55 protein-coding genes and 4 pseudogenes (1 of these 59 cut by a window edge) are annotated in these 56386 nt (G+C 63.3%); 25 read left to right on the top strand and 34 right to left on the bottom strand.

Going from position 1 to position 56386, the window contains the following annotated elements:
* The 19 genes from B7X65_RS00295 to B7X65_RS00205 all read left to right on the top strand — a co-directional run.
* On the top strand, positions 1 to 106 hold the end of the coding sequence (locus B7X65_RS00295; protein ID WP_293592002.1) for a GntR family transcriptional regulator. 731 nt of this gene lie to the left of the window's left edge; 106 of the gene's 837 nt are visible here — the last part of the coding sequence; the start codon falls outside the window, past its left edge; it ends in the stop codon at positions 104 to 106.
* A gap of 183 nt (positions 107 to 289) precedes the next feature.
* Positions 290 to 1648 (top strand): MmgE/PrpD family protein, encoded by a 1359-nt coding sequence (locus B7X65_RS00290; protein WP_293592001.1) that lies wholly within the window; start codon positions 290 to 292, stop codon positions 1646 to 1648.
* Positions 1649 to 1663: 15 nt separating this feature from the next.
* Entirely contained in the window at positions 1664 to 2182 is a 519-nt protein-coding gene (locus B7X65_RS00285) for a biotin/lipoyl-containing protein (protein WP_293592000.1), read from the top strand.
* Positions 2179 to 3657, top strand: a complete 1479-nt coding sequence (locus B7X65_RS00280) for a carboxylase (RefSeq protein WP_293591999.1) — start codon at positions 2179 to 2181, stop codon at positions 3655 to 3657. Before B7X65_RS00285 ends, B7X65_RS00280 begins: the two co-directional genes overlap by 4 nt.
* A 16-nt stretch (positions 3658 to 3673) precedes the next feature.
* The gene (locus B7X65_RS00275; RefSeq protein ID WP_293591998.1) at positions 3674 to 3970 is read left to right on the top strand and encodes a hypothetical protein; all 297 of its coding nucleotides are present in this window, start codon (positions 3674 to 3676) and stop codon (positions 3968 to 3970) included.
* 16 nt (positions 3971 to 3986) lie between these two features.
* Positions 3987 to 4859: an amidohydrolase family protein gene (locus B7X65_RS00270; RefSeq protein WP_293591997.1), complete on the top strand. Its 873-nt coding sequence runs from the start codon at positions 3987 to 3989 to the stop codon at positions 4857 to 4859.
* 9 nt (positions 4860 to 4868) lie between these two features.
* A complete protein-coding gene (locus tag B7X65_RS00265) occupies positions 4869 to 5963 on the top strand; it encodes an SDR family oxidoreductase (RefSeq protein WP_293591996.1) in 1095 nt (364 codons plus the stop codon).
* Positions 5964 to 5989: 26 nt separating this feature from the next.
* A complete protein-coding gene (gene accC / locus B7X65_RS00260) occupies positions 5990 to 7360 on the top strand; it encodes an acetyl-CoA carboxylase biotin carboxylase subunit (protein WP_293591995.1) in 1371 nt (456 codons plus the stop codon).
* Positions 7361 to 7377: 17 nt separating this feature from the next.
* Positions 7378 to 8913, top strand: coding sequence for a carboxyl transferase domain-containing protein (locus tag B7X65_RS00255; RefSeq protein WP_293591994.1), 1536 nt, complete (start codon positions 7378 to 7380; stop codon positions 8911 to 8913).
* Positions 8914 to 8933: 20 nt separating this feature from the next.
* Entirely contained in the window at positions 8934 to 9155 is a 222-nt protein-coding gene (locus B7X65_RS00250; protein WP_293591993.1) for an acetyl-CoA carboxylase biotin carboxyl carrier protein subunit, read from the top strand.
* 12 nt (positions 9156 to 9167) lie between these two features.
* Positions 9168 to 9890 carry an acetate--CoA ligase family protein gene (locus tag B7X65_RS00245; RefSeq protein WP_293591992.1) on the top strand — a complete coding sequence of 241 codons (723 nt, stop codon included), beginning with the start codon at positions 9168 to 9170 and terminating at the stop codon, positions 9888 to 9890.
* A complete protein-coding gene (locus B7X65_RS00240) occupies positions 9887 to 11344 on the top strand; it encodes a CoA-binding protein (protein WP_293591991.1) in 1458 nt (485 codons plus the stop codon). The genes B7X65_RS00245 and B7X65_RS00240 overlap by 4 nt, the downstream gene beginning before the upstream one ends.
* Before the next feature lie 14 nt (positions 11345 to 11358).
* Positions 11359 to 12390 (top strand): TauD/TfdA family dioxygenase, encoded by a 1032-nt coding sequence (locus B7X65_RS00235; RefSeq protein ID WP_293591990.1) that lies wholly within the window; start codon positions 11359 to 11361, stop codon positions 12388 to 12390.
* 209 nt (positions 12391 to 12599) lie between these two features.
* Entirely contained in the window at positions 12600 to 13283 is a 684-nt protein-coding gene (gene can / locus B7X65_RS00230) for a carbonate dehydratase (protein ID WP_324498309.1), read from the top strand.
* A gap of 10 nt (positions 13284 to 13293) precedes the next feature.
* Entirely contained in the window at positions 13294 to 14706 is a 1413-nt protein-coding gene (gene bioA / locus B7X65_RS00225; RefSeq protein ID WP_293591989.1) for an adenosylmethionine--8-amino-7-oxononanoate transaminase, read from the top strand.
* Positions 14672 to 15889, top strand: a complete 1218-nt coding sequence (gene bioF / locus B7X65_RS00220; RefSeq protein ID WP_293591988.1) for an 8-amino-7-oxononanoate synthase — start codon at positions 14672 to 14674, stop codon at positions 15887 to 15889. Before bioA ends, bioF begins: the two co-directional genes overlap by 35 nt.
* Positions 15886 to 16626 (top strand): dethiobiotin synthase, encoded by a 741-nt coding sequence (gene bioD, locus B7X65_RS00215; protein WP_293591987.1) that lies wholly within the window; start codon positions 15886 to 15888, stop codon positions 16624 to 16626. The genes bioF and bioD overlap by 4 nt, the downstream gene beginning before the upstream one ends.
* 51 nt (positions 16627 to 16677) lie before the next feature.
* The gene (bioB, locus tag B7X65_RS00210; protein WP_293591986.1) at positions 16678 to 17712 is read left to right on the top strand and encodes a biotin synthase BioB; all 1035 of its coding nucleotides are present in this window, start codon (positions 16678 to 16680) and stop codon (positions 17710 to 17712) included.
* Between the two features lie 68 nt (positions 17713 to 17780).
* A complete protein-coding gene (locus tag B7X65_RS00205) occupies positions 17781 to 18986 on the top strand; it encodes a cytochrome P450 (protein WP_293601962.1) in 1206 nt (401 codons plus the stop codon).
* Positions 18987 to 19043: 57 nt separating this feature from the next.
* Here B7X65_RS00205 and B7X65_RS00200 read toward each other — a convergent pair.
* The 4 genes and pseudogenes from B7X65_RS00200 to B7X65_RS00185 all read right to left on the bottom strand — a co-directional run.
* Positions 19044 to 19433: pseudogene (locus B7X65_RS00200) on the bottom strand (IS3 family transposase); the annotation flags it as partial.
* A 268-nt stretch (positions 19434 to 19701) separates the two neighbouring features.
* Positions 19702 to 20211, bottom strand: coding sequence for an IS6 family transposase (locus B7X65_RS00195; protein ID WP_293591984.1), 510 nt, complete (start codon positions 20209 to 20211; stop codon positions 19702 to 19704).
* 22 nt (positions 20212 to 20233) lie between these two features.
* Positions 20234 to 20926, bottom strand: a complete 693-nt coding sequence (locus tag B7X65_RS00190; protein WP_293591983.1) for an IS5 family transposase — start codon at positions 20924 to 20926, stop codon at positions 20234 to 20236.
* A gap of 202 nt (positions 20927 to 21128) precedes the next feature.
* The gene (locus tag B7X65_RS00185; RefSeq protein ID WP_293592432.1) at positions 21129 to 22127 is read right to left on the bottom strand and encodes a putative sulfate exporter family transporter; all 999 of its coding nucleotides are present in this window, start codon (positions 22125 to 22127) and stop codon (positions 21129 to 21131) included.
* Between the two features lie 169 nt (positions 22128 to 22296).
* On the opposite strand from B7X65_RS00185, the gene B7X65_RS00180 reads away from it, so the two are divergent.
* Complete coding sequence (locus B7X65_RS00180; protein WP_293591982.1) at positions 22297 to 23241, top strand: LysR family transcriptional regulator; 945 nt, start codon at positions 22297 to 22299, stop codon at positions 23239 to 23241.
* On the opposite strand, the pseudogene B7X65_RS00175 reads toward B7X65_RS00180, so the two are convergent.
* Positions 23229 to 23930 (bottom strand): annotated as a pseudogene (locus tag B7X65_RS00175) (IS630 family transposase); the annotation flags it as partial. The gene B7X65_RS00180 and the pseudogene B7X65_RS00175 overlap by 13 nt on opposite strands.
* 459 nt (positions 23931 to 24389) lie before the next feature.
* On the opposite strand from B7X65_RS00175, the gene B7X65_RS00170 reads away from it, so the two are divergent.
* Positions 24390 to 24635 carry a hypothetical protein gene (locus tag B7X65_RS00170; protein ID WP_293591981.1) on the top strand — a complete coding sequence of 82 codons (246 nt, stop codon included), beginning with the start codon at positions 24390 to 24392 and terminating at the stop codon, positions 24633 to 24635.
* On the opposite strand, the gene B7X65_RS00165 is transcribed toward B7X65_RS00170, so the two are convergent.
* The 8 genes from B7X65_RS00165 to B7X65_RS00130 are packed head-to-tail and all read right to left on the bottom strand — an operon-like array spanning position 24624 to position 33177.
* A complete protein-coding gene (locus B7X65_RS00165) occupies positions 24624 to 25391 on the bottom strand; it encodes an SDR family NAD(P)-dependent oxidoreductase (RefSeq protein ID WP_293591980.1) in 768 nt (255 codons plus the stop codon). The two genes, B7X65_RS00170 and B7X65_RS00165, sit on opposite strands and share 12 nt — an antisense overlap.
* A gap of 17 nt (positions 25392 to 25408) precedes the next feature.
* Positions 25409 to 26260 (bottom strand): CoA ester lyase, encoded by an 852-nt coding sequence (locus tag B7X65_RS00160; protein WP_293591979.1) that lies wholly within the window; start codon positions 26258 to 26260, stop codon positions 25409 to 25411.
* A 5-nt stretch (positions 26261 to 26265) separates the two neighbouring features.
* Complete coding sequence (locus tag B7X65_RS00155) at positions 26266 to 26742, bottom strand: MaoC family dehydratase (RefSeq protein WP_324498317.1); 477 nt, start codon at positions 26740 to 26742, stop codon at positions 26266 to 26268.
* Positions 26743 to 26744: 2 nt separating this feature from the next.
* On the bottom strand, positions 26745 to 28787 hold the full coding sequence (locus B7X65_RS00150) for a biotin carboxylase N-terminal domain-containing protein (RefSeq protein ID WP_293591978.1): 2043 nt from the start codon (positions 28785 to 28787) through the stop codon (positions 26745 to 26747).
* Positions 28788 to 28794: 7 nt separating this feature from the next.
* Positions 28795 to 30393: a carboxyl transferase domain-containing protein gene (locus B7X65_RS00145; protein WP_293591977.1), complete on the bottom strand. Its 1599-nt coding sequence runs from the start codon at positions 30391 to 30393 to the stop codon at positions 28795 to 28797.
* Positions 30390 to 30872, bottom strand: coding sequence for an OB-fold domain-containing protein (locus tag B7X65_RS00140; RefSeq protein WP_293591976.1), 483 nt, complete (start codon positions 30870 to 30872; stop codon positions 30390 to 30392). Before B7X65_RS00140 ends, B7X65_RS00145 begins: the two co-directional genes overlap by 4 nt.
* A gap of 11 nt (positions 30873 to 30883) precedes the next feature.
* Positions 30884 to 32083 (bottom strand): thiolase family protein, encoded by a 1200-nt coding sequence (locus B7X65_RS00135; protein ID WP_293591975.1) that lies wholly within the window; start codon positions 32081 to 32083, stop codon positions 30884 to 30886.
* Positions 32080 to 33177, bottom strand: a complete 1098-nt coding sequence (locus tag B7X65_RS00130) for a thiolase family protein (RefSeq protein WP_293591974.1) — start codon at positions 33175 to 33177, stop codon at positions 32080 to 32082. Before B7X65_RS00130 ends, B7X65_RS00135 begins: the two co-directional genes overlap by 4 nt.
* Before the next feature lie 227 nt (positions 33178 to 33404).
* On the opposite strand from B7X65_RS00130, the gene B7X65_RS00125 reads away from it, so the two are divergent.
* A complete protein-coding gene (locus tag B7X65_RS00125) occupies positions 33405 to 34229 on the top strand; it encodes an enoyl-CoA hydratase/isomerase family protein (RefSeq protein WP_293591973.1) in 825 nt (274 codons plus the stop codon).
* A gap of 52 nt (positions 34230 to 34281) precedes the next feature.
* On the opposite strand, the gene B7X65_RS00120 is transcribed toward B7X65_RS00125, so the two are convergent.
* The 10 genes from B7X65_RS00120 to B7X65_RS00075 are packed head-to-tail and all read right to left on the bottom strand — an operon-like array spanning position 34282 to position 43881.
* Positions 34282 to 35193: an alpha/beta hydrolase gene (locus B7X65_RS00120; protein ID WP_293591972.1), complete on the bottom strand. Its 912-nt coding sequence runs from the start codon at positions 35191 to 35193 to the stop codon at positions 34282 to 34284.
* A gap of 34 nt (positions 35194 to 35227) precedes the next feature.
* A complete protein-coding gene (locus tag B7X65_RS00115; protein ID WP_293591971.1) occupies positions 35228 to 36016 on the bottom strand; it encodes an enoyl-CoA hydratase/isomerase family protein in 789 nt (262 codons plus the stop codon).
* Positions 36017 to 36038: 22 nt separating this feature from the next.
* Positions 36039 to 37658 (bottom strand): AMP-binding protein, encoded by a 1620-nt coding sequence (locus B7X65_RS00110; RefSeq protein ID WP_293591970.1) that lies wholly within the window; start codon positions 37656 to 37658, stop codon positions 36039 to 36041.
* A 19-nt stretch (positions 37659 to 37677) separates the two neighbouring features.
* Positions 37678 to 38382 carry an ABC transporter ATP-binding protein gene (locus tag B7X65_RS00105; protein WP_293591969.1) on the bottom strand — a complete coding sequence of 235 codons (705 nt, stop codon included), beginning with the start codon at positions 38380 to 38382 and terminating at the stop codon, positions 37678 to 37680.
* Entirely contained in the window at positions 38375 to 39190 is an 816-nt protein-coding gene (locus B7X65_RS00100) for an ABC transporter ATP-binding protein (protein WP_293591968.1), read from the bottom strand. Before B7X65_RS00100 ends, B7X65_RS00105 begins: the two co-directional genes overlap by 8 nt.
* On the bottom strand, positions 39187 to 40140 hold the full coding sequence (locus tag B7X65_RS00095) for a branched-chain amino acid ABC transporter permease (protein ID WP_293591967.1): 954 nt from the start codon (positions 40138 to 40140) through the stop codon (positions 39187 to 39189). The genes B7X65_RS00100 and B7X65_RS00095 overlap by 4 nt, the downstream gene beginning before the upstream one ends.
* 3 nt (positions 40141 to 40143) lie before the next feature.
* Positions 40144 to 41016 carry a branched-chain amino acid ABC transporter permease gene (locus B7X65_RS00090; protein WP_293591966.1) on the bottom strand — a complete coding sequence of 291 codons (873 nt, stop codon included), beginning with the start codon at positions 41014 to 41016 and terminating at the stop codon, positions 40144 to 40146.
* Positions 41013 to 41891, bottom strand: a complete 879-nt coding sequence (locus B7X65_RS00085) for a CoA-transferase subunit beta (protein WP_293591965.1) — start codon at positions 41889 to 41891, stop codon at positions 41013 to 41015. The genes B7X65_RS00090 and B7X65_RS00085 overlap by 4 nt, the downstream gene beginning before the upstream one ends.
* Positions 41888 to 42751, bottom strand: a complete 864-nt coding sequence (locus B7X65_RS00080; protein WP_293591964.1) for a CoA transferase subunit A — start codon at positions 42749 to 42751, stop codon at positions 41888 to 41890. Before B7X65_RS00080 ends, B7X65_RS00085 begins: the two co-directional genes overlap by 4 nt.
* Positions 42715 to 43881 (bottom strand): ABC transporter substrate-binding protein, encoded by a 1167-nt coding sequence (locus tag B7X65_RS00075; protein WP_293591963.1) that lies wholly within the window; start codon positions 43879 to 43881, stop codon positions 42715 to 42717. The genes B7X65_RS00080 and B7X65_RS00075 overlap by 37 nt, the downstream gene beginning before the upstream one ends.
* 251 nt (positions 43882 to 44132) lie before the next feature.
* Between B7X65_RS00075 and B7X65_RS00070 the strand changes: the two genes are divergently transcribed.
* The gene (locus tag B7X65_RS00070; RefSeq protein WP_293591962.1) at positions 44133 to 44828 is read left to right on the top strand and encodes a TetR/AcrR family transcriptional regulator; all 696 of its coding nucleotides are present in this window, start codon (positions 44133 to 44135) and stop codon (positions 44826 to 44828) included.
* 272 nt (positions 44829 to 45100) lie between these two features.
* Here the strand turns inward: B7X65_RS00070 and B7X65_RS00065 are convergent, their stop codons facing one another.
* On the bottom strand, positions 45101 to 45514 hold the full coding sequence (locus tag B7X65_RS00065) for a type II toxin-antitoxin system VapC family toxin (protein WP_293591961.1): 414 nt from the start codon (positions 45512 to 45514) through the stop codon (positions 45101 to 45103).
* A 9-nt stretch (positions 45515 to 45523) separates the two neighbouring features.
* Positions 45524 to 45784, bottom strand: a complete 261-nt coding sequence (locus B7X65_RS00060) for a type II toxin-antitoxin system prevent-host-death family antitoxin (RefSeq protein ID WP_293591960.1) — start codon at positions 45782 to 45784, stop codon at positions 45524 to 45526.
* A 172-nt stretch (positions 45785 to 45956) separates the two neighbouring features.
* Between B7X65_RS00060 and B7X65_RS00055 the strand changes: the two are divergent.
* Together B7X65_RS00055 and B7X65_RS00050 are read left to right on the top strand one after the other, a co-directional pair.
* Positions 45957 to 46622: pseudogene (locus B7X65_RS00055) on the top strand (AMP-binding protein); the annotation flags it as partial.
* A 74-nt stretch (positions 46623 to 46696) separates the two neighbouring features.
* Positions 46697 to 47684 (top strand): annotated as a pseudogene (locus B7X65_RS00050) (IS5 family transposase).
* 100 nt (positions 47685 to 47784) lie between these two features.
* Here the strand turns inward: B7X65_RS00050 and B7X65_RS00045 are convergent.
* The 9 genes from B7X65_RS00045 to B7X65_RS00005 all read right to left on the bottom strand — a co-directional run.
* Entirely contained in the window at positions 47785 to 48489 is a 705-nt protein-coding gene (locus B7X65_RS00045; protein ID WP_293591959.1) for a GntR family transcriptional regulator, read from the bottom strand.
* Between the two features lie 8 nt (positions 48490 to 48497).
* Positions 48498 to 48884 carry a hypothetical protein gene (locus tag B7X65_RS00040; protein ID WP_293591958.1) on the bottom strand — a complete coding sequence of 129 codons (387 nt, stop codon included), beginning with the start codon at positions 48882 to 48884 and terminating at the stop codon, positions 48498 to 48500.
* Positions 48881 to 49333, bottom strand: a complete 453-nt coding sequence (locus B7X65_RS00035) for a hypothetical protein (protein WP_293591957.1) — start codon at positions 49331 to 49333, stop codon at positions 48881 to 48883. Before B7X65_RS00035 ends, B7X65_RS00040 begins: the two co-directional genes overlap by 4 nt.
* A gap of 23 nt (positions 49334 to 49356) precedes the next feature.
* Positions 49357 to 50409: an Ldh family oxidoreductase gene (locus B7X65_RS00030; protein WP_293591956.1), complete on the bottom strand. Its 1053-nt coding sequence runs from the start codon at positions 50407 to 50409 to the stop codon at positions 49357 to 49359.
* 15 nt (positions 50410 to 50424) lie between these two features.
* Positions 50425 to 51390, bottom strand: coding sequence for a tripartite tricarboxylate transporter substrate binding protein (locus B7X65_RS00025; protein WP_293591955.1), 966 nt, complete (start codon positions 51388 to 51390; stop codon positions 50425 to 50427).
* A gap of 21 nt (positions 51391 to 51411) precedes the next feature.
* The gene (locus B7X65_RS00020; RefSeq protein ID WP_293591954.1) at positions 51412 to 52569 is read right to left on the bottom strand and encodes a UxaA family hydrolase; all 1158 of its coding nucleotides are present in this window, start codon (positions 52567 to 52569) and stop codon (positions 51412 to 51414) included.
* The gene (locus B7X65_RS00015; RefSeq protein WP_293591953.1) at positions 52566 to 52859 is read right to left on the bottom strand and encodes a UxaA family hydrolase; all 294 of its coding nucleotides are present in this window, start codon (positions 52857 to 52859) and stop codon (positions 52566 to 52568) included. The genes B7X65_RS00020 and B7X65_RS00015 overlap by 4 nt, the downstream gene beginning before the upstream one ends.
* A 218-nt stretch (positions 52860 to 53077) precedes the next feature.
* Positions 53078 to 56191 (bottom strand): Tn3 family transposase, encoded by a 3114-nt coding sequence (locus B7X65_RS00010; RefSeq protein ID WP_324504081.1) that lies wholly within the window; start codon positions 56189 to 56191, stop codon positions 53078 to 53080.
* A partial coding sequence (locus B7X65_RS00005; protein ID WP_293591951.1) for a hypothetical protein occupies positions 56121 to 56386 on the bottom strand: 266 nt, incomplete at its 5' end. The genes B7X65_RS00005 and B7X65_RS00010, both read right to left, overlap by 71 nt.

Genomic DNA, 56386 nt, shown 5'->3' with positions numbered 1-56386 from the left:
GGTAGCCTCCACGCTAGACGAGCAGCCCGTCGAACTGCGCCGATCGCTGATGTACACCGGAAAATATGAGTTCGTCGACGTCACCGGGGGCTCGAACTCCCTGTGATCCGGAAGGCCTCGGCGCTTGGGGCCGCCAAGAATATCGTAACCCGACTGAGTTCCCCATGCCGACTGCATGCTGGTGAAACAGTAACACTAAGGCAATAAGACAGGTCAGCCTTATTAGGGTTTCTACGGTTACTAAAAAGATATATATGATTCATACTTTTTGTTCTAGGAGCTGAATATTATGGAAATCTCACAAGGAATCGGAGAGCGAGTGGCTGGCACGCGGATAGAGGAGCTTCCGCAGGCCGCGATCGACTATAGCGCGACGCTGGCGATGAGCGCGTTGGGGGCCATGGTGTCGGGGCACCGCTGCACGGGCGGACCCGAGACAATCCGCTACGTCAAGCGGCAGGGTGGGGTCCCGGAGGCCACCGTGCTGGGCGGCGGCTTCAAGGCTTCCGTCGAACTGGCGGGCCTGGCCAACGGGACGTTTGCGCACGCGACAGAATACGAGGACGACAGTTTTCCGGAGGCGGTCTCCAGCTACACCCTGTTCCCGCCGATTTTCGCGTTGGCTGAACATCTGCGCTCTCCAGGATCGAGGGTGATCGAAGCCTTCGTGGCCGGCTACGAAGCGCAGGCCCGCATAGGGCTGGCGTGCCGCGAAGCGCGGCGCATCGGCTACATGGTGCTGAGCCTTGCCGGTTCGATCGGCGTGGCTGCGGCGGCCGCCAAACTGCTGGGCCTCAATGCGAAGCAGACGACGCATGCCATCAGCATTGCCGCGTCGCAGGGCGGCGGTATCGGCTACCAGACGGGGACCACCGCGCACATCTTGGAGATGGGCTTTTCCGCCCGCAACGGCATCACGGCGGCGTTCATGGCTGCCGAAGGCATGACGGGCCAGCTCGACGTCCTGGAGGCTCCGCGCGGGCTGATGAACATGATCACGGGCGGCAAGGTGGAAGCGCCGGAGAAGATTCTGGAAGATTGGGGCAATCCCTATCGCATCTTCGAGATCGGCATCAAGTCTTATCCCTGCTGCTATCACCTGCAGCGTATCATCGAGGCCACGTTCGAACTGAAGCGCGAGCGGGGCCTGCGGCCGGAAGACATCCGTAACGTGGACGTGGAAGTCAATGCCTTCTTCCCCACTGTGGTCCAGCATCCGGAGCCGCGCACGGAAATCGAGTCGCAATTCAGCCTACCCCATTCCGTCGCCATCGCGATGATCGAGGACGACGTGTTGCCCTCGGGCTTTTCCCGTAAGAGCATCGAGGACGAGCGCTTCCGCAGCTTCCGCCCCAAGGTGAAGACCATCGTGCGTGAGGATTGGGGTTGGGCCCCGACTGGGTGGACGCCGCGCATCACCTACACCCTGGCCACCGGCGAAGTCATCGTCCGCGAACCGAAAGCTGCCAAGGGCCAGCCTCCCGCGCTGCTGGGCTTCGATGAATGCATCCCGAAGTATCGGGGCTGCGTGGACGACCTGTTGCCTCTCGAGCATGTCCAGCGCTCCATCGAGATGTTGCGCAACCTGCGAAACCTGCCGGACACAAGCGCCCTGGTGGCCGAGGTCTCGGCGATCCACAACAAATAACACGAAGGTGATTACTTGAAATCCATAGCCGAACTGACCCAGAATGACGTCGAGAGAATTCTCGAAATCGTCGATCGACTGAACGACATCGAAGTCCACCTGGAAGTGGAGGGGATGAAGTTGCACGTGCGCAAATTCAGCGACGCCACGCTGGGTGGCCTGGCGCCGCCGGCTGCGCCGCAGCAAGTGTCGATCGTCCATCAGCCAAAAACGGCATTGCCGATGGGTCAGCCGGCCCGATCCCCGGCGCCTGCGCCGGTGGTGAAGCCTGTTGCCGCGGTAGCCGATGCAGGCCTGCTCGAGATTCGCGCGCCGATGCTCGGCCGGTTCTACAGCGCGTCGTCGCCAAGCGAGCCGGCGTATGTCCAGGTCGGCTCGAAGGTGAGGCCGGACGACACCGTTTGCATTCTCGAAGTGATGAAGCTGTACAACAGCGTGCCCGCGGGTGTCGCCGGAACCATGGTCGAGATCCTGGTCGAGAGCGGGACAATGGTCGAAGAGGATGCCGTGCTCTTTCGCGTGAGGCCGGAATGACGCGCCAGATCGGAATCATCGACACCACCCTGCGCGATGCGCAGCAGTGCCTTTGGACGACGCGCATGACCGCGGGCATGATGGACCCGGTTGCGGAAACCATGGACCGCGCCGGCTTCGACATGATCGATTTTATGGCGCCGGTCCAGTTCGATGTGTGCGTGCGATACCTGCGCGAGGATCCCTTCGAGAAGGCACGCCACTTCCGCAAGAAGTTCGAGCGCACTCCGCTCAGGGGCTACTGCCGCAGCAAGAGTCTGACCGGTTTCGGCCTCGCACCCGACGACATGGTGGAGCTGTGGATCGAGCGGCTGGCCGCGAGCGGCTTCCGGGTCGTCGGCACGCTCGATTCGTTGCTGGACGTGGACAACATGGCGGTGAGCATCCGGCACGCGAAGAAGGTCGGCATCCAGTCCGTCGGAGCGCTGGTGTTCTGCGAAAGCCCGCTGCACACGGACGAGCTCTATGCTCGCACTGCCCGCGAGCTCGTGGAGCGCTGCGGCGTCGACGGGATCATGATCAAGGATTCGGGCGCCCTGCTCACGCCGGACCGCATCCGCACCCTGGTACCCGCCCTGAAGGCCGTCATCGGCAAAGTGCCTCTGGAACTACACAGCCACTGCAATACCGGGCTGGCGCCGCTGGTGTATCTCGAAGCGGTTCGCCTCGGCGTTGACCAGCTGCACACATCCATCGCACCGCTCGCCAGTGGTCCGGCGCAACCCGCCACGCAGGGGACTCTGCGTAACCTGGAGCTCTCGGGCTTCTGGACGCGTCTGGAGGCCGGCTGCATCGACGAGGTGAGCGAGTACCTCGAGGTGCTGGCTGATCGGGAAGGATTTCCCCGGGGCGCTCCGATGGAGTATGACGCCTTCCACTACAAGCACCAGATGCCAGGCGGAATGATGGCGAATTGGCGCTTCCAGCTGCAGCAGTCCGGGCTGGAAAGCCGATTCGAAGAGATCCTCGAGGAGATCGCCCGGGTCCGCGAGGACCTGGCTTGGCCGATCATGGTGACGCCGTTCTCCCAGATCATTGCCGTGCAGGCGATGCTCAACGTCGTCAATGGCGAGCGCTATCGCGTTGTGCCCGACGAAGTGAAAATGTACGCGCTGGGGCACTTCGGCAAGCTGCTTGGGCCAGTCAACCCTCAGGCGCTGGACCGGATCGTCTCGCATGGCTCGAAGAGGATTCCGCTCAAGCCGCAGCCGATGGAACCGGCGCTCGCGGGACTACGCAAGGCCTACCCGAACATGTCCGACGACGAGCGCCTGCTGCGCTACATGTTCCCGGCGGACGACGTCGACAAGACCTACGCGGCGAAACCGCTCAAGCTCACGCTGCCCGCGGGCGGGCCCGTGCCGCGCCTGATCGAGGAGCTCGCCAAGCGGCCGGTACTCGCTCACTTTGAACTTGAACGCAACGGCGCGCGCATCGCGGTGACGCGGCACGCGCCGGCGCGACAGATCGTTTAACAACCAGGAGAACCTGATGAAGCGAAGCGGAACCGTGGTCGTCATGTACGACGCGCCGGCCGAGGCCGATGCCTGGATGCATGGCCCCCATTACGAAGAGGTAAAACGTACGCGTGGCGTGACCGATGTGAAGCGCTATGAAGTCGTGGATGGCCCCGAAGGGTCCCGCAAGTACATCGCGTTGATTGAAAGCACCGACATCGACGCGACCGTCGGCTGGCGCAGCAGCTCCGATGGGCAGCGCTCCCAGGCCGAGGCGAACGAACGTGGCGTTACCAACCGTTACGCCTTGATCTGCAAGCGAATCTACTAGACAAGAGGACATACTTATGATGCTTCCCCCGATCATCGACATGCGCTTGCGCCCCCCTGTCTACGCGTGGACGAAAGGGTCTGTGTTCCGGACCGCTATGCACTATCCGCGCCACTGCATATCGTTTAAAGGCGCCCGTTCCGCCTGGCTGGAAGACGTGGACATTCTCTTCCAGGAAATGGATTCTGCGGGCGTGAAGTACGGGGTCGCCATGGGCCGGGCCTCGAGCGGCGCCGGGAACCTGGGCGGCGTGTCGAACAAGGAGATCGTCGAGCTCCTGGACACCTATCCAAATCGCTTCCTGGGGTTCCTCGGCGTGGACATGGAGGCGATTCCCGAGAGTCTTGCGGAAATCCGCGAGCTCGCCAGTGCGCGTGGCGTGAAGGGCATATCGATCGAACCGGGCTCCGGGAAAGTTCCGCGCTGGTCCGACGACAAGTCGCTCGACCCGGTGTACGAGCTCGCGCAGGAACTCAAGCTACCGGTCTCGATTTCGCTGTCCGGCCTCCTGTCGGCACTTGCCGGGCACGAGATCACCTGGTCCCGCCCGACATCGATCCAGATGGCGGCCCAGCGCTACAAGGATGTGAAGTTCATCGTTTCCCATGCGGCATGGCCCTACGCAGACGAGATGGTCGTCGTGGCGCTCGCCTGCCCGAACATCTATGTTTCTCCGGATCTTTATGCCAGCACGGCGGGGATGATCTGTGCGGAGAGCTACGTGAAGGGCGCGAACCTGTTCCTTGAGGACCGAACGCTGTTCGGTACCGCCTACCCAGTGCGCGACATCCAGGACTCGTTGCGCGACTTCCTAGACATGGGCTGGCGCAAGGACATCATCAACAAGATTCTCTGGACCAATGCAGCGAAGCTGCTGAACGTCGATTGAGGGTGGACTGTGACTAATAAAATCGCCGTCATTGCTGGAGCCCAGGGGATTGTGGGACGCGCGCTCGTCGAGCAACTGCGCGCCGGCGGGGATTGGGACATTGTGTCGCTCTCCCGCAGGGCTGCCGACGCCGAGCCCGGCGTGCGGCACGTACAGGTCGACCTGCTCGATGTCGGGGACTGCTCAGCGAAGCTGCGTGACGTGGGCGAAGCGACGCACGTGTTCTTCACCGCCTACGCGCCGCGGGCGACCGCCGCCGAAGAGGTCGCGCCCAACCTCGCCATGGTCGTCAACCTGGTCGAAACCCTTGAGCGAGTGGCTCCGCGACTTGCCCATGTGCAACTGATGCAGGGCACCAAGTGGTACGGTAATCATCTGGGCCCCTTCCGCACCCCGACGCGCGAGGACGATCCGCGCCACATGCCGCCTAACTTCTATTACGACCAGCAGGATTGGCTCGAAGCGCGGCAATACGGCAAGCGCTGGAGTTGGTCGGCGCTGCGCCCGCACTGCATCTGCGGCTTCTCGGCGGGCAGCCCGATGAACCACCTCATGGCGCTGTCGCTGTACGCGACGCTGTCCAGGGAGCTCGGCCTGCCGCTGCGCTTTCCGGGGTGCCCAGAAGCGTTCGGAGCGCTGTACCAGTTCACTGATGCAAGGTTGCTCGCCCGAGCGATGGAATGGGCCGCTACGAGCACGGCCTGCGAAAACCAGGCCTTCAACATGACAAACGGCGAGCCTGAACGCTGGAAGAACCTCTGGCCCGACATCGCAGGCTACTTCGGCATGGAAGCCGGCGACGTACAGCAGATCACGTTGACCCGTGTGATGGCGGACAAGGGGCCGCTGTGGGCCCGCATGTGCGAGAAGTACCAGCTCAAGCCCTACGCGCTGGACCAGCTCGTGAACTGGAGTTATGCGGACTGGGCCTACACCACCCCGTACGACCAGGTGTCCAGCCTGGCCAAGGCGCGGCGCGCCGGATGGAACGAAGTGCTGGATACGTCGGCAATGTTCCGTTCTCTGCTGGCCGATCTGGTGACTCGCAAAGTGATTCCCCCTGCGCCTGTTCGATCCGGCACGGCCGTTGGCCGCGCCGACTAAACAACTTTTAACCAGAGAACTAAGTCATGACTATCCGAAGTGTCCTCATTGCGAATCGCGGTGAAATCGCCGTTCGCATCATCCGCGCCTGCCGCGAACTCGGCATCGAAACGGTGCAGGCCTTTTCCACCGCCGACGAAAACTCGTTGGCTGTGAGGCTCGCTGACCGATCCGTTTGCGTCGGCGGCCCCTCGCCGACGGAGAGCTATCTCAATGTGAACGCACTCGTTCAGGCAGCGCTCACGTCCAAGGTGGATGCCGTGCATCCAGGTTATGGCTTCCTGTCGGAGAACGCGGGATTTGCCGAAGCTGTGCTGGCTGCGGGGTTGACTTTTGTCGGTCCCGATCCGAGCGCCATCCGGCTCATGGGAGATAAGGCTGCGGCGCGGAAGCTTGCCATGGAAACCGGCGTTCCGGTTGTGCAAGGCTCGCCCGACCCGGTCGCCGACGTGGAGGAGGCAGCTCGGCTGGCCGCGGAAATCGGTTACCCAGTGCTCGTCAAGGCGTCAGCCGGCGGCGGTGGGCGCGGCATGCGCGTGATGGAAAACGAGAAGCAATTGCGTGAAGGGCTGGAGCGTGCGTCATCCGAAGCGAAAGCCGCTTTCGGCAGTGGCGAGGTATACATCGAGCGATATATCTCCCCCGTGCGCCACGTCGAAGTCCAGGTGATGGGTGACGGCAAGGACGTCATCCACTTCGGGGAGCGCGATTGCACCATCCAACGCCGCCACCAGAAGCTTTTGGAAGAAAGTCCGTCGCCCATCGTTTCCGAAGACCTGCGCAAGCGCATGACCCACGCCGCCTGCCAGCTCGCCCGTGCCGTGAACTACAAAGGTGCGGGTACCCTCGAATTCATCGTCGACGCGGCGGGCTCCGAGTTCTTCTTCATCGAGATGAACACCCGGATCCAGGTGGAGCATCCCGTCACCGAAGCGGTCACCGGTGTGGACCTCGTGAAGCTCCAGCTGCGCGTCGCGTCGGGCGAGCCCCTGCCGCTGCGGCAGTCGGACGTCCGTTTTCACGGCCACGCCATTGAATGCCGCATCAATGCCGAGGACTCCGAGAAGGGCTTCATGCCCCGGCCCGGCAAACTGACCGAATTCGAACTGCCCGCCGGTCCCGGCGTGCGCGTGGACACGCATGCCTATGCCTCCTACGACCTGCCGCCTTATTACGACTCGCTGATTGCCAAGCTCATCGTCTGGGATGAAACCCGCGAGGCAGCGATTGCGCGAATGCAGCGCGCGCTGCGGGAGCTGCATATCTCCGGCGTCAAGACGACCCGCGAATTCCACCAGAGGCTCCTCGCGGAGCCGGCCTTCGCGAAGGCCGAGGTGAGCACGCAGTTCGTGCGGGACACGATGTACGCGGAACACCCGATGCGCCACATGCTTTGAACGGACAAGGAAACAATATGACACATGAGCAGATGATCGCCGAGTACGAGCTGGCACGGAAAAAGGCGCTGGGGATGGGTGGTCCCGAGAAGCTCGCGAAGCGCAAGGAACAGAACATCCTCAACGCCCGCGAAAGGCTCGAGGTGCTGCTGGACGAAGGCAGCTGGGCGGAGAGCGGCCTGTTCGCGACATCCCACCGCGCGGAGATGCGCGACCGTACGCCGGCCGACGCGAAGATTGCCGGCTTCGGCAAGGTCGAGGGCCGCCAGGTCGCCGTGGTCTCGAACGACTTCACTGTGCTCGGCGCTTCGAGCTCGGTGATCAACGGAAAGAAGATACGCCACATGCGCGAGGTGGCGTCGAAGTCGGGAATGCCCTTGATCATGCTGGGCGAATCCACCGGCGCGCGCATGCCGGATCGCATGGGTGCGGAGGGCCGCGCCCTCCTAGGCCAAGATGCCTACGAATACCGGCGCCTGCGCGAGTCCCCGTGGGTGAGTGCCTTGCTCGGCGCATGCTACGGTTCTTCCACATGGTACGCCTGCCTGTCGGATTTCGTCGTCATGCGGCGCGGCGCCACGATGGCCGTTGCCAGCGGCCGGGTGACGTCCGCTGCGATCCGCCAGGAAATCGATTCTGAAGATCTCGGCGGCTGGAAGATGCATGCCGAAACGTCCGGTCTCGTGGATGCCGTCGTGGAGACGGACGAGGAGGCGCTTGCCCACATTCGAAAATGGCTCAGTTACCTGCCCAGCCACCAGAACGAGGCGCCCCCCGTCCACCCCGTGCCAGAAGGTTCGGACGGACGCGGCCACCGCATTGTCGATCTGATGCCGGAGGACAGCGCAAAGGTCTACGACGTCCGGAAGATCGTCGAAACTGTCGTCGATGTCGGCAGCATGATGGAGCTCAAGCCCCGTTTCGGGCGCTCCATCTGCACAGCGCTGGCGCGCATCGAAGGCCGCTCGGTCGGGATCGTGGCCAACAACCCGCTCTTCAAGGGCGGCGCCATCGACGTCGATGCATGCAACAAGGTCATCGGCTTCCTCGTGCTGTGCGACTCGTTCAACATCCCGCTGGTCTTCATGGTCGACCAACCGGGTTTCCTGATCGGCGTGGAAGGCGAACGCCGCGCGGCCCCGGGCCGGATCATGAACTGGATGAACGCGCTGGCGCTTGTCACGGTACCCAAGATCTCCGTGATCATGCGCAAGAGCTATGGGCAGGCCTACCTCAACATGGGCGGCGGTCGTAATTCGGATGAAGTCATCTCTTGGCCAACCGCCGATCTCGGCTTCATGGCGCCCTCGGTCGGCGCCAGCGCGCTGTTCGGTGTGAAGGAAGAAGATGACCCGGTACGTTACCGCCAGCTCGTCGAAGAGTTGTCGAAGGATACGTCCGCGTGGCGCCTCGCGGCGCTCTACGAGACACAGGCGGTGATTGACCCCCGTGACACGCGGGAGACGCTGGCGCGCCTGCTGGAGGTGCATCGCACGCGGCAGGGCAAGGCTGTCGGACAGCACCTGCTCGCCAACTGGCCCACAACTTTCTAAATAACAGAACAGGACAAGACATGTCGCAAACGAAGGTGCTTTCTGAAATCAACGGCTCGATGTGGAAGGTTTTGGTGAAGGAGGGTGACGTGGTGTCCGAAGACGACACCCTGGCCGTCGTCGAATCCATGAAGATGGAAATTCCCGTGCTCGCGCCCATGAGCGGAACGGTGGACAAGATCCTGGTGGTGGAAGGCCAGGTCGTGATCGAAGGCGTGCCGCTCATGTTGATGAGTCATTGACGGGGAGCGAAGATGTACGAACAAGTGGCCATGGCGCTGCGGGCGGCGCGGAAAAACGGGCAGCACGCGCTCGACGAGCCCACCGGAAAGAATATTCTGCGTGCCGTCGGCATTCGCGTGCCGCGGTCGGTGGTCATCGAGGCGGGAATGGACGCTCATGCCGCCGTAGCGGACCTCAAGCCGCCGCTGGCACTCAAGGTGGTAGCCACCGGCGTCATCCACAAGAGCGACGTGGGCGGCGTGAAGTTGAATCTGCGCAATGGTGCGGATGTCGCCTCGGCCATCGCCGACTTGGCGCAGTCGCTGCGCGCACGGGATATCCAGGCGGAAGCGTGGCTGGTCGAGGAGATGGCGCCGCGAGGCGTGGAGGTGGTGGTCGGCGGCACGATGGACCCCGAGTTCGGCCCCATGGTGATGGTGGGCCTGGGCGGTGTCTTCGTCGAAGTACTCAAGGATGTCGCTTTCCGGATATGCCCCATCACGGAGCGCGACGCCCGCGACATGCTCGACGAATTGAAGGGGGCCGCGCTGCTGCACGGCGCGCGCGGCAGCGAACCAGTGAACATCGATGCGATCGTCGAAGTGCTGCTGTGCGTTGGCGGGGAGGGCGGCCTGCTCGTGAGCGGTGAGGACGAAATCGCTGAGATTGACATCAACCCCCTTATCGTTTCGCGTCAATCGGCCGTGGCCGTGGATGCGCGTTTCATACTGAAGAACACCGGTGCCAAGGCATGACCACTCTCGAACAATTCACACCCCTGTTTCACCCCCGGACGATTGCGGTTGTCGGGGCGTCCGCGACCACGGTCAGCGGGGGGAACCGCTTCATTCGCAACCTGCGCAACTTCGGCTACGCTGGGCGCATCGTTCCCATTCATCCCACGGCTGCCGAAGTCGAAGGCCTGCAGGCGTGCCGCTCCCTGGCGGATGTGCCGGGCGAGGTTGACTACGCCTATGTGGCGGTCGCGGCTTGCATCGCGCCCGATGTATTGCGCAGCGGCCGCGGTAAGGTGAAATTTGCGCAGGTGATGTCCAGCGGTTTCGGCGAGACTGAGGACGGCGCCGCGCTGGAGTCGGATCTCGTCGCCGCGGCGCGCGAGGCCGGCACGCGTTTGATCGGGCCCAACTGTCTGGGGGTGTACTCGCCCGCAGCGAGGGTGACGTTTACCGAGAAGACGCTCGCCGAGCCAGGGCCCGTCGGCATCGTCTGCCAAAGCGGTGGACTGGGTATCGACATCATCCGGCGCGGCCAAAGCAGGGGCCTAAGGTTCAGTGGCCTTGTGACGATCGGCAATGCCGCTGACCTCGGCGCCGCGGAGTTAGTGGAGTACATGCTCGAAGACCCGACGACAAAAGTGATCGGGCTCTACCTAGAAGGCACACGCGAGGGTCGACGCCTCTTCGAAGTGCTTCGCCGGGCCAACGCGCGCAAGCCGATTGTGCTACTCAAGGGTGGCAGGACGAGCCAGGGCCAGCGTGCAGCGGCTTCGCATACCGGCGCACTGGCTGGCAGCCAACGCGCGTGGGAAGCGCTGTCCCGGCAGGCGGGCATGCCGCTGGTGGACACGCTCGATGAATTCCTGGATACGTTGCTGACGCTGCAGTGCCTCACACCGCGCGCCACGACATCCAGCCGCGCCGTCCTCTTCGGGAACGGCGGGGGAACCAGCGTGCTTGGCACAGACGCTTTCGACCGAGCAGGCTTCTCGATCGCCGCGTTCGATTCGCAGACGTTGGCGACATTGAAGGCTCTGTCCCTTCCCGCGGGTGCCTCCGTGGCTAACCCCATCGATGTGCCTGCGGGCGCTCTGCAACAGGACGAGGGCCGCGTCGCGGAGCGCATCATCTCCGCGGTTGCCGCCAGCGGCGTCGCCGATGTGCTGGTGATCCACGTGAACATGACTGTCATCCTTGGGTTCAGGCACGTGGACATGCTCGGTAACATCATCAAGGCGGCATTGCGGGTGCGCGAAACGGACCGCACCGGAATGCACATTGCGCTGGTCCTGCGGTCGGACGGTGACGCCGAAACCGAGGAGCGCAAGCGCGACTATCGCCTGCGGGCCATTGAGAGCGGCGTGCCCGTTTATGACGAGCTCGCCCAGGCGGCGAAAGGCCTGTCCGCACTTCGCGTGGTGGAGGCCTTCCGCGCTCGCATTTCACCCCCGAACTCATCTACGCGTGCCTAACTGGAGTGGACAAGATGAGTGGCAATACAGAGCGTTTGTTGGGCGGTCCGGAGGTGTGGAGCGTTGCTGAGTTGAACGACCGTACCGACTGGATTCAACACGTTGAGCCGGCTGAAGTGGATGAGATCGATGCCATGCTGAAGGCGTTTCGAGAGAGAAAAATGGCGCTCACCGAGCTGGGCCGCGACGACTTTCCCATGCCGCTCATCGCGCGGCGTTTCGAAGCCATCCGATCCGAGCTTGAAGGTGGTCGCGGCTTCGCCTTGCTTCGCGGGCTGCCAATAGATCGCTACTCACTGGAAGAATCCAGGATGGTCTTCTGGGCCATGGCCGTCCACCTCGGTGACCCTCAAAAGCAGGATCGGCTCGGCAATCGTATGCACAACGTCACCAATACAGGTCTGCGGGTCGACAGCACCAACTCGGTTCGGAGTTATCAGACGGATGATGAGCTGACCTTTCACAATGATGGTGGCGACGCCTTCATGTTGCTTTGTCTGAAGACCGCGAAGTCGGGTGGCGTCAGCAAACTCGTCAGCGTTGCGAAGCTCTACAACGAAGTGCTGACGCGCCGCCCCGATCTCATCGAGGTATTGCAACAGCCTTTCCATTTCGATACCCGGGATCAGCATCCAACCGGACTGAAAGTGCAGACCTCGCCGATCTTGAATTTTTTTGATGGCCGCCTCAGCGCCTTGTACAAGCGTCGCTATCTGCTGGCCGCGCAGAGTTTCCCGGACGTCCCGCGCCTGACCGAGATGCAGGAGCAGGCGGTTCAACTGGTGGAAGACATTTGCAACGATCCCGCGATTCAGATGAATTTCAGCATGCAGCCCGGCGACGTGCAGATGGCGAACAACTACTCGGTCCTGCACGCGCGGAGCAAGTACGAGGACTACGAGGATCCTGCCGAGCGTCGTCACCTGTTGCGTGTATGGCTCACCTTGCCCAACGGCCGGGCACTGCCGCCCCACTTCGAATTGACGCGAGAGTTCCGCACGTCCTATTTGAGCCGCCACGGCGAAACGACTCGCGTCACAGCCTGAATATCGTATTGGCGGCATGTGGAATTACGTGTATGACCGCCAAGTGTTAAACCAGAGATCAGAATGAAAGTGGCACAAATGCAGCAGATATACGTGGGCATCATGTGGCGGACCGCTGAATTAAGCGACGTTAGGTCACATATCCGAGCATCCCGAATTGAGGCTTTTTATAGTGCACCAAGTGTTCATCAATTAGTTGAGGCATAGCCGTGACCGTCGAGTCTTTGCTGGCCCGAAACCGGGCTTGGTCGACCCGCATGTGTTGCGGCGATGCCGATTTCTTTCAGCGTCTAGCGCGCCAGCAAAAACCGGCCTACCTCTGGATCGGCTGCTCGGACAGTCGTGTTCCCTCGAATCAGATTCTCGATCTCGCCCCTGGCGAGGTCTTCACCCATAGAAACATTGCCAACGTGGTGGCAAGCGGTGATCTGAACTGCCTGTCGGTGATTCAGTTCGCGGTGGAGGTCCTGAAGGTGCGCCACATCATGGTGGTCGGGCACTACGGTTGCAGCGGCATCCATGCGGCTGTCGAGGGATTGCGACTTGGCCTTGTCGACAACTGGCTGGGACATGTGGGGGCCGTTCATGCCAAACACCAGGGTACGCTGATGGCGCTGCCCATGGCAGACCGAATAGACAGGTTGTGCGAACTGAACGTGGCCGAGCAATTCCAAAACGTGTGCCAGACACACATCGTTCGTGATGCCTGGGCGCGGGGTCAGCCGTTGTCTGTGCATGGCTGGGTCTATGGCTTGCAGGACGGCCTGCTGTCCGAGCTCGGGCTGTCCGCCGCAGACACCCATTGTGCGGACCTCGCGTATCAGGATGCGCTTAACCGCATGTCAGACCTCCAGTTCAACGCTCGGCAGCCTTCGGTCGCTGTGGAAATTTGAAGAATCGATGATGAAGGGGTTTCAAGCACCAACAGAGTACCAAGACCTGGCCCGGCGCAGCCTGGCTGCTGTTTGGCATCCCTGCACACAGATGCAGCGCGCAGTCGCCGTGCCGCCTTTAGCCATCCTGCGGGGCGAAGGCCCTTGGCTGTTCGACGATACCGGCCGGCGCTATTTCGACACCAGTTCTTCCTGGTGGGTGAACCTGTTCGGCCATGCCGATGCACGCATCAACGCCGCACTGAAGGAGCAGCTTGACCGCCTGCCGCATGTGATGCTGGCCGGCTGCACCCATGCACCGGCGGTCGAGCTGGCCGAGCGCCTGTCGGCCCTGACCGATGGCGTGCTCGGCCACTGCTTTTTCGCCAGTGACGGTGCCTCGGCGGTGGAGATTGCGCTGAAGATGAGCTTTCATCACTGGCGCAACCGGGGACGCCCGACCAAGCGCGAGTTTGTCTGCCTGCGCCAGGGCTACCATGGCGAGACGCTGGGCGCGCTGGCCGTGACCGACGTGGCGGTGTTTCGCGATGCCTACGACCCGCTCCTGATGCGCTCGCACCAGGTGATGTCGCCCGATGCGCGCCAGGCGCTGCCGGGTGAGTCCGCCGCTGACGTGGCCAGTCGCGCAGCTGCGGAGCTTGAGGCTCTGCTGGCCTCGCGTCACGAGCAGATTGCCGCTCTCATTCTGGAGCCCCTGGTGCAGGGCACCACCGGCATGGCCATGCACGATCCGGCCTACCTGCGCGCCGCGCGCGCGCTGTGCGATCAGTACGAGGTGCTGTTGATTGCCGACGAGATTGCCGTGGGTTGCGGGCGCACCGGTACCTTTTTCGCCTTCGAACAAGCCGCACTGCCCGGCCAACCTCGCATCTGGCCCGACCTGGTCTGCCTGTCCAAGGGTATCAGCGGCGGCTACTTGCCGCTGTCGCTGGTGTTGGCGCGCGACCGCGTCTATGAAGCCTTCCTGGACGATGATGTGGCGCGCGGTTTTTTGCATTCGCACTCCTATACCGGCAATGCGCTGGCCTGCCGCGCGGCGCTGGCAGTGCTCGACCGCTTCGAGCAGGACGGTGTGCTCTCGCGCAACCGGCATCGGGCCGCAACGTTGACGGCCGCGCTGGCACCGCTGCAAACCGATGCGCGCATCGAACACTTCCGCCAGATCGGCATGATCTGGGCTTTTGATGTGCGCGAGGCGCTCACCGGAACGCGCTTTGCCGAGCGCTTTCATTTGGCGGGCCGCGAGCGCGAACTGCTGATTCGCCCGATAGGGCGCACGGTGTACCTCATGCCACCCTACCTGCTGGACGATAGCCTGTCGAACTGGCTGGCCGGGCGCCTGCTGGCCACGCTGGACGATGTCTTGAGCCAAACTCTGAATGCTTGCGATGCTGATAGACCACCTGAACCGCCAACGGCTTGAGCGCGAAGCCCAGGGCCTGCAGCGCCTGCGCCGCATCGCCGAGTCGCCGTGCGCGCCAAGGCAATGGGTCAGCCAGGGCGGCCAGCCGGCGCGCGAGCTGCTGGTCTTTGGCAGCAACGACTATCTTGGCTTAGCCAATCACCCGGCCCTGGTCCAGGCGCTGGCCGAGGGCGCGCAGCGGTTCGGCGTGGGCAGCGGCGCCTCGCACCTGATCAGCGGCCACTCGCGCGCCCATGCCGGACTCGAAGACGACCTGGCTGCCTGGCTGGAACCCTGCATTCCGAATGCCGCGGCGCTGTATTTCTGCACCGGTTTCCTGGCCAATGTGGCGCTGCTTACCGCCCTGGGCGATGCCAGCGCCACCATCTTTGCCGACAAGCTCAACCATGCCTCGCTGATCGACGGCGCCCTGCTGGCCAGGGCGACCATGCAGCGCTACGCCCACAAGAATCTCACCGTGCTGGAGCGCCAGCTGGAACGCTGCACGACACCGATCAAGCTGATCGTGACCGATGCGGTCTTCAGCATGGACGGCGATCTGGCTGATCTGCCGGCGCTCATGGCGCTGGCCGAGCGCTTTGACGCCTGGCTCATCGTGGACGATGCCCATGGCTTTGGTGTGCTCGGCGCCCAGGGCCGGGGCAGCCTGTCACATTTGGGCCTGCGCAGCGAACGCCTGATCTACATGGGTACGCTGGGCAAGGCAGCCGGTGTAGGCGGCGCCTTTGTCGCCGCGCATCCGACCATCATCGACTGGCTGGTACAGTCCGCCCGTCCTTATATCTACACCACCGCCGCGCCACCCGCCGTGGCCCATGCGTTGCGCGAGAGCCTACGCATCATCAGCGGCGCCGAGGGTGATCAGCGGCGTGCGCAATTGCTGCAACGGATTACTCAGCTACGTACACAGCTCGCCGCCCTCATCGTCGCACACCCATCGCTGGGCTGGCGACTGGCCGACTCCAGTACCGCGATCCAGCCGTTGATAGTCGGCGACAATCCCGCCGCGCTGGCACTGATGGCGGCCTTGGATGCGAAAGGTCTGTGGGTGCCGGCCATACGCCCGCCCACGGTGCCGGTGGGCACGGCGCGGCTGCGCATTACACTCAGCGCCAGCCACAGCGCCCGGGACGTGCAGCGTCTGGTCGATGGCCTGGCCTGCGCCGCCCGGGAGTTGTCATGACCGCACCCGGCATGAGCCCTCAAGCGCTGCACGGCTGCTTTGTCACCGGCACCGACACCGGCGTAGGCAAGACCCATGTCAGCGCCGCGCTGCTGCACTGGTGCGCGCAGCAAGGTTGGCGCAGCGCGGGCTTGAAGCCCGTGGCGGCCGGCACCACGCTCATCGACGGGCAGCGCGTCAATGAGGATGTGCAGGCCTTGCGCCAGGCCAGCTCGGTGCGACTCACCGAGACGCAAGTCGGGCCGCTGCAGTTCGAGGCCGCTTGCGCGCCGCAGATTGCTGCCACCCTGGAGCGCCGGTTGATCGACCCGGCGACGATTCTGTCCGCCGCCCGCCATCTGGCTAGATGCGCCGATGTCGTCGTAGTTGAAGGCGTGGGCGGCTTTTGCGTGCCGCTCGGCCCCGAATGGGACACGGCAGACCTGGCGGTAGTCATAGGCCTTCCAGTGATTCTGGTGGTCGGCCTGCGCCTGGGCTGCATCAGCCATGCGCTGCTGACGGCCGAGGCGATTCGGACGCGTGGCTTGCCGCTGGCCGGCTGGATTGCCAATACCGTTGATCCCGACATGGCGCACAGCGAAGGCAACCTGGCCAGCCTGCACCATGAAATAACGCGCCGCCACCAGACGCCCTGCCTGGGCGTGGTGCCCTGGCTGGACACACCAACACCCGCCGCCGTGGCGGCCCACCTGGACGCTGTGGCCCTCAAAAGGGTGTTCACTGCATCCCTTTTGTAGCGACCCCTTTAACGACCTTTCGTACCCACCTTCTTCACCTGAGAAAACTGCATGACTACCATTACCACCATTCCTGTTTCGTCCCTGCGCCGCGCGCCCGCACCTTCCAACGCACCGAAGGCCCCGCTCCGCTGGGAAGTCGCTGACGTGGCGGCCCTGTACGAGCTGCCGTTCATGGACTTGCTGTTTCGCGCCCAGCAGGTGCATCGCGAAAATTTTGATGCCAACGAGGTGCAGCTCTCGACGCTGCTGTCCATCAAGACCGGCGGCTGCGCCGAAGACTGCGGCTACTGCCCGCAAGCGGCCAGCGCCGACAGCGGCGTGGATGCCACCAAACTGATGCCGCTGACCGAAGTGATGGAGGCCGCCCAGGCCGCCAAAGACCAGGGCGCCACCCGTTTTTGCATGGGCGCCGCCTGGCGCAGCCCGAAAGAGCGTGACATGGAGAACGTGACCGAGATGGTGCGTGGCGTGCGCTCGCTAGGCCTGGAAACCTGCATGACGCTTGGCATGCTGCAGGCCGAGCAGGCTCAGGCTTTGAAGGAAGCGGGTCTGGATTATTACAACCATAACCTGGACAGCTCGCCCGAGTTCTATGGCGAGATCATCACTACCCGCACCTATCAGGACCGGCTGGACACCCTGGGCTATGTGCGCGAAGCCGGCATCAACGTCTGCTGCGGCGGCATTGTCGGCATGGGTGAAAGCCGGCTCCAGCGCGCAGGACTCATCGCTGAGCTGGCCAACCTCAGCCCTTATCCCGAATCAGTTCCCATCAACAACCTGGTACCCGTGCCCGGCACGCCGCTGGCCGATGCCCCGCCGCTGGACCCGTTCGAGTTCGTGCGCACCATCGCCGTGGCGCGCATCACCATGCCGCTGACCATGGTCCGACTGTCCGCAGGGCGCGAACAGATGGATGAAGCCTTGCAGGTGCTGTGTTTTGCTGCAGGCGCGAACTCGATTTTCTATGGCGACAAGCTGCTGACCACCAGCAACCCGCAAGCTGACCGTGATCGCCAGCTGTTTGAGCGCCTGGGCTTGAAAGTCCAGGGCGCGCGCCCTGCAGCGCCTACAGCGCAGTGACCATGAGCGCAGCAAATAGGGGCGATAGGGGCGCGGAGCCGAGACCGCTCGCGCTGGCTCGGCCCCTCGTGGATGCCGTGTTCCTGGCCAATCCCTACCCGACCTACCGGGCCTTGCGGGAGGCCGGACCAATTCACTGGAGCGAGGAGTTTTTCGGCGGCGCCTGGCTGCTCACGCGCCATGCCGATGTCGAACTGGTGCTGCGTGATCCGCGCTTTTCCGCGCAGCGCACCGGCACCTGGGTCAAGGGCCGCGAGGGCGCCCCGGGCGAGCTGAGCGGCTTTCAGCAGCTGTTTGCCCGCGCGCTGCTGTTTCTCGACGCGCCCGACCATCCGCGCATCAGGAAGGTGCTCAATGCCGGCTTTCGGCCCGACATCCTCCAAGGGCTGGCGCCGCACATTGAGCAGGTGGTCACCGAGCTGCTCGACCGGGTAGATCAGGTAGAGCACCTGGACACGTTTGACTTCATCGAGGCGGTGGCCCGTCCGCTGCCGGTGCGGGTGATCACGCTGCTGCTGGGCATCGAGCGGCCGCAGGAAGACTTCATGGCCTGGTCAGAAGACCTGGCCAGCTTCATTGGCGAGCCTAGGCCTTCGCGCGATCAGGCCAGGCGTGCCCAGGCCAGCCTGGTGGCCATGAGCCGTTACTTTGAATCCCTGCTGGCGCTCAAGCGCCAGACGCCGGGCGACGACCTGGTCAGCCGGCTGGTCGCCGCCGAGGCCAGGGGCGAGATCCACGATGGCGCCGAGCTGCTCGCGCAATGCGCAATGCTGCTGTTTGCCGGCCACGAGACCACACGCCACCTGCTGGGCAGCGGCGTGCAGGCGCTGCTCGCGCATCCGGCGCAGTGGCAGCGCCTTCAGCGCGAACCCGAGCTGCTGCCCGGCGCGGTGCGCGAGCTGCTGCGCTTTGACAGCCCGGTGCAGTACACCGGGCGGCGCGTGGCCACCGATCTGGTGCTGCATGGCCAGCAGCTGCGGCGCGGCGAGCTGGTGCTGCCCCTGATTGGCGCGGCCAGCCGCGATCCGGCCCGCTACCGGGATCCCGACACGCTGGACATCACGCGCGGCCAGGGCGCTTCGCTGGCCTTCGGCTCGGGGCCGCACGTGTGCATGGGCGCGGCGCTCACGCTGATGGAGGCCCAAATGGTCTTTTGGCAGTTGCTCAAAAGATGGCCCGGGCTCAGCCTGGCCGATGCCGCGCCGCGCTGGGGCGACAAGCCAGCTTATCGCGGGCTGGTGGCGCTGCCGCTGCGCTCTCGGGCAAGTGCTTGAAAGTGGCCCATATGGCAGGTTTACAGCATGGGGGTGCGGCGTAATACTTGGACTGGTTTATGCGGTGATTCCAAGGCTCGCCCGGTATTCAAGAGGACTGAGTGAGCCAAGGGATATTTTGATGCGCTTTTCGTTGTACCAGCGGATGCATGAGTCAACTATCTGGATGAATTGGTCCACAGTGATGTCCTGCCAGCGTCGAGGATAGAACAGTTCCGTTTTCAATCGTCCGAAGAAGCCCTCGCATGCGGCGTTGTCGGGTGAGCATCCTTTGCGCGACATCGAACGAATCAGCTTTGCGTTGTGCATCCTTGAGAGCCACCCAGGCCAGCGATAGTGGGCTCCACGATCAGAGTGAACGACAGGCCGGTCTCCTGCGGTGGCTACCGTCTCGATGGCAGCATCCAACATCGTGTTCACCAGGTCAGAGTCTGGACGGGTAAACACCTCCACTTTGGCACATTGCGATGCCGTTTAGGTGGGAGCGTCCATCCCATTGCTTACGGCCAGCACGTAACGCTGCTCAATGAGCGATCAGAACATGGCACCAATGACTGCCAAGGCATACGCCACGGATCGTAGTGCCAAACCTCCCACAAATGGTTAGCCCTCTGAATCACTGACGTTCAAGGGGCCTTTTCTGGTTTTGTCGCATTAGCCAGTCGAGGAAAAAATTTGGGCGAATTCTTCAAGCGCGCGCTGGCCCCGGGCGCACTTATGCTGCCAGTGCATAAAACTGCTTGGCGAACGAAAGTCCCATTCCTTTTTCGGTGCTCATTTGGCCTTTTCGGATCATGTGCAACAGCTCAATACCCGCCAGGACTGCGCTGGCAGATCTGAATGACTTGAAGCCGTTTTGGCGCATCGCTTTGTCGAAAAACCGGGTCGCCGCAGCGGTATCACGCCTGGCACGCAACAGGAAATCGATGGTGGCGCCTTCCTTGTCCACCGCACGATACAGGTACTTCCACTGACCATTAACCTTGATGTAGGTCTCGTCCATACGCCAACTGGCGCCGACTGCCCGCTTGTGCTTTCTGAATACCTTCTCCAGCAACGGCAAAAACTTGATCGCCCAGCGGCTGACACTGGAGTGATCCACGTACACACCACGTTCCTGCATCATTTCTTCCAGGTTGCGGTAGCTCAGTGGGTACGCTGCGTACCAACGGACGCACAGCAGAATGATTTCCTTCGGAAATCGCTTCCCCTTCATCTTCAACATCGCCCGTCCCAACCATTGAATTTCAGGCTGTCAGCATAACGCCATCCTTGGCTGGGACTGCTAATGCGACAAAACCGGTCGGCTCGCCGTCATAGGCACCATCGGCAGTGACCTGGCCAATTTTGTGTTCGATCTGATCAAGCAGTGGACCCACTTGGGACGGATCATCAACATCCTGTTCTGTCAGTATCGAGGCTACGATCAACCCAGTATTGGCATCCACCGCCAGGTGCAGCTTTCTCCAGCTACGGCGTGACTTCTGGCCATGATTTTCTTGCAACCATTCGCCCGCACCAAAGACCTTCAGCCCTGTGCTATCGATCAAGATGTGTGCAGGCCCTGCGGGCAGTGCGCACCGCTTGGAGATCGACTTCAAGCGCATGGCGCGTCGACTCACCGTGCCGTGATCGGGCGCCTTCAGGTCCAGCTCCAGCAGATCAAAGATCGATGCCATCAGGCCTTCGGTTTGTCGCAGCGGTTGGCGAAACGCCAAGCGCAACTTCAGGCTGGTTTTGATCGCCAAATCCGAGTAGAAACCTTGCCCACCAGGTGTGCTGTGTGGCTGGGCTGCCCAATGATCCATCGCTTCAGCCGTGACCCACAAGGTCAGGCTACCGCGGGCGCGAAGTGCCGCGTCGTACTCAGCCCAGTTGCGCACCGAAAACTTCATCTTCGGAATATGGTGGCGGCACTTGGCGTTGTGTTTGTTGGGCATGCGGTTGGTCAGATGTCTTGATCAGGGCTGACGAGCCTATCAGGCCGCCGCCGAGCATCCGTGCAACAACGCCCACGCCAGTGTTACCCGAAAACCGGGGGTTTTGAACCACGCCAACAACGCCCATGTTTTGTCTCTCTTTTGATTAATGGCAACATGGAACGGGAAAGGCACGGGGGTCTGGCGGACGCCGGGAGTCCGCTCAAGGTCTCAGGTAAATGGCAGCCAGCACAAACGCGGCCATCCACAGGGTTTCAACCAGCAGCAGGGTGAACGGTTTCCATCCGGCGCGGGCCAATTGCCGGAAAGACGTCTTGATACCCAGGGCAGCAATGGCGACGACCAGGCAAATGCGGGACACATTGCTCAGGCCCTCCTGAACGGCCACAGGTACTCCACCCATCGAGTTGAGAGCCACCAGGGCCACAAAAACCCACAGAAACCAGGGCACCAGCGCCTGCCTGGCTGCGACCGTGCCGTCTTCAGACTGCTCACGCCCCTTCTTGAACATACTGGATACCACGACCACGACCACGGCCAGCATGGACACCCGGAACAGCTTGACGATGGTGGCGTAGTCACCCGTTTCATGGTTCAGCATATAACCCGCGCCGACAACCTGGGCCACGTCATGAATGGTGCCGCCAAGGAATAGGCCGGCCAACTCCGGCGGCAGATGCAATACTTTGGCGATCAGGGGATAGGCCACCATGGCCAGCGTGGACAGCACAGTCACCGTCACCACCACCATCAGGGTGAAGCGCTCGCTTTCCTTGTTGCGTGGCAGCACCGACGAAATTGCCAGCGCCGCGGAAGCGCCGCAAATAGCAACGGCGCCGCCCGACAGCACGCCCTGCGCCCGCGTCAGGCCCAGGCGCCGTCCCAGCAGGCTGCCGCACAGCATTGTGGTCACCACGGCGGCAACCACAATGGCGGCGGTCGACCAGCCCAGCCCGGCAATCTGGGACGCGGTGATGCGCGCACCCAGCAGGCCGACGCCCAGGCGCAGCACGGTGCGCGAACAAAACTCGATACCTGGTCTGGTCTTGGCGTCATGGCTGAGGTAGTGAAAAGCCACGCCAAAGAACAGCGCATACAAGAACTGGGGCCCGCCGTGCAGCGTGGACACCAGGGTGGCGGCCATCGCAATCACACAAGACAAGGCGGCACCCGGGAAAAGTTGCAGCAGGTGCAGCGGCAACCAAGCGGGGCGGGCCGTGTCGGCGGCTGACGTTGGCGACAGGAAATTGAACACAGCAAAACCTCTTTCGAACAGCGCACGTGGGCTACGCGTGGGAGGGTTATGGCCCTCAATGAATTAAATAATAATTAAAAGTCATTAAAGAAAAAAGCGGATAATAACGTTAATAATGATCGATAAATCAAATCAGCAATCCTTCCAGCGCCTGCGCCTCAACCTGCGTCAGCTCGAAGTCTTTCTGGCCACGGCGCGCGGCGGCAGCACACGTGCGGCGGCCGACCGGATTGCACGCTCGCAATCTGCAGCTAGCACCTCGCTGTCTGACCTCGAGGCCGCTCTTGGCATCGAACTGTTCGACCGCATCGGCCGGCGCCTGCTGCTCAACGAAAACGGGCGCGCGCTGTTGCCCAAGGCCCAAGCGCTGGTCGAACAAGCGGCCGAAGTGCAAGCTCTCTTCATGGACGAACACGCAGCACCCTTGCGGGTGGCCGCCAGTTTTACAATAGGCGAATACTTGTTGCCGAGCTTGATCTCGCATTGGACGCAGCTGCACCCCAAAAGCCATGTCCATCTGCGCATTTGCAATACGAGTGAAGTGATTACCGCGGTAGCTGGCTTCGACGTCGACATCGGCTTCATCGAGGGGGCGCAGACGCATTCTGACCTTGTCGTTCAGCCGTGGCTTGATGACGAAATGGTGATCCTCGCCGCGCCGGGCCATGAGTTGGCGAATCGCTGCGCAACGGCTCGACAGCTTGCTGATGCCACCTGGGTGCTGCGGGAGCACGGTTCGGGCACGCGTCAGATCACGGATGAGTGGTTGTTGAAAAACCTGGACCAGGTGCACGTCGGCTTCGAGCTCGGCAGCACCGAAGCGGTCAAGCGCGTGGTGGCGGCGAGCGATGCCCTTGGCTGCCTTTCTCGCTACGCAGTGACGCAAAGCGTGGAAGACGGGCACCTGGTCGAACTGCGAACACGCCTGCCCAAGGCAACCCGCAAGCTCGCCATCGTGTTGCACCGCGAAAAGCGGCTGGGCCGCGCGACCACGGAGTTCCTGGCGCACTGCAGCGCCGCCGAGCAGCACAGCGCTAGTGTAGTGTTTCACTCTGTTTGAACTGTTTTGAGTTTTGCCTTCGCCCGCATGACTTTCTCCAGAATGTCTCGAGCGCTTGCAGTCCAGATGAATGGCTTTGGCTCCTCGTTGTGAGCGAGCACGAAAAGCTCAATTGCTGCAACCAACTCGTCAACACTTTTGAAGACCCCACGCTTGAGTCGATCCTCGCTGAGATTTCTAAAAAAGCGCTCCACCATATTCATCCACGACGCACTGGTTGCGGTGAAGTGCATGTGAAAGCGAGGGCGCTTGGCCAACCACTTTAATACCTTGGGATGTTTGTGGGTGGCATAGTTGTCCAGCACCACATGGATTTGCAAATCAGGTGTGACAGTGGCATCAATTTGCTTGAGAAACTTCAGCCACTCGATGTGCCGATGGCGTGATTGGCATTGCGAGATGACCTGGCCATCGAGAATGTTGAGCGCCGCAAACAGCGTGGTCGTTCCATGACGCTTGTAGTCGTGGGTCATGGTTTGGGCGCGCCCGCGCTTGAGCGGCAGTCCCGGCTGTGTGCGGTCCAGTGCCTGTATCTGGCTCTTCTCGTCGCAGCACAACACCACGGCACGCTCAGGCGGGCTCATGTACAGCCCAACGATGTCGGTGAGCTTCTCCTCAAAGCGGATGTCATTGGAGACTTTGAAGGTCTTGCTCAAATGCGGTTTGAGGCCGTGGCTGCGCCAGATGCGCGTGGCTCCGTGCCATGCGGAACTCTCCGGTGAGTCAAACGCCGCTCTACCAGCGTGCGAAAGCAAGGGCGCAAGCCTCTGGTCTCGAACTCGCGGTAGCTTCAGGCTAGTGTCGAAATCTGCATTTACACAGGAAACGGGGGTCCATCAAGGACCTCCGTTTTTTTTCGTCCAATTTTTCTCTACCCCCTTCTTCCCCCCCTCTTCCACCGCGTTATCACTTCTCCACCCATGCCAATACCTTCCATTGCCTCTACGGCAGCCGCGCGCCGTGCGCCGGCGGATCTGCCGGGCACCTTGGACCTGAATTCGGGTCGATATCGCCTGTGTTCCGGCCCATGCAAGTCCACAAGGCCTGAAACGGGCGGGGTCGAGACATCAGCAGGCCGGTGGCGCTGCGCGGCGTGCTGGACAACGTTCGCTGCGCACCTCCGAATCAAATGGCGCTGAGGCCGTGCAATGGCCTGGAAAGTACATGAAATTGTCGAGGCGAACTTCCGGGGCAAGCCGCATCGCTTTCTGGAGTTTGAAAGCGACATCACAGACGAGCTCGACGGCCTGGTGGCCCGTTCCGTTGAAAAGGGCTGGGCCGAGTATGTGACCGGCGCCCGCGTTGGTGCCAATTTGTTGATTCACATACACATACACATGCGCATTTTCCTGCACTTGCGGTGCAGTCTGCCCCGCGCGGCTTCACAGCGCTGAAATACCCCCCGTCATGCTGATGGCCTGGCCGGTGATCTTTGCGGCTGCAGAAGAGGCGAGGAAGACCGCCAGCCCGGCGAGCTCCTCCTTGCTGACGACGCCGAGCGCGGCCATCTTCTCTGCCTTGGCGAAGAGCCGGCCGGCGAACGGGTCCGCCATCACCTTGTCATAGTGCTCGGTGCCGCTGGTTAGCGACGGTGTCAGAACGTTGGCGCGGATTCCGTCGCGCTTGCCTTCAACGGCGAGCGCACGCGTGAACATAATGATGCCCGCCATCGACGCGCCGATGACGCTTTCGCCCGGCGTGGGGATTTTCCCGGCGTCGGACGCAATGTTGATGACCGCACCGCCGCCGGCCTCGCGCATATACGGCAACGCGGCCGCGCAGCTAAGAATCTGCGCGAAGAGGCAGCGCTCGAAGATGCCGGGGATCTGGGCAGGCGGCGTGCGAAAGAGAAGTCGCGGCAGATCGTTGCCGCCAGTGGAATTCACCAAGACGTCGATGCGGCCTAGCTGCTGGATTGCCTGGGCCATGACCGCCTCGGCGACTTCGGCCTTGGAGACATCGCCCAGTGCAACAGCGACGCGGGCCCGGGGAAATTGCGCTTGGATGTCCACCCGCGCACGTTCAGCGCGGCCGGCATCGCGACCGTTGATGAGCACCCCACGCGCGCCGGCGGCAAGAAGCGCCTCGGCGCAGGCGCGCCCAATGCCGGCCGTGCCCCCGGTAATGACCGCCATCGATCCGTTCGGCATGTCGGGTGTCCTCGGTTTCAGGAAAGGATGCGTCGTGCCAACCGCAGGTGCGGTGCGTCGACCATCCTGCCGTCGACAATCGCAAGGCCGCCGCCCGCGAGGGCGGTGACGACCCGTTCGGCCCACGCGCGCTCCTCGTCGGTCGGCGCAAAAGCGCGGTTGATCCGCGCGATCTGGTCGGGGTGGATCGCGGCCTTGGCGGTGAAGCCGTCCGCACGCGCTTCGCAGGATTCTGTGGCGAGTGCGTCGAGGTCGCGGAAGTCGACGCGCACCGCGTCGATGGCGCTGCATTGGGCGGCGGCAGCCGCTAGCAGCGTCATGTTGCGTGCTAGGCGAAACGGCGCGCGATAGGTGCCGCTGGAGTCGCGGTTGCGGGCGACCCCGAGGTCGCCGGCCAGGTCTTCGGCGCCCCACATCAGCGCCGCGAGGCGCGGCACCGGGCGCCGGAACTCGCCGAGCGCCAGCACCGAACCAGCCGTCTCGGTGACGATCGCGACAACGCCGAGGTCGCCGGCGCGCGGGCCGGCCGCGGACTCAGCCGCGTCCAACGCGACGCCCAGGCGTTCAAGGTCGCCCAGGCCGCAGGCCTTCGGCAACACGACGCCGGCGATCGCCGCAACCGGAAGAGAGGCGAGATCGTCCGCGAAGTGCGGCGAATCGAGCGCATTGAGGCGGATCCAGCAGCGCGCCCTGAGCGGACGCGCCGCCGCGAGCGCGGCCACCGTGACCTCTCGCGCGGCGCCCTTCGCGGCCGGAGCGACCGCGTCCTCCCAGTCAAATATCAGCGCATCGGCGTCACTGCCCAGAGCGCGCTCGATCTTGCGCGCACTATCCCCCGGAACGAACAGCCAGGAGCGCGCCCTACTCATTTCTCTCACTTCGAAAGCCGATGCATAAAGGCCGAACGCGTGCAGCGCGCGACTTCGACATCGTCCTGATTCCAGGCGTGGTGCATGAACTCGACAATGCCGGCCTCCGGGCGAGAGCCGCTCGCGCGCAGAGAGAGTACCTCGGTCGTCACGTGAATAGTGTCCCCATGGAAGACCGGCACCGGGAACAGGACGTCTTTCATGCCAAGGTTGGCGATCGTCGTCCGCAACGTCGTCTCGGCGACCGAGATGCCGATCATCAGCCCGAGCGTGAACAGGCTGTTGACGAGCGGCCGTCCAAACTCGGTCTTCGCCGCGAAGTGGGCGTCGATGTGGAGTGGCTGTGGGTTCAACGTCATCGTCGAGAACTGGATGTTGTCCCACTCGGTGACAGTGCGTGTCAACGCATGCTCGAAACGCATGCCGACGGTGAATTCCTCAAAATACAGTCCGCGCATCATGGCTTCTCCTTCGTCAGTCAAGTTCAGGCAGGCGGGCCGGACGGCTCGACCACCGGCAGCGGCTCGAGCTGCACCAGCGTCTGCCCGCGCGGCACGATCTCGCCGACCTCGCAGCGCACGGCAGCCACGGTGCCGGCGCGCGGCGCGGCGAGCTCAAAGATCAGCTTCATTGCCTCCATCACGACCAACACCTGGCCGGGCTCGACCGCATCGCCTGCCATGACGTGGATCGTCGTGATCGCGCCAGGCATCTCAGAAATCACCTCGCTGGCCTGTGTGCCTTCCCGCGCGGCAACGCGCGCGAGCGCGCGCACCTCGCTGATCACTTGAAAACGCCAGCGCATGCCCAGGTGGTTGACCACGGTGATGTCGTGGTCGGGGCCGATGGTGAAGCGGCGCGGCGTGCCGTGCGCCGGCGTCAGCACCAGCTGGTCGGCGGCCGGCCACTCGGCGCGAACCCGCAGCGGCGCCTCGTCGGTGAAGCGCACTTGCCAGGCGTCGCCATCGCGGGCGATCGCCAGCGCGACGGTCTCGCCCTCGAGGTCGACGCGCAGCCGCGCCTCGGCGCGCCGGCCGGCCGCCGCCATGAAGCGGTATCCGCTTTGGCGCTGCCAGTAGTCGGGTGCGCTGCCCGTGTCTGAGATCGCAGCGCTCGTGCGCAGCGCGAACAGCGCCGCGGCGATGCGGGCATCACGCAGCGCTGAAACGTCGCCCGTCCAACCGCCGGCAAATGCTTCGCCCAAAAAGCCTGTGGTCAACCGACCGGCCCGAAACATCGGGTGATCTACGATCGCGCGCAGCAACGACTGGTTGGTGCCGATACCGGCGGCTTCAAAGCCGGCCAGCGCGTCGCGCAGGCGATCAACCGCCTCCGCGCGCGTTGCGCCGAAGCCAATCAGCTTGGCAACCATCGAGTCGTATTGGGACGGAATCTCGGAGCCCCCGGCGACGCCGCTGTCGGTGCGCATGCCCGCCCCACTCGGCTCGACATAGCGGCCGACCGTACCGAGCTCGGGGCGGTGCCCGCGTGCCGGGTCTTCACAGTTGATGCGGGCCTCGATCGCCCACCCCGTGACGGCGATCGCCGTTTGTTCGAGCGGAAGCGGCTCGCCGAGCGCGATGCGGATCTGCCACTCGACGAGGTCCAGACCGGTCACGGTTTCGGTGACCGGGTGCTCGACCTGCAGCCGCGTGTTCATCTCGAGGAAGTACGGCGTTTCAGCGCCCTCGCCGAGAACGAACTCGACGGTACCGAGCGAGTCGTAGCCGATCTCGCGGCCGAGCTTGACGGCGGCGTCGAGCAGTTGAGTGCGCACCGCCACTGGCAGGCGCGGCGCCGGGGCTTCCTCGATCACCTTCTGGTAGTTGCGCTGAATCGAGCATTCGCGCTCGTACAGGTGCACCAAGTTGCCGTGCTGGTCGCCGGCCAGCTGCACTTCGAGGTGGCGCGGCCGCAGGATCAGCTTTTCGATGAGCACCCGCTCGTCGCCGAACGCGCGCAGCGCCTCTTGCTTCGCCAGGCCCAGCAGCGTGACGAATTCGGCGAGGTCGTCTACCCGGCGCATGCCCTTGCCGCCGCCGCCGGCGCTGGCCTTGATAAGCAACGGCACACCGATCTCGTGCGCCTGCGCAAGCAGATGCTGCGGCTCCTGGTTGTCGCCGTGATAGCCGGGCACGCAAGGCACGCCGACCCTTGCCGCGATGCGCTTGGACTCGATCTTCGAGCCCATCTTCTCGATGACCTCGGCACGTGGACCGATCCAGACGATGCCGTTGTCGTTGCAGCGCTCGACGAGCCTGGTGCTTTCGGAGAGAAAGCCGTAGCCGGGATGGATTGCGCTCGCACCCGAGGCCAATGCGGCCGCGATGATCGCGTCGGCGTCAAGGTAGCTGCGGGTCGCGTCGGGCGGGCCGATGCGGACCGCGCTGTCGGCCTCGCGCACATGGCGGGCGCCGGCATCGGCGTCGGAATAGACCGCGATGGAACGGATGCCCAGGCGCCTGCAAGTGCGAGCGATCCGGCAGGCGATTTCGCCACGGTTTGCAATGAGGACTGATTCGAACATGTGGCGCCTACATTCGGAAGACAGGGGAAGGACCGGTTTGCGGCGGCTCGGCGGCGGCGAGTGCCAGGCACAGCCCGATCACCTCGCGCGTTTCGGAAGGCTCGATCAGTCCGTCGTCCCAGAGCCGTGCGGTCGCGTAGTACGGATCGCTCTGCTCGGTGAACTGGGCCCGCGTCGTGCGATCGATCTCGGCGATCTCGGCGTCGTCGGCACTTGCCTTCATGCTGCTGCGACGCAGGTCGGTTAGAACCGTCGCGGCGACGTCGGCGCTCATCGTCGCGATGCGCGAGTTCGGCCACGCGAAGAGGAAGCGCGGGTCAAAGCCGCGCCCGCACATGCCGTAATTGCCGGCGCCGAACGAGCCGCCGATGATCACTGTCAGGCGGGGTACGCGCGCGGTCGCCATTGCATAGACCAGCTTGGCGCTGTGGCGCGCGATGCCTCCGCGTTCGGCGTCCGTACCGACCATGAAACCGGTGATGTTCTGCAGGAAAACAAGTGGAATCTGGCGTTGGTTGCACAGCTCGATGAAGTGCGCGCCCTTGACCGCCGACTCGGAGAACAGCACGCCGTTGTTGGCGAGGATGCCTACCGGATGACCGCACCAGGTGGACGTGCCGCAGACAAGCGATGCGCCGTACTCCGGCTTGAACTCCTGGAACTGCGAGTCGTCGACTAGCCGCGCGATGACCTCGCGGACGTCGTACGACTCTTTCAGCCCTGGCGGAACGATGCCGTTCAGCTCGGCGATGTCGTAGCGCGGCGGCTTGACTTCGCGCACCGCGCCGAACAGCGGCCGCGGCCGGTTCAGGTTGGAGACGATGTCGCGCACGCGAACGAGCGCCTGCGCCTCGTTCTCGGCCAGATAGTCGGAAACCCCCGAGACCCGGGTGTGCATTTCGGCGCCGCCGAGCGTCTCGCCGTCGACGATCTCGTTGATCGCGGCCTTCACGATCTGCGGTCCGCCCAGGTGGATACGGGCCTGCCCGCGCACCATCACGACCTCATCGGAGAGCGCCGGAATATAGGCGCCACCGGCGGTGCAGCCGCCAAATACCGCGGCGATCTGCGGAATGCCGGCCGCCGACATCTGGCACTGGCGGTAGAAGGTGTTGCCGAAATGATCCTTGTCGGGAAACACGCGGTCCTGCTCGGGCAGGTAAGCCCCGCCGCAGTCGACCAGGTAGATAACCGGCAGCTTGTGGTGCGCGGCGATGTCCTGCGCCCTCACATGCTTCTTGACCGTCTCGGCAAAGAACGAACCGCCCTTCACCGTCGCGTCGTTGGCGATCAGCATGCACGGCGTGCCGGCAATCGCGCCGATGCCGGTGACGATGCCGGCCGAGGGCACGGCGTTGTCGTAGAGGCCCCAGGCAGCAAGCGGCGACAGCTCGAGAAACGGCGACAGCGGATCGAGCAGCAGGTCGATGCGCTCGCGCGCCAGCATCTTGTTGCGCTCGTGGTGGCGCTGCACTAGGCGAGCGCCGCCGCCCGCAAGCGCGTGTGTGTGGCGCGCGCGCAGCTCGGCCAGCAGCGCCTCGTAGTGTGCGGCGTTGGCCTTGAATGCAGGCGCGTGCCGGTCGACGCGGGTGACGATGGTGCTCATGAATCCGCCAGCATGTAGTGAAAGTCGGTGATCCTGCCCTGCGGCTGGTCGATGAACTCGACCTTGACACGGGTGCCGGGCTTCAGGACGGCGGCTGCGGCCGGCACATCGGAAAGGTCCATGCCGCGCACGAAGTTGACCATTGCGGTGCTGACGCCGTCAAGCCGCACGAACGCGATCGCATAGGGCGGCGGCGGCAGGTTGTCGAATGCTGCGCTGACAACCGTCGCCGCCTCGATCGTGCCCTGCATCCCGGCGTCAACGTAGCCGTCGCAGCGCTCGAAGCTGCGCTCGCAGTATTCGCGCGGCGGCAGGTAGGTAAGGCCGGAGGCGCTGCAGCTCGTCGCCACGATGCGCTTTTCCTTCAGCGCGTCGAAGAACTTCGCGCCGACCTCGCCGATCGGGTAGTTGTAGCGGATGTGCCACTCGTCGTGGACGATGTGGGAGGCCGGGGTTGGGGTCGCGGCTTTGGTGTTCATGTGGTTTCCTGTCAAGCCTGAAGGCGGCGCGGCTCGTCGCTGAGCATCGTGACGGTAAAGAATTGGGTCGAGCCGCCGATGGCGGTGGCGAGCGCATTGCGCACGTTCGGCACCTGCATGTCGCCGGCCCGCCCCATGACCTGGCGCGCCGCCTCGGCAGCGCGCACGAGCCCGGTGACGCCGATGGGATGCGAGCACAGCGTGCCGCCCGACGGGTTGACGGCCAGCTGGCCGTCCATGTCGAACGCGCCCTCGTCGCTCAGGCTCTGCGCGACGCCGCTCCTGCAAAAGCCGAGCGACTCGAGCTGCGGAAACTGGAACGAGCTGAACGGGTCATAGATCTCGACTGCCTGGATCTCCCTCATCGGGTCGGTGATTCCGGCCTGGCGGTAGCACTCGCGGGCAGCCTGCTTCAGTTCGTTGAAATCGGCGAAATCGGTATCGGCGTGCGGGCCCATGCGGTCGCCCATGAACACGGTGTTGGCCACGCCGGCGGTGCCGGTGATGAACGCCGGTCGGCTGCAGCGCTCACGCGCCAGCGTCTCGTTGCTGATCACCACCGCGGCGGCACCGGCCGAGCGCGGGCAGATGTCGAACAGCTTGTAAGGCCAGGCGATGCGCGGCGAGGCCATCACTGCGGCGATGTCGATCGCGCCTTTGAGGTGCGCCGACGGGTTGTTCAGCGCGTTTCGGCGCGCGCGGACCACGACGTTGGCGTACTGCTCTTCGGTCGTGCCGTACTTGTGCATGTAGCGCTGTGTCGCCAGCGCCGTCATCGTCACCGTGGTGAGCGCGAAGTCCTGCTCGTAGAATGGATCCCAGATCAGATTCAGCACGAACTGCGCGTCCGGTGTCTCGGTGATGCGATCGGCGCCGACCACCAGGACGGTGCCGTATTCGCCCGAGGCTACGTGCGCATGCGCGGCCTGCAGCGCCGAGCCGCCGGTCGCGCCCCCGCTGTTGACGCGCATGAACGGCTTGCCTTGCGCCCAAGTGTAGTCGACCGCCCACTTGTCAGCGTCGGCGACGCCCATGAAGGTCGTCTGCGCCATCGAGAACACGACCGCGTCGATCTGTTCGGGCTGAAGATTCGAATCGGCGAGCGCAAGCACAACCGCTTCCTGCGCCAGCTCGGGATAGGTCTTGTTGTCGAAGCGGGACCGGAACGCAGTCTGCCCGACACCGATGATGGCGACGTTTTGCGCGCTCATGCCTGGATTCCTTCCATAACGACGAAGCCGTGCGTCTGCTGGGCGAAACCAGAGGTGCCGTGCGCCAGCGCGCGCCTGGCGCCGGTGACCTGGTGGGCGCCGGCGCGGCCCGCAACCTGCATGACCGCTTCGGCCGCGTTGACCAGGCCGGTGCAGAAGTAGGGGTTCTGGGCCCAGGCCCCGCCCGATGGATTGACCGCGACGCGGCTGCCCGCATTCATTGCGTCAACCAGCGCGACGTCGGCCCATGCGCTTTGCGCCTCCAGCTCGACCAGGTCGAGCGCGTCAATTCCAGACAGCCCGGCGCGTCTGAGCACGTCGGTGAGCGTCGCACGGAAAACGTCGAGGCCGGCGAGCCGGTCGGCGTCGAGCTGGTAGCGATCGACCGCCCATTGGGCGCCGGCAATGCGCGCCAGCGGGCGATTGCTCGGGTTGGCGCGGACCCAGTCGCTCGAAGCGAGCACCATCGCGACCGCGCCGTCGGTGACTGGCGCGCGGTGCGCGCTGCGAAGCGGATGGGCAAGAAGCGGCGATCCGGCGATCGCGTCCGGGTCGAGCACCGCGCGGCGCACCGCTCGCGGATTTTTCGCCGCTGCGGCAAGACGCTGGCACACGCGCTCGGCGACCGCGCGCTCCGTGATGCCGTGGCGCGCGGCCACCGCGCTGGCGAACAGGCCGTCGGCGATTGCAAAGTTGAGGCCCACCGGGCGCAGGAAAAAGGGCTCGGCGCGCATCTGCGCGATGTTTTCCAGCGGACTGACCGAGCTCTGGTTCCAGCTCACCACGAGACCCAGCTGCAGATGGCCCGAGGCCACGCGCATCGCGCCGAGGTGCAGCCCTGTCAACCCCGAGTCAGTGACCCGCATTTCGTCCTTCAGGTACGCGCCGGACGGGGCGGCAAGCAGCATGCTCGTGATGCCGCGCGAATCGATCTCGTCACAGGCCGCGAGGGTGACATGGTCGATCTGCGCGCGCGCGACGCCGGCGTCGTCGAGTGCGGCCCGAGCCGTTCGATACGCCATCTCCTCGAGCCGCGTGTCGCCGATTACGTCGGCGGCGGGGTGGATTGCCACCCCCATCACATACACATCCATCTCGTGCTTCCATTCGACGGCCCAACGGCCGACTGCTTCATGATAAAGCAGTCAATCCATTTGGTCAATAAACTAACCGTTCGGTCACTTTTTGAATTCTATTTTTCGATTTATAACTGTGGCAAGGTGCACTGACCACGAGCCTAGGTGACTGACCGGTTGGATAGTTTTTTTGAAACCGCTGGGCCGGCGCAGTATACTCCCCCGAACTTCCTCTGGAGATTGACATGTCCACTTCCTTTGAAGGCCCCACGTTCACGGGCAGCGCCCTGACGCTCGATTGGGTCGAACGCGCCGTCGCCCGCATCACGCTGACCCGGCCCGCGCAAATGAACACGCTGTCGCACGAGTTCCTGGCCGAGTTCGATCAGGCGCTCGACCTCGTCGACCTCGAAAGCACACGCGCGCTGATCGTCACGGGACAAGAGCGCGCGTTCTGCTGCGGCGCGCACCTGCGCTACTTCTCCGGTCCGCAGGCCTCCATCTTTGACCCGTTCGCGTCGCGCGACCCGTACTTCGCGCGCATCGCGGTGCTGTTCGATCGGCTCGAGGAACTGAGCTTTCCGACCATCGCCGCGGTCAACGGTTTTGCGCTGGGCGGCGGCTGCGAGCTGGCGCTGTCGTGCGACTTCCGCGTGCTCGCCGAGACCGCGAAGATCGGCCTGCCCGAAACGAAGATCGGCGCGGTCGCCGGCGCGGGCGGCGTGCAAAAGCTGCTGCGCTACGTCGGCCGCGGCAAGGCGCTCGACTGGATCCTGCGTGGAACCCACCTGGACGCCGCAACCGCCGATCGCTGGGGCCTGTGCTCGGCCGTGGTACCGGGCGACAAGTTGCTGAAGACTGCCATCGACCTCGCCGTCGAACTGCGTCAGCTCGGGCCGCGTGCGGTCGCGCAGTCCAAGCGCAGCATCTACGTCAGTGAAGACGCCGACCTGCGGACCGCACGCCGCTTCGGCATCGAGGCGCTGTCGATCCTGGTCGGCGGCGACGAGTGGAAGGAAGGGATGGGTGCCTTCAACGAGAAGCGCCCGCCGACCTTCGACCGCTGGTGAGCACCGATGCCAGAGACGCCGTACACGCGCCTCTGGCATGCACGCGAGCCGATCACAGGCTCGCGTCGAACGCCTCTATCGCGGCGACCAGCCCCTTGGGGTTGTCGGTCTGCACCGAGTGGCGTGCCGACGGCACCGTCATGAATCTTCCGCGCGGCAGCGCACGCGTGAAGCGTTCGGCATCGGCGGGTGCAAATATCTCGCTTTCAGCACCGCGGATCACCAGCGCCGGACAGGTGATTGCAGCGAGCCGCGCCCACAGCGCCTGACGCGGGTCGAGTATTTCGGCAGCGGTGCGTTCGCTCAGCGTGCGGGGATCGTACTTCCAGGTCCAGCGCTGCTCGGCGTCCTGCCGCAGGTTCTGCCCCAGCGTCGCCTCCAGCAGCGCGCGCGGCCGCCGCGCTCCGAGGGCAGAAAGGCGCGTCGCCGCGTCCTGCGGGTCCGCGAAGAAGCGGTACGCACCGAGCCCGCGCATGAGCCTCTCGACGGCCTCGAAGCGCACATCGGGCCCGACATCGACTGAAACCAGGCCGCGCAGTGTCGCTGCGTGCGCCGTCGCGTAGGCGGTTGCGTTGATACCGCCCATCGACATCCCGACCAGCATCGGCGCGTGCAGCCGCAGTGCCTGGATGAAACCGTCCACATCGCGCGCGTGGTCGTCGAAGCTGTAGGCGCCCTCTTCCGACCAGTCGGAGTCGCCGTGACCGCGCTGGTCCAGCGCGAGGCATCGGTAACGCCGCGCCAGCAGAAGGCAGCAGGCGTCCCAGGTGTGCGCAGACTGGCCGCCGCCGTGCAGCAGGACGATGGCCGGCGCATCGGCCGGGCCCCAGTCGAGGTAGTGAAACGCGCGGCCTTCGATCTCGATCCGGCAATCTCCCGGCGGCGCGACCCCGGCCGCGTCGATGCCGGCGTGCGAGGCCAGAGCGTGCAGGTAGGCTGCGGACGGATTGTCGAGCGGGTTCATCGGCTGGCGTACCGGGCAGCGCCCTGTCTTTCGACTAGGCGCCAAAGCGCGGCGTACGCCGCGCGCGAAACGCCGCAAGGCCCTCGCTGGCATCTTCGTGCAGCAGGCCGTCAACGACCGACGCCTCTTCCAGCGCGAGCCCTGCATCGAGCGAGCCTTCGAGGCTGGCGCGCGCCAGCCGCTTCATCGTTGCCAGACCCGATCGACTGCGCGTCGCGAGGGTTCGCGAATAGTCGAGCGCCGCGTCGGCAAGCGCTTCGGGCTCGACGACGTAATTCACCAGGCCCCATTGCAATGCGGTCCCGGCGTCGATCCAGCGCGCGCTGAAGAACAGGTCCAGCGCGCGTCGCACGCCGACGATGCGCGTCAGGCGCTGACTGCCACCGAACCCCGGCAGCAGGCCGTACTGCGCATGCTGATCGCCAAAGCGCGCGTCCGCCGCAGCGAAGGCGACGTCACAGGCCATCATCAGCTCGAGGCCTCCAGCCAGCGCGAGCCCCTGGCAGGCGACGACAACCGGCAGCGGGCTCGATTCGAGGCGCCGCAATGCGCAGTGCGCCGGGCCGATGAAGCTGCGCACCTGCTGCGCCTCGCCGCGCAGCCCGAGCACCTCGTCGAGATCGGCGCCAGTGCAGAAGTTCTTGCCCTGGGCCCGCACCAGCACCACGCGGATGCCGCAGCCGGGTGCTTCGAAACCGTCGAGCGCGGCCTGCAAACCTTTGGTGATCGCGATCGAGAGACTGTTGAATTTGCCGGGACGCGCCAGCTCGACGATTCCGACAGGTCCGTCGCGGCTGACAACGAGAGGCTCGCCATCGCTCATTGCAGGGATCCGCGTGTTGGCCTCATCGCTTGACCTCGATGCCTTCGCGCTCGCGGTCCCACAGTTCGGCGCGGCGTGCCTGCGCGTCCTGCTTGAGCTTGTACTTCTCGATCTTTTCGCTCGCCGTCTTCGGCAGTGCGTCAATGAAATCGACGAAGCGCGGAACCATGAAGTAGCTCATGTGCTCGGCCGCGAAATGCACCACGTCGGCATGCGTCAGGCTCTCGCCCGGCTTCGTGACGACGTACACCATCACGTCGTCCTCGCTCATTTCGGAAGCGACCGGGATCGCAGCGACCTCGAGGATCGACGGGTGGCGCGACAGAATCAGCTCGACCTCGTAGGCCGAGATGTTCTCGCCGCGCCGGCGGATCGCTTCCTTCTTGCGGTCGACGAAGTAGAGGTACCCGTCGGCGTCGAGGTAGCCGCGGTCGCCAGTGCGAAACCACCCATCCACAAACTCGCGCGCTGTCTCGGCCGGCATCTTGTAGTAGCCCTTCATCATGGCGCCCTGGATTAGCGGCCGCATCCAGATCTCGCCGACTTCTCCGGCGGGCAGGTCGTGCTGCTCGTCGTCGACGATGCGCAAGTCGCAGGCGCCGCGGCTCGAACCCGCCGAGCCTGCCTTCTCCGGCGGGTCGTCGGGGGTGAATCGGGTCATCGCGAAGTTCTCGGTCATGGCATAGACGGAGGTCAGCGTGATGCCGTAACGGGCCTGCATCTCGGCGTATATCTCCTTGGGGACCGGAACCGTCATGCAGAGGCGCAGCCTGGTTGCCCGCTCATGCGGACCTGGCGGCAACTTCCAGATGATGTTGGTCATGGCGCCGAGCGTGTTGAACTGGGTGGCGCCGCTGTCGCGGATCTCGTCCCAGAAGCGGCTCGCGGAAAAGCGCGGCGACAGCGCGATCGCCGCGTCGGCCCACAGCGCTGCGTAGCACGTGTACCAAATGGCATTGCCGTGAAACAGCGGCAGGCATGTGTAGAGCACGTCATCGGGCCGGTAGCCGAAGTCGGCGGCCAGCGCGCGTCCCACTGCCTGGCCCTGCGAATGCGGACACATCACGCCCTTCGAAGGCCCGGTGGTGCCTGAGGTGTACATGATCAGGTGAAGGTCATCGTGGCGCACACGCTCGGGCGGCGGCCGCGATGCGTCGGGCGACTCCAGCTCGCCCAGCGCGCGCGCCGGCGCCGCCGCGCTGCCGACACCACATTGCGCGACCGGCCGTGGACCCCGGTAGATGTAGCTGCGCACCTTCGGCAGTTGGTCCGAGATCGCCGACACCCGGTCGACCCATTCGTCGTCGACGACGACGCAGGTCGCATCGGACTGGTCGATGAAGTAGCGCAGCATGTCGCCCTTGGCGGCGGTGTTCAGTGGCACCGCCACCGCGCCGATCTTGCCCAGGCCCCAGACGACGCCGAAGAACTCGGGACAGTTCGGCAGCATCACCGCGACGTGGTCGCCATGGCCGATGCCGTGCGCGGTAAAGCCGTTCGCGTAGCGATTGGTCATCGCTTCGATTTCGGAATATGTGATCTTCCTGCCTTGCCAGATCAGGAAGGTGCGCTCACCGATCCGGTCGGCCTTGTCGGCCAGGATACGGCCGATGGTTCTTTCTTCAAGCTCGTAGTCGCGCATGGGCGCCACCCTTTTCAGTTCATTCGCCGAGATAGGCTTCAGTCAGTTCGCGGTGCGACGCCATGTCGGCAGCCTTGCCTTCGAGCGCGACCCGGCCCTGCTTGAGCACGTAGATGTAGTCGGCCATCTTCAACACGAGGTGCGCGTTCTGCTCGACCACGAGAATCGTCATGCCCTGCTCGCGCAAGGCCTGGAGGTGACCGAAGACCTGCTTGGTGATCACCGGCGCAAGGCCGAGGCTGACCTCGTCGGCAAGCAGCAACTTCGGGCGGCCCATCATCGCGCGCGCCAGCGCGAGCATCTGCTGCTCGCCACCGCTGAGCGTCGAGCCGTCCTGCTTTTCGCGCCGTGCGAGCGACGGGAACATCTCGAGCATGCGTTTGTAATCGGCCGTGATCTCGGCGCCGGCGCGGCGCGAATGCGCGCCGACCAGGATGTTTTCGCGAACCGTCAGGTCTGGGAAGATTCCGCGCCCTTCAGGCACGTGGACGATGCCGCGGCGAACGATTTCATCCGGCTTGACCGTGCCGATGTCCTGACCGTACAGGCGCATCGAACCGGAGCGCGCGCGCACCAGGCCGCTGATCGTGCGCAGGAGGCTCGTTTTTCCGGCACCGTTGGCGCCAAGAATCCCCACGAGCTGGCCTTCGCCAACGCGCAGCGAGACGTCTCGCAACGCGGCGATGGGACCGTAGTCAACTGAAAGACCAGAAATTTCAAGCATCGTCGATAACCTCGCCGAGATAGGCGAGCAGCACCCGCGAGTCGTTGAGCACTGCATCCGGCGTGCCTTCGGCAATGACCTGGCCGGCATCGAGGACGACCGCCCGGTCGCACAGGCGACGCACCAGCCCCATGTTGTGCTCGACCAGCAGGATCGACAGTCCGCTCTCGGTGCGCAGCGCGAGCACCAGGTCTGCGAGGTGCTCGATCTCGGCTTCGTTGAGCCCTGCAATCGGCTCGTCCAGAAGGAGCAGGCGCGCCCCCATCAGGATCACCCGGCCGAGCTCAAGGAGTTTGCGGTGGCCGTAAGGCAGGCTGCCGGTCAGCACGTCCAGGCTGCCGGACAGGCCGATCCGCTGGGCGACCGAGAGCGCTTTGGCGCGCGCTTCGTCCTCGGCACGGCGCACGACGGGCAAGCCGATCATTTCGGCGAGCACCGAAAAGCGCAGGCGCCGGTGCGACGCGACGAGCAGGTTATCGAGCACGCTCAGCTCGGGGATCACTTGCGGATGCTGGAAAACGCGGCCCAGCCCCATCATCGCGATCTGATCAGCCCGCAAGCCGACAAGGGCGGCGTCGCCGAGCTCAATCGTGCCGGTGGTGGGCCGGGTGATGCCCGAGACGCAGTTCAGCAGCGTACTCTTGCCGGCACCGTTCGGGCCGATCAGGCCGACTATCTGACCTGCACCGACGCTGAGCGTGACGTCCTGCAGCGCCCGCACGCCGCCAAAGTCGACGCCGAGCCCCTTCACCGTGAGCGTCGCATTGGCGCTTTCCTGCACCTGCGCCTGGACGTGTGGAGTGTTCATGCTAGTTCCGCTCTGCGCTTGCGAAAGATGCTGATGAGTCCGCCCGGCAGCAGGATCATCACGAACATGAGCGAGAGGCCGAAGATCAGTCCGGGCGCGTCCTTGAAGCCGCGTACCGCTTCCGGTACCGCGACGTAGAAGGCGGCGCCCAGCAAGGCCCCGCGCACGCTTCCCAGTCCGCCGATCACGATCATCGCCAGGAACATGATCGACATGTTCACGGAGAAGCTCTCGGGGTTGATGTATCGCACCAGGTTCGCGTAAAGGCCGCCGGCGACTGCGGTGTAGAAGGCGCTCAGCGCGAACGCCACGACCTTGTAGCGGGCCACGTGGATGCCGGTGCAGCCGGCCGCGGCCTCACTCTCTCGCAGCATGATCAGCGCGCGCCCTGTGCGTCCGCTCGCCAGCTGCGAGGCGGCCCAGGTGCCGGCCAGCAACGTCGCCCAGATGACCCAGGTCATGCGGCTGCCTTCGGCCAGTCCCACCCCGAAGATTGTCGGCGTGGGAACCTGCAGACCGGCGCCGCCGCCCGTGACCGTGCGCCACTCGAAGATCAGCTTTTGCATGACGATGCCGAAGCCGAGCGTGGCGATCGCGAGATACAGGTTCTTCAGCCGCAGCGCCGGGAGCGCGATGATCGCGCCAATCAGCGTCGCGATAGCGCCGGCAATCGGAATCGAGAGCCAGAACGGCAGCGCGAAACTGCTTGTCAGGATGCCGGATGCGTACGCGCCGATCGCGAAGAAACCGGCGTGGCCCAGGCTTGTCTGGCCCGATAAGCCGGTCAGGATATTGAGGCCGATCGCGACCAGCGCGAAGATGCCGATCAGGTTCAGCAGGTAGACGACGTAGCCGCCGCCGAACAGCGACATTGCGCCGACGAAGGCCGCGACGCCGGCCACCAGCAGGCGGTCGCGTCGGGCGGAGGAAGGAATTTCAGGGTGAACCATCGATCAGACTTTCTGCCGCTTGACGCGCCCGAAGATTCCGTTCGGCGCGACGATCAGCACGACAATGATCAGCGTGAACGAAAGCGCCTCGCTGAATGTTCCCGACACGTAGGCGCCCAGCAGGTTTTCGACGATCCCGAGCAAAAGGCCGCCGATGAAAACCGCGCCCAGATTCGACAGGCCTCCGAGCACCGCCCCGGCGAAGCCCTTGATCAGCAGAGCCCCCATCAGGTTGACGTCGAGGAAAAGTATCGGCGCGACCAGGATGCCGGCCACCGCCCCGGCCATCGCGCCCATCGCCCAAGCCATCGCGAATGAGCGGCTCACCGCGATGCCCATCAACTTGGCCACCGACTGGTTCTGGCTCGCCGCGCGCAACGCGATCCCGGCGCGGGTGTGACGCAAAACCAGCGTGAACAGGATGATCATGGCGACCGACACGACGATCGTCAGCGCGCTGTCTGGCGATACGTTGACGCCGAAGAGTTCGAACACCGGGAGGTTGGCCACCGGGCTCGGCAGCACGTTCGTCTGGTTGCCCCAGATCATCCCGGCGACGCTGTGCAGCGCGAGGTTGAGCCCGAGCGTTGCGATGACAGCGTTGATGATCGGCGCACCCAGCAGCGGCCGGATCACGATTTGCTGCACGACCGCGCCCTGCACCGCCGCGAAGACCAGGGTCAACGGCAAGACAAACCACCAGGACAGGCCGTAAGTGGTGAGCAGCGTGTAGGCGATGAAGGTCGCGAACATTGCCATCTCGCCCTGTGCGAAGTTGGGCACCTCGGTGGCCTGCAGCACCAGCACGATCGCGATGCCGATCAGCGCGTAGAGACTGCCCGACGCGAGTCCGCCGATGATGAGTTGCGAAATCATAATGCGACATCCTCGCCCGCCAGTGCGCGCAGGCGCTGCCGGCGGGGCGCACCGGTCAGAACCTCAAGGAACCGCAGCCCGCGCGGGTCGATCGTGCGGTCGAGGCGCTCGATTTCGTCTGCGGTCGGCGGCGTGGAAGTGACGAGGTCGGGGGCCCAGTCAAGGTCGAAGCCAGTGGCCTCGGACACCTCGTCCCGGCTAACGCCGGGGTGCAGATGGGTCACGCGCAGGCGCCCGGAAGGCCCGCTGGCGAGCACCGCCAGGTTGGTGACGACGACCACCGTGCGCGGGTTGCCTTCTGCGCTGCCCGGGTGACCGGCACCGCTGCAAAAATCAAGCGTCGGCACGAACACCTGACGTGCGTGGCGCGGCGTGTAGTAGTAGAAACGGCGCGCTGCAGTCGAGGCATCGGGAATGCCCGCAGCGCCCGGAAAACGCACTTTCGGGCGCGCGTGCTCGCCGATGCAGACGTTGTTGGTGGCGCCCATAGGATTGATCTGCGCCGGGCGCATGAACTCGGTCCAGCGCGGCCGGCCTCCCAGGAAGATCGTCGGCATGAACATCAGGTTGATTTGCATGTAGTCGAGCCAGACCTCGGCGTGCGTCACGGTGTCGAACTCATCGTGGCCGAGCGTGAGCTGGCGGGTCCCCGACATCAGCGAGTTGCCGTTCGGACACAGGCTCGTGCAATGCGGCGCGTGAGCGTGCTTGGCCAGCATGTAGGCGGCTGTCGGCAGAAAGGTGCCAATTCCTTCGGCGAGAAAGTCGCCATCCTCGATCAGGTGCGCCATCGTCACGACCATCTGGTCGGTCTGGCTGCGCTCCCGCGGAGAAAGAAGCAGGTCGCTGGCCGCGCGTGTCGTGCTGGCGCTCATGTGCAGGCCTCCACCGGCGCTTGCCGGGCGATCGCATCGGCGAGCCAGCGCGACCACGTCGCGGGATCGGCCGCCGCGTCGGAATAGTCCAGGACCGCGGCGAGGTCCAGGCGGTGGCGTGGAACGCACGAGGTCGGCAGGCTCCCGCCAGGCGCCTCGACCACGTGCGTGACGAATACGCCGCTCAGTTGCACGCCGCCCATCGCCCGCAGCTCGGCCGTCTCGACGATGCGCTCGGCCGTGACAATGACAACATCTGCGACGGTCGATATGTGCGGGTCGAGCGCGAGCTGGCCGTGGAGATGGCAGTTGCCAAAGCGGTCGGCCGCCGTTGCATGAAGGATCGCGACGTCGACATTGAGCGCCGGCACCGCGATCAGGTTCGCGCCTGTCAACGGGCAGGCGAAGGTTTTCAGGTCGGGACGCACGCGCAGCAGGTCGGTGCGGGCGAGCTCGCCGCGCATCGGCAGGAATGGCACACGCATCGTCGCGGCCTGCACAGCGTAGCTCAGCGTGTACTCGGTTTCCTCGACCATCTCCAGGGTGCCTTGCTGCACGCAGCGTGTGAAGTGCGGCGCGAAGCCCACGACCTCGAGGCCGACATAGCAGCTTCGCACCTGTCGCACACAACCGGCGCCGATCAGCAGATCGGTCTCGATACCGCCGGTGAGCGAGACAATTTCGAGCCCGCGACGCCCCGAGGCGGCCAGCGAGAGCGCGGCGGCCACCGGTCGGCGGTACAGCGTCATGCCGCCGAACGCAACACGGTGGTCGTCACGAACCGCCGACAGCGCCTCGCCCAGGGGCGCGCGCTTGTCGGCGCTCAGTTTGAGGTGATCCATTCGGTCACGATCGCCCATTTGCCGTCCTTGGCGCGCATGAAGGCGGCCGACTGGCTCCCGGCATGATCGCCGGACGTGAAGGTCACCGGGCCCATCAGGCCGGTATTCAGGCCTTTGATCTTCTCGAGTTCGGCGACGATTTTTTCACTCGTCGGCTCGCCCTGCACCCGCTTGAGCGCATCGACGAAGATCGCCGCCGCGTTATAGCCGTGCATGCTGTAGGTCGTCGGCGTGGTCTTGGGCAGGTACTTCTTCTGGCGCGCAAGGAATTCGGCCACCTGCGGCTTGGCCGAATCGAGCGGCTCCATCACGGCAACCGCGATGGCTCCGTCGACGAGCTGCTGACCGGCCAAGGTGAAGGTCTGCGGGTCGCCGAGCGCGTTGTGGCCGCTGAACTGGGGCTTCCAGCCCATCTTGGCGGCTTCTTTCATGATCAGCGCCGCGTCGCGTGGGATGCCGAAAAACACCACGTCTTCCGCGCCCGACTGACGCGCCTGCGCGACGACGCCACTGAAGTTGGTTGAACCGCGGTCGAACGGCAGCTTTGTGAGCGGCACGCCGTGCTTCTTCATCCGCGCCTCCAGGCCGATGACGGCGTCTTGCCCGAAGTCGTCATTTTGGTAGATCACCGCGATCTTGGTGTGCTTGAGCTGCTTGACGAGGTACTCGCCAAGCAGGCTCGCCTGGACCCGAACTTCGGGCAGCGTCGTGAAGACGTAGCGCTTGACCGGCGTGGTCAGCGTGTGGCTGAACGCATAGGGGGCGAATAAAGGAACCTTGCGTTCCTCGACATAGGGAACCATCGCCGCGTTGCTGGGCGTGCCCACCGGCGCCACGAGCGCGACAACGCGGTCCTGCTCGATCAGCTTCTTCGCGGAAGCCACCGCGCGCATGGGCTCGTAGGCGTCGTCCTCCGAGATGAACTGAATCTTGCGGCCGTTGACGCCGCCCTGCTCGTTGATGTAGTCGAAGTAGACCTGAATCCCGTCACGCACGCCCTGGCCGAGGAGGGATAGCGAGCCGGACAGCGGGCCGGTCGTGCCGACCTTGACGTCAGCGGCGAGCGAGGCAGTCGGCGCGCCAAGCAAGGCGGCCGAGGCCAGAACTGCGAACGCGGCACTTGCCGAGAATTTCCTGTAGATAACCATGTCGTCTCCTGATGTTGAGGCGGACAAGCCGTCCGCGAAACTGGTCTGTCCGGCCTGGTCGACCCTGAGAGCCTGGGCCGCCCGATTCGACGCTTAGACCGCGACAAAGGGGATTCTAGACATGAACTAACCCGCGCGTCAACAGAGTAACCCATTGGTTAGCTGCCTGACCTCTCGTGGGGTCCGTTATATAATTTGATATTTATACGGCTCCCTCCAAGACAGTGGCGGGGTCGGGAAAGAAGTCGTTGATGTCCGTCTGGAAGGATGCAGTACCGGTTGCCAGCGCGCAATTCGATCGCAAGCGCGAGGTCTTGCTACGCGAGGCCGCTGCCTGTTTCAACCGGCGCGGCTACCATGGCACCTCGCTGACCGAGATCGCCAAGAAGCTCGGCGTGACGAAGGCCGCTCTCTACACCTATGTGCCGAGCAAGGAAGACCTGCTCTACTACTGTCACGACGCGGCCATGGACAGCGCGCTCGAAAGCCTGCACAAGGCAGCGAGTGCCGGCACCGGCCTGCAGCGGCTCACACTGACGCTGCGCCACTACCTTGAGATGATGCTCGGCGCCGAGGGCGGCTACGTTGTCCTGCTCGAGGAAAACGCAATGAAGCCGGAGCACATGCGCGCGATCGTCAAGCGCCGCGACCGATTCGAGCAGGGCCTGCGCCAATTCGTCATTGAAGGCATCGCGGACGGCAGTATCGTGCGCTGCAACCCAAAGCTGGCGGTCTTCGTGATGATGGGCGCGCTCAACTGGGGCCGCAAGTGGTATCGCGCGAACGGCAGCTGGTCGGGGGCCCAGATTGCCCACGCAATGACCGAGATGCTGGAGCGCTCTGTCTCCAGCACACCGTCCCCCGTGCTGCTCGAGGACCCTGCGGCGGTCGATGACGCAGAAGCGATTAAGCCGGAGGAGTTCCCCAAGGGCCGCCCACTGGCTTGAGCGCGAAGCGCTCAGTTGCTCAACGACTGATCGGCAATCCCCCCAAGTCTTGTGGACGGCGGACAACCGACCAGAGGGTCGGCAGGGATTCATGTAAAAAACCGCAGAAACAAGCTTAAGTCCTTATCCATGCTTGGTTTTTTGTGAACTCAACCAACTCACATTTGATAACTCACCATTATCCAATGTGACAAGTCAATATCTACCGCTTGCTGTTGAGACGCCGGTGGTATGAAATTTCGTATTACATACCACGGTACGATTGCCATTGCTCACGTAAGCCAAGGGTTTACGAGCGCTACGCCCGTATCGACAAAGTCTGACACGTTGCGTGTCACCACTGTAAAGCTGTGCTCAATCGCCGTTGCAGCGATCATTGCGTCACGCTCTGAGCGTGGGTCCGGTACATGCAGTGAAGCGCACACCGGCGCGGTGTTGTCGGTAAATGGCAAGATTCGGCCAGCGAACGCTACACGCACTCCAGTAAGCCAGGTTCGCAGCGCACTACCCTGAGGCGGCATGCGTCGCTCCAGCGCCTGGATGCCTATTTCCAACTCAAGGATGGTGATGGCGGACAGGAAAAGCTTGCTGCTCGGCTGCCCTGCGGCCCAGGCCCGCACCTCGGCAGATTGATGGGGCTTGCCATGGCGCAGCTCGGAAATGACGTTGGTATCCAGAACGAACATTGAGAGCCCTCAGTCAAACGATGCGCCATGGATGTGGAGATTGAGACGAGGCGGATCGAAATCGATGCCGTCCCCACCGGGGATGCGATCCATGACGTCGAGGAGCGAGAGTTCGCTTTGACCGGCGATGCGGTAATAGTCGTCGATTTTTAGCAGCGCAAATGCAGGGCGCCCACGGTCGGTAATAAACACAGGGCCATCCACAGCCGCGCGCTTGGCCGCTGACACGTCACGTGTGAAGTCGCGGCTAGAAAACGTATGAATACTCATGTTGATCTCCCGAATTGAACCAATGTCTGTATGTTATGACAAACAAAGCGAGTTGTCAATTTAACGATGCCGGAGCAAGCTAAATGTTCAATTCTGACAATGAGTTAGGTTTGTTTCTGCGGTTTTTTACATGAATCCCTGCCGACCCTCTATTTGGCGCGGCACGCTCAACGGCTACGGGCCCCAGGCCGTCACGCTGCTGTCGACGCCGCTGTACTCAAACACTACGCTGGCGAGTTTCTTTCCCACGGTCGGTTTAGGCGGCACCGTCGTGCTGATGACGAAGTTCGATGTCGTCGAGTACTTGGAACTCGCGCAAAAGCATCGCGTAACCCACAGTATGATGGTTCCAGTGCAGTACCAGCGCCTAATGGCGCATCCCGGTTTCGACAGCTATGACCTCTCGTCGTTCAAGCGCAAGTTCTGCACGAGTGCGCCGTTCAGCGCAGCCTTGAAAGCCGAGGTCCTGAATCGCTGGCCTGGAGGCTTGGTGGAGTTATACGGCATGACCGAAGGGGGCGGGACGTGCATGCTGGCCGCGCATGACTTTCCGCACAAGCTGCACACTGTTGGCCAACCTGTACCCGGTAACGACGTGCGCATCATCGACGAAAAGGGTAACGAAGTCCCGCAAGGCGGTACAGGGGAAGTAGTGGGTCGTTCTGCAGCCATGATGACCGAATATCACAAACAGCCGCAAAAAACGGCTGAGGCCGAGTGGTACAACAGGATCGGACAACGCTATATTCGCACCGGAGATATCGGCCGCTTCGACGAAGATGGCTTCCTGGTGCTGCTGGATCGCAAGAAAGACATGATCATTTCGGGCGGCTTCAATAGGCGTTGTTGCACGGATGCCCGGCGGCGGCCTGTTAGGCTCGTCGGCCCTGATCAAAACAGCTGACCAACTGCATGCCCAACAAACACAACGCCAAGTGCCGCCACCATATTCCGAAGATGAAGTTCACGGTATGCAACTGGCGTGAGTACGATGCGGCACTTCGCGCGCGCGGCAGCCTGACCATGTGGGTCACTCCTGAAGCAATTGATCTTTGGGCAGCCCTGCCACGCACCACGCGTGGCGGACAGAGTTTCTATTCGGATCTGGCGATCGAAGTCAGCCTGATGTTACGCCTGGTGTTTCGCCAACCGCTGCGACAAACCGAAGGCCTGATGGCATCGATCTTTGAGTTGCTTGGCGTGGATCTGAAAGCCCCCGATCACAGCACTGTGAGTCGGCGCGCCATGAGCTTGGGGTCGATTTCCAAGCGGAGCGCACTACCTGCAGAGCCTGCACACATCCTGATCGACAGCACCGGGCTGAAGGTCTTCGGTCGGTGCGGGCGAATGGTTGCAGGAAAAACATGGCGCCAAAGCGCGCCGTAGCTGGAGAAAGCTGCACTTGGCGGTGGATGCCAACACGGGGCTGATAGTGGCCTCAATGCTGACAGAGCAGGACGTTGATGACCAGTCCCAGGTGGGACCACTGTTCGACCAAATCGAACAGCAGATTGGCCAAGTCACTGCCGATGGGGCCTATGACGGCGAGCCGACCTACGAGACCATTGCGAAACGTGACCCACAAATTCAAGTCGTCATACAGCCGCGCGTAACCGCGCAGCCAAGCGCGCACTTTGAAACTGAACCAACACGGCGAGACACGCACCTGCTCATGATCCAGAGTCTGGGTAGACTGGGCTGGCAAGAAGCCTGCGGTTACGGCACACGCGCGCTGGTGGAAACAACGATGGGCCGCTACAAGGCGATCATCGGACCCAGGCTTCGCGCGCGTGACTGGCGGGGCCAGCGTACCGAGGCAGGCGTCGCGGTAGCTGTCCTCAACCGCATGCTGGGTGCTGGACGCCCGAATTCCGTCCGCACTTCAGCTGTAGGGGCATAAGCCGCGCGGGGTTGGGGTAACTTCGCCGACAGCGGCATCCGTGCAACAACGCCACACTAGGTGCAAGGACGGCCATGGGGCCGAGGATGCCCGCGGGCCATTACATATTGACATCTATCAGCAGCGATGCACCTTCGAAGGGCTCACCCATGATTCGCTGCAGGTACAGAGGACGGTCGCTGACGCTGTAACCGCGAAGCTCCATCGCAAAGCACGGCTCGTCCACGCGAACTTTGAGAAGGCGCGCTACTTCAGCCGGCATGCGCTCAAAGCCGACCAACTGCTCCAGCCGCAGTGTGGGCAACGCCAGGCGCTCCGACAGGAATTTGCGCAAGTTGACGTTGTCCTTCAGATCTTCGCCGCGCGTCAGCGCCTCGAAGTTCGCCTCCGTCAGGAAGAACTGGCTGATCAGCACGAATTGCCGGTTGACGTCGATGCTGCGGTCGATTCGGATCAGCGACTCGTTGGCGCCGAAGAACTGGGCCAGGCGGGCGGTGGTCTTCACCTTGCGGCGTCCCAGGATCTGCCAGAAGACCGGCATGTCCTCTCCGGCCGGATTGCGGAACCGGATGTAGCGTGCGTCCACCGAGCTGCCGATGACGCGAACGAAAGTCCCGCGCCCGTGTTCGCGTGCCAGCACGCCGCGATGGGCCAGCTCTTCGAGCGCACGCTGCACGGTGCCCAGGCTGACCCCGAACACCTGGGTCAGCTTGCGCTCGGATTCAATGCGGTCACCGTTGCGAAGGCGGCCGGTGGAGATGTCGGTGAGGATTGCGTCGGCGATGTGGCGAATCTTGGTGGTCACGGGGTTCATCAAAGACTGGAGTTGGCTGGAACAACCGGATTCTCTGCGATCTGCCGTATGCGCCCCAGCAGCGCACAAGCATGGTCGGCGGCTTCTCGCCCGCCTAACACGTCGCCTCGAACGTGCAGGGGCCGCAGGTCCTCGATCTCGGCCAGCATGGCGACCAGCTGCGCGTCGGCGGCCGAGAGCCGCCGGAACTCATTGACGGTGAGCATGTAGGTGTGCATGACGTCGCTCTCGGCGCTATTGGCGCCCAGGTGGTGAAGCGCGGCGTTGAGCCAGTGGGTGCCAGCCAACATGGCAGCCTCGATGCGTATCTCCACCAGCTCCGGCGTCAGTTTGGCCAGCGAGCGTTCGATCTTGAGTGCCTTCTGGCGGTGCTGCTCGGGGCTCATGACTGGTGCTCCTCAAGGCGCTTGCGCAGCAGGTGCGTGCACTCCCGGTAGGCGGCATCGCACTCTCGCACGATTTCCGCGCTGGGCTGCATGTCGCCGCGGGTACAGGGGTCACGGAAGGCTTCGATCTTTTCCATGGCTTCCATCATTCGGTGGATGTCGGGTGGGACGGGCGCCTTGATGGGGGGCCGGCCAACGTGCAGCACGTCGCCCAGTTCCTTCAGGGCCGGCCGGTGGCCTTGTGCATCCGGCACGTAGTACACCCCGGGCTGGGACGGGTAAGCATGCTCAGCTGGAGTGACCTGGGCCAGGTGCAGCGCGGCGTTGACGGCGTTGGTGCCGGACACCATGGCACTCCAGAACCACAGTTCGAAGTCGTCCAGCGGGTCCAGGCGGGCCATGGCCGCTTCGAAGCGGTCGATCTTTTCAAGATGGGAAGTAACCAGCATGTGTTCCTCGTTTGTGTGGGGGGTCAGGGTTCCGGCGCCAGCGGCGGCGGCAGCGCAATGGCCAGTCTTTCGGCCAGGCGCTGCAGCTCCGCATCGACCCCTGGGGGGTAAGCAAGGCCGGAGGTGGACGATGCCATCTCCAGGGTTTCACCGCGCTGCCCTGGAACGCGCGCCTCGCCGTCGCCGCTTTCCAAGTAGTAGTCGATCCAGTGGCGCATGTAGCTGGTGAAGGCTTCTCCGTCCCCGGCCACGGCGGGGTTCAGGAACAGGAAAAAGGCGCTCTCGCGGCTCACCGCGCCTCCGGCGGCCAGTTGCATTGCGGTACCGCTGGCTGCATCCGGCTTCGCGCCCAGAGCGGCTGCCATGCATTCGATCATCATCGCCAGCCCCATGCCTTTGTACCCGCCGGCGGGCTGCAGCATGCCGGCAGCGGCCGCTTCTGCGTCTGTGGTGGGCGCGCCCTGGCGGTCGAGCGCCCATTCAGCCGGCACCGGCTTGCCTTCACGCGCGGCCAGCAGGATATGGCCCCGCGCGGCCACGCTGCAAGCCATGTCGAAAACCAGCGGCGCACGCCCGGGACCGGCGGGAGCGGCGAAGGCGAAGGGATTGTGGCCGATGGCGCGACGATGAAAGCCCGGCAGGCCGAGCAGGGGCGGCGTACGCTGCCCCATCAGGCAGATGAAGCCGGCTTCGGCTGCTTCCAGTGCCAGGATGCCCAGCGCACCCAGGTGTCCGGTGTGGTGCACGGTGACCCACAGCAGCGGCTCGTTTTGCAGGTAGGGCCGCGCAGCATCGAGCACATGCATCCCCACCACCTGGCCGAGCGCGCCGTCCGCGTCCACCGTCCAGGCGGCCCCGTTGCGCTGCAGATCGAAATCGGGTCGGGCATTGAACGCGTTGTCCCCGAGGCGCTCGATGTAAGAGGTGAGGCGCGCCAGGCCATGTGTGCCGTAACCGCGCTGATCGCTTCGCACCAGCAAGCGCGCGGTGTGACCCGCGTCTTGCGGTGGCACACCGGCGGTCTGCAGGATATCGCCGGCCCAGCGGATCAGGTCAGCGGCACGATAGCGTGGCATGTAGTCTCGTTTCGCCTACTGCATCTTGATCTTGGTCTTCTCAACCGCCGCCTTCAGTTGCGCCGCCTCGATCGCATTTTCCTTGCCGAACGCAACCGAGCCGGTCAGCAGCGCATCGGTCCCAGCCTTCTTCAACTTGGCGATCACGCTGGGTTCCTTCATCACGGCAAGGATGTCCTTCTCGAGCCGCATGATAGCTTCTGGCGGGCTGCCGGCAGGCGCGAAAAATCCGTACCAGGTCGGGAACACATCCAGCGCCACACCGCTGGCTTCGCGAACGGTCGGCACGTCAGGAAGAACCGAAGAGCGGGTTTCCGAGAACACGGCCAAGCCGCGCATCTTGCCGCCGTTGATCTGCGGCACGATCGCCGGCAGGGCCATGGCGCCACCGGTGATCTGGCTGCCAAGGACGTCGGACACGATGAAGGTGGCGCCGCGGTACGGAACGATAGTGATGTCGGATTGGGCCGCTTCGCCAAGCAGGGTCAGCTCGATCTGCGGAGTGGACCCGGCACCCGGGACGCCGACTGAGACCTTCGATGGCTTCTTGCGGCCGGCCTCCAGGAAGTCTTTCATGTTGCGCAGGGGCGACTCGGTATTGACGGCGAGGATGGTGGGCGCCACGCCGACCTTTGCAATGGGAATCAGGTCTCTTGTCGGGTCGTAGTCGACCTTGGAGAACTGCGGCAGGATTGTGATCGACGGGTTCGCAGTGATCAGGATGGTGTAGCCGTCGGCGGTCGCCCGCGCAACCGCTGCAGTACCTATGGTGCCCGCGGCGCCCGCGCGATTCTCGATGATCACGGGCTGTCCCAGGCGCTTGGTCAATTCGGCGCCTACGATGCGCGCCGTGATGTCGACGCCGCCCGCGGGCGGATACGCCGAAATCACGCGAACAGGGCGGTCAGGGAAGTTCTGCGCATGGGCTACGGACGCGGCAAGCAGAAGGACTGCGCTCGCAATTTTCTTGATTTGATGCATGTTTGTCTCCTTGGCGCCGTGTTACATGGATGGACCGAATCGGCTGATGGCTGATTCACGCGTATCAAGCACCTCCGAGGTGGTCAGCTCGCCGCTCGCCACAGACAGCATGTACTCCATGAGCCTGCCGCCTGCGGAGCTGATGCTTTCATTCTTTTCGAGGATCGAGGACACATCGAAGTCGACGTTGTCGGAAAACGCTTCGATGGTGTTACGGTTGCCACTAACCTTGATGACGGTCGCCACGGGGTGGCCGATCGGGTTGCCGACGCCGGTGGAAAACATGCAGATCTGGCAGCCGCCAGCCGCCAGGCCGGTGATCGATTCGACCGCTGGTGCCGGGCCGGACATGAAATGCAGGCCGTTGCGGTCCGGGACGTCACCGTAGCCGAGAACACCCACCAGTTCCGACTTTCCCGCCTTGGCCATTGCACCCAATGCCTTCTCCTCGATGGTCGTCAGGCCGCCGCGGATGTTGTCGTGAGTGGGGTTGGAGCCGCGCAGATCGATGCCCAGCGCCATGATCTCCTTTTCGAGTGTGCTGATCTCGTTGAGGAACCGGTCGCGCACGCTGGGGTTGCTGGCGCGCTCGGCGAAAAGGTGCTCGGCGCCGAAGAACTCCGAAGTCTCAGTGATGATGGCTGTGCCGCCACCGGAGATCACTTTGTCCGAAACAACACCGATTGATGGATTGGAGGCCAGGCCCGAGGTTGTGTCTGAGCCGCCGCATTCCAGCCCGAGCAAGAGCTTCGACAGGGGGAATTCGCGACGCCGCTGTTTCGATGCATCGCGGGCCATGCGCGCTGCGGCGCGCGTGCCGGCGGCGATGGAGCTGATCGTTCCACCTGCCAACTGGATATCGACTGACTCGACGGGCTTGCCCGATGCTGCGAGCAGATCGACCAGTTCACGTGTGGTGCGCGGCTCCAGCCCGACGGCGACCACGCCCGCGATGTTCGGATTCAGGCACAGGCCGGCCGTGACCTTGAGCGTGGTTTCGCGGTCTTTGCCGAGCTGGCCGCGGATGTACGAGCCAGGCAGGTACACCGTGCCCTGCACAGCGTCCGCAATGGCACGCGTGACCGGGTTGCAGTTGTCCATCACGGAGATCACGGCGATGAGGTTGCGGGTTCCGACCGTGCCGTTGGCGCGTTCGTAGCCCCAGAAAGTGGACGTCATTTGGATTCCTTCCTGTCGCCGCGGGCGCGGAGGGCCTCGACGTTGTGCGTGTGGACGTGGTCGCCGAGGCCGATGGCCTGGGTGGCCTGGCCGATGACCTTGCCGTACTTGAGGATGGGCTCGCCCTTGGCTATGCCGCGGGTGGCGAGCTTGTGGCCGAAAGCGACGTCGGCAGCCAGAGTCACGTTTCCGGTAGCTTCACCGGTGAGGGTGACCGCCTCGCCTTTTTTCCCGGGGTCAACCAGCGTGGCGACGTTGTCGCCGTTGTTGAGGATGATTGCGCGGATCATGAAAAGTTGTCTCCTTCGCCGCCCGAAGCAGCGGTTTATCTTTCAAATTGCTATATAGCAGTTGCCATATTAGAGGAATGTCGGCGTGAAGTCAATACTCAGCCTTGTCCAACGAGGTATGAGCCTGAAGGAGGCGCGTATTTCCAACGAGGCTAAATGTGCCCATCCCCTCGAAAAGGTAAAACGAGCGGATTTCTCCTCTGAGGGCCGGCCAAATTTCAATCAAACAGATCGAGCTGTCCCGGTTGTGTGGCGTTGCTCCAGAAAACCGAGTCAGCGTACCTGGCGGCCAGCGCTTCCATGTCAATGTCCGGATCTTCGTCGCTGAACTCGAACGACCCGAACATGTTCACGTGCTGCCACGCCACCGGCGACATCCCCTGGATGAATGCGATGGCGTCCAGATCCCCGGCCGCCACTTTCTGTTCGTACACTTTGGACAGCAGCGCCGTGTTGTAGTAAATGACCGCGTTCGCGATCCGCCGTGCGCAATCATTCCAGACCTGCTGCTCGGTTTCCGTCTGGACCTTGAACTTCCCGCCGTTGATGAAGGCTACCGCCCGGCGGAACCGGTGATCGGCCTCACCCCGGTTGAGAGCCTTTTGCACACTCTGGCGCAACTCCACATCGTCAATGAAATCCAGAATGTAGATGCTGCGGCAGATGTTGTCCAACTCCCACAGGGCCTTTTTGGTGCTGTTTTGCCGGGCATAGCTGCTGAGTTTGCGAACGATCGTGGTCTGGGTCGTGTCCTTTTGCGCCAGGGACGCCATGATGCGCTGGATGTTGGGCCACTCACTGACGATCAGGTCCTCGTTGACCTTGTTGGCGGGTCGTATCAGCATGTCAGCCGGGTACTGGCTTGGCAGGCTGAAGCCGACCAGCGATGCCGTTTTCTTTTGCAAGGTCTTGTATCGCGGCGCAAAGCTGTAGCCGAAGGCATGCAGGATCCAGAAATTGACCTGGTTGGTGCCGTGCGTATCAGTCGAGTGGCGAGTGGGTTTTATGTCCGACGTGTTGTTGTACAGCAGATCGAACAGAAAATGGCTTTCGTGCTCATGGGTGCCGATGATCTTGGCGTTGATGGGTACGTGGTTGGCAACGACGGTGCAGGCGCTCACGCCCTTGTCCCATCCAAAATACTTGGGCGAATACCTGGAATTGAAGGTGTTGATCTGGGTTCCGAACCGCTGACCATCACTGCTGGAATGCAACTCTTCACGAATGTTGAAGAGCTTGAAGGCCGACAGCGCGGCCGTGGCATTGCTGATGGCGTCATTGGCAGCGTGCACGGTTTCCGGCCGCAAGTAGCTGCGTGCGGTGGTAATCAGCGCGGCATGGCTCATGCCCGAGACCTCGGCCATCTTGCCCAAACCCATGTTGGTGCCGAACGCCACGACACATGCCAAGATTTCGCGGGTGTCCGGCGCATGCTTGACACCGCGATCGAGCACATGCCTAAAGTCGTCCAGGAAATTCGTCTCCCCATTCACAAAGCGCAACAGATCGACAATGCCAATTCCAGGCAACTGGCTATAAAACGGTCCGTTGCCGGTCTCCGGGGCCGTTGGGTAGATCAATGACCAGCGCCTTTTCTCCCCTTGGCCGACGACTTTGATATACGCATTGACGCAGTCGGACACGCGCTGATTGACCGCCACCAACCGGTCTTCGAGCTTCGTGCGCAACCCGGTCAACGTTTCTGCAATGGGTGACTGCAAAATGGGCTGCCCGATTTCAGCAAGGACGGCGTCTTTGTGGCTCCAGCGGGCATCGCTGATCAGGTCGTCTTCAAACTGGCGGAATTCATTGCTGTGATTGACGTACAAGTCCCCGGACTCCAGCGCGTTGCGCAACAGCCGGTAGACCAGAAACTCGTAGCGATCAACGTCCAGAGTTTTGTGCTTTTCTGCGCCCTCGACGGATTCAACATACAGGTGCTTTTTGAGACCCAGGGGAATCACGGCTTCGGGGAACTTCGAGGAATCTGCCTGCCGAAGCGACTTGTTCTGGCGCAGCAGCGATTGCATCACTGAGATCGCCCGCACCAGCGGGGCATCCTCCAGCCGTCCCGCAAAATCGACGTCACAAAAGAGATGGCGCAAGTTGCGTTTGATGGTTGGCGACAACCTGGTGAAGTAGCTCCACTCATAGTCGAGCTTGTCAAAGGCGACGTTTCGCAGGTAATTGGTCACCGACGGAAAGGCCGCCGGCTCCAGCAAGCCGAAAGCACGTTCTTTGACCGCGGAAAACGGGCAATCACTTGCGATTGACGTATCCACAAAGAGGCCCAGCACTTCGCCGGCGGCCTTCAAATTGCTGGTGGCCTCCTCTGATGCCTGCAGCATGGCCGCCTTTGCCGCCAGTTTGGCTTGCTTGTCGAATTGCCCAACCAGGTGAATGAACGCTTCGATCAGGTTGTCGTTGATTTGGCGAAACCGGTGGAAGGCAAAGCACAGCAGATAAAGGCGCACCGTGGAGGCGTCCATTCGGCGCAGCTTGTAGACGGTGTAGAACTGGATCAGCCCGGCGTAATACTTGATGCTCTCACTGGACAAGGTGGCATCGATCAGAAATGTTTGGGCGAAGGAATGCAAGGGGGCCAACTGCTTTCGGCGATCCACCTCCTGGCGTAGCTCTTTGTTGCTGAAATCATTCGCCTCGTGTTTCAGGACATTGATCAGATGGATTTTGTCGTCCGCATGCAGCAAGGTGTTGAGAGATTGCTGGAGGTTGGCGGGCAGCGAGGCATCCAGTTTTCTGGTGACACGCTTGCGCTCATCGATGACAGCCTGGCTCACCAGATCCTGCAAAAACGTGTACCCCGGCGCGACCGTGCGCTGGTTTGACAGGTGCTCCAACACTTCACGCAAAATGAATTTGGGCTGGGTCGACAGCATCGCCGAGCGTTGTGCCAAGGCAATCAGCGCCTGCTTCTCATCGCCACCACACAGGCGATAGCCTAAAAGCCCAAGGATGATTCTTTGCTGGGTCAGCCGGGTGGGCTTGGACAAGGGTCCCACCTCGTTCATCAACCTGCCGGCGTAATAGCGGGTCAGGATATGGTTGATGTCAGGTCGAACGTAGTCAAGGTTGACAACGAAAAACTGTGCCTTGGCTTTGAAGTAACCCAGTTGCAGTACCAGATGGACGCCCGCCGTGATGGTGCGCGCGGCGTCGATGGTCGCTCGCTCTTCGAGGCTCAAATCGAAGTGGATATGACGTTCACCTTCGGTGAAGTGCGGCATGCCAAAAAGGCTGTCAATCTCCTCTGTGCAGAGAATGGAAAGGCGCCTTGAAGCCTGTATTTTGGTGCTTGACAATGCGCTCATACTCCAAAGGTCGGCTCAGCCGTACGCTGAGCTCGCGAAAGTGAAATGGGGATCGAGCGGGGTTGCTGGAGAGTAATGCAGATATTGGTTGCCCTGCCTGCCATTTCACATGTGTTTTGTGAAAGGCGTCAGCAAAAATTTGGCGAAAATGTTGTGCTAACAAGCATCCTATTGCGATAATCCTTCTTATCACAG

It is taken from the genome of Polaromonas sp. 39-63-25 (assembly GCF_002278925.1).
Classification (GTDB): domain Bacteria; phylum Pseudomonadota; class Gammaproteobacteria; order Burkholderiales; family Burkholderiaceae_C; genus Polaromonas.
This window is presented reverse-complemented; position numbering and strand designations above follow the sequence as displayed.

Excerpts from the sequence above, each read along its gene's own strand:
- B7X65_RS00290 (WP_293592001.1), top strand. The coding sequence starts at position 290 with ATGGAAATCTCACAAGGAATCGGAGAGCGAGTGGCTGGCACGCGGATA.
- B7X65_RS00280 (WP_293591999.1), top strand. The coding sequence starts at position 2,179 with ATGACGCGCCAGATCGGAATCATCGACACCACCCTGCGCGATGCGCAG.
- B7X65_RS00275 (WP_293591998.1), top strand. The coding sequence starts at position 3,674 with ATGAAGCGAAGCGGAACCGTGGTCGTCATGTACGACGCGCCGGCCGAG.
- B7X65_RS00270 (WP_293591997.1), top strand. The coding sequence starts at position 3,987 with ATGATGCTTCCCCCGATCATCGACATGCGCTTGCGCCCCCCTGTCTAC.
- accC (WP_293591995.1), top strand. The coding sequence starts at position 5,990 with ATGACTATCCGAAGTGTCCTCATTGCGAATCGCGGTGAAATCGCCGTT.
- B7X65_RS00255 (WP_293591994.1), top strand. The coding sequence starts at position 7,378 with ATGACACATGAGCAGATGATCGCCGAGTACGAGCTGGCACGGAAAAAG.
- B7X65_RS00250 (WP_293591993.1), top strand. The coding sequence starts at position 8,934 with ATGTCGCAAACGAAGGTGCTTTCTGAAATCAACGGCTCGATGTGGAAG.
- B7X65_RS00245 (WP_293591992.1), top strand. The coding sequence starts at position 9,168 with ATGTACGAACAAGTGGCCATGGCGCTGCGGGCGGCGCGGAAAAACGGG.
- B7X65_RS00240 (WP_293591991.1), top strand. The coding sequence starts at position 9,887 with ATGACCACTCTCGAACAATTCACACCCCTGTTTCACCCCCGGACGATT.
- B7X65_RS00235 (WP_293591990.1), top strand. The coding sequence starts at position 11,359 with ATGAGTGGCAATACAGAGCGTTTGTTGGGCGGTCCGGAGGTGTGGAGC.
- bioA (WP_293591989.1), top strand. The coding sequence starts at position 13,294 with ATGAAGGGGTTTCAAGCACCAACAGAGTACCAAGACCTGGCCCGGCGC.
- bioF (WP_293591988.1), top strand. The coding sequence starts at position 14,672 with ATGCTGATAGACCACCTGAACCGCCAACGGCTTGAGCGCGAAGCCCAG.
- bioD (WP_293591987.1), top strand. The coding sequence starts at position 15,886 with ATGACCGCACCCGGCATGAGCCCTCAAGCGCTGCACGGCTGCTTTGTC.
- bioB (WP_293591986.1), top strand. The coding sequence starts at position 16,678 with ATGACTACCATTACCACCATTCCTGTTTCGTCCCTGCGCCGCGCGCCC.
- B7X65_RS00195 (WP_293591984.1), bottom strand. The coding sequence starts at position 20,211 with ATGTTGAAGATGAAGGGGAAGCGATTTCCGAAGGAAATCATTCTGCTG.
- B7X65_RS00190 (WP_293591983.1), bottom strand. The coding sequence starts at position 20,926 with ATGCCCAACAAACACAACGCCAAGTGCCGCCACCATATTCCGAAGATG.
- B7X65_RS00180 (WP_293591982.1), top strand. The coding sequence starts at position 22,297 with ATGATCGATAAATCAAATCAGCAATCCTTCCAGCGCCTGCGCCTCAAC.
- B7X65_RS00170 (WP_293591981.1), top strand. The coding sequence starts at position 24,390 with ATGGCCTGGAAAGTACATGAAATTGTCGAGGCGAACTTCCGGGGCAAG.
- B7X65_RS00165 (WP_293591980.1), bottom strand. The coding sequence starts at position 25,391 with ATGCCGAACGGATCGATGGCGGTCATTACCGGGGGCACGGCCGGCATT.
- B7X65_RS00160 (WP_293591979.1), bottom strand. The coding sequence starts at position 26,260 with ATGAGTAGGGCGCGCTCCTGGCTGTTCGTTCCGGGGGATAGTGCGCGC.
- B7X65_RS00150 (WP_293591978.1), bottom strand. The coding sequence starts at position 28,787 with ATGTTCGAATCAGTCCTCATTGCAAACCGTGGCGAAATCGCCTGCCGG.
- B7X65_RS00145 (WP_293591977.1), bottom strand. The coding sequence starts at position 30,393 with ATGAGCACCATCGTCACCCGCGTCGACCGGCACGCGCCTGCATTCAAG.
- B7X65_RS00140 (WP_293591976.1), bottom strand. The coding sequence starts at position 30,872 with ATGAACACCAAAGCCGCGACCCCAACCCCGGCCTCCCACATCGTCCAC.
- B7X65_RS00135 (WP_293591975.1), bottom strand. The coding sequence starts at position 32,083 with ATGAGCGCGCAAAACGTCGCCATCATCGGTGTCGGGCAGACTGCGTTC.
- B7X65_RS00130 (WP_293591974.1), bottom strand. The coding sequence starts at position 33,177 with ATGGATGTGTATGTGATGGGGGTGGCAATCCACCCCGCCGCCGACGTA.
- B7X65_RS00125 (WP_293591973.1), top strand. The coding sequence starts at position 33,405 with ATGTCCACTTCCTTTGAAGGCCCCACGTTCACGGGCAGCGCCCTGACG.
- B7X65_RS00120 (WP_293591972.1), bottom strand. The coding sequence starts at position 35,193 with ATGAACCCGCTCGACAATCCGTCCGCAGCCTACCTGCACGCTCTGGCC.
- B7X65_RS00115 (WP_293591971.1), bottom strand. The coding sequence starts at position 36,016 with ATGAGCGATGGCGAGCCTCTCGTTGTCAGCCGCGACGGACCTGTCGGA.
- B7X65_RS00110 (WP_293591970.1), bottom strand. The coding sequence starts at position 37,658 with ATGCGCGACTACGAGCTTGAAGAAAGAACCATCGGCCGTATCCTGGCC.
- B7X65_RS00105 (WP_293591969.1), bottom strand. The coding sequence starts at position 38,382 with ATGCTTGAAATTTCTGGTCTTTCAGTTGACTACGGTCCCATCGCCGCG.
- B7X65_RS00100 (WP_293591968.1), bottom strand. The coding sequence starts at position 39,190 with ATGAACACTCCACACGTCCAGGCGCAGGTGCAGGAAAGCGCCAATGCG.
- B7X65_RS00095 (WP_293591967.1), bottom strand. The coding sequence starts at position 40,140 with ATGGTTCACCCTGAAATTCCTTCCTCCGCCCGACGCGACCGCCTGCTG.
- B7X65_RS00090 (WP_293591966.1), bottom strand. The coding sequence starts at position 41,016 with ATGATTTCGCAACTCATCATCGGCGGACTCGCGTCGGGCAGTCTCTAC.
- B7X65_RS00085 (WP_293591965.1), bottom strand. The coding sequence starts at position 41,891 with ATGAGCGCCAGCACGACACGCGCGGCCAGCGACCTGCTTCTTTCTCCG.
- B7X65_RS00080 (WP_293591964.1), bottom strand. The coding sequence starts at position 42,751 with ATGGGCGATCGTGACCGAATGGATCACCTCAAACTGAGCGCCGACAAG.
- B7X65_RS00075 (WP_293591963.1), bottom strand. The coding sequence starts at position 43,881 with ATGGTTATCTACAGGAAATTCTCGGCAAGTGCCGCGTTCGCAGTTCTG.
- B7X65_RS00070 (WP_293591962.1), top strand. The coding sequence starts at position 44,133 with ATGTCCGTCTGGAAGGATGCAGTACCGGTTGCCAGCGCGCAATTCGAT.
- B7X65_RS00065 (WP_293591961.1), bottom strand. The coding sequence starts at position 45,514 with ATGTTCGTTCTGGATACCAACGTCATTTCCGAGCTGCGCCATGGCAAG.
- B7X65_RS00060 (WP_293591960.1), bottom strand. The coding sequence starts at position 45,784 with ATGAGTATTCATACGTTTTCTAGCCGCGACTTCACACGTGACGTGTCA.
- B7X65_RS00040 (WP_293591958.1), bottom strand. The coding sequence starts at position 48,884 with ATGAGCCCCGAGCAGCACCGCCAGAAGGCACTCAAGATCGAACGCTCG.
- B7X65_RS00035 (WP_293591957.1), bottom strand. The coding sequence starts at position 49,333 with ATGCTGGTTACTTCCCATCTTGAAAAGATCGACCGCTTCGAAGCGGCC.
- B7X65_RS00030 (WP_293591956.1), bottom strand. The coding sequence starts at position 50,409 with ATGCCACGCTATCGTGCCGCTGACCTGATCCGCTGGGCCGGCGATATC.
- B7X65_RS00025 (WP_293591955.1), bottom strand. The coding sequence starts at position 51,390 with ATGCATCAAATCAAGAAAATTGCGAGCGCAGTCCTTCTGCTTGCCGCG.
- B7X65_RS00020 (WP_293591954.1), bottom strand. The coding sequence starts at position 52,569 with ATGACGTCCACTTTCTGGGGCTACGAACGCGCCAACGGCACGGTCGGA.
- B7X65_RS00015 (WP_293591953.1), bottom strand. The coding sequence starts at position 52,859 with ATGATCCGCGCAATCATCCTCAACAACGGCGACAACGTCGCCACGCTG.
- B7X65_RS00010 (WP_324504081.1), bottom strand. The coding sequence starts at position 56,191 with ATGAGCGCATTGTCAAGCACCAAAATACAGGCTTCAAGGCGCCTTTCC.